Source organism: Planctomycetia bacterium, assembly GCA_021413845.1.
Lineage (GTDB): Bacteria > Planctomycetota > Planctomycetia > Pirellulales > PNKZ01 > PNKZ01.
Genome location: JAIOPP010000084.1, coordinates 1 through 57,671 on the forward strand (window position 1 = coordinate 1; position 57,671 = coordinate 57,671).

The following is a 57,671-nucleotide window of genomic DNA, read 5'->3' on the forward strand; positions in this document are numbered from 1 at the left end:
GAGCCGCGCGCCGCGTCCGGCGAGGAGCTCGGCCGCTTGAAACGACGTGAGCTGCTTGGCGTCGACGAGGGCCTGCGCAAAACCGCCGCCGTCTTTCGGTCGCTCGCCGGCGGGCAACGCAGCCCACGAAGCCTTCACCTCATCGGCCGTCAGCAAGCCGGAGGCAATGAGCGACTTCCCGAATTGATCGACCGACAACGCCATGACGGGCCCCCGTAAAGTAGTGGGCTACAGCGTAATCGGAAAACCGCGCGGCGCATATCGAGCGGGGGCTCAGCGCGGCATTTTTCGGTGATCACTTCTCGCTATTCTCGCCGAGCGGAATCCATTGCACGGCATCGGCGATGACGTTCTTGCCGTCGGTCCCGTCGTTGGAGATGCGGACCCAACCGGTTTTGCCGGCTTGAAAGCGAAACTTCCCGAGCGTGCGGAAGAGCTTGGCGTGTTCGGGGATCTTTTGCTGATTGATGCGCAGCGTCGTCTCGCCGTCGGCGTGATGGATCGTCACCGGAGTGTTCGTGGCCCGACGGATGTTGTAGCAATGAGCGAGGCGCACTTCGTAGAGTCCATCGCGCGGCAGGTTCGGAATGAACGTCGCCGACTTCTTCCCTTTCCCTTCCTTTTGATCGTGCAAGTAGCCGAGGCCGACGTAAGGGGGCGTGTGCGTAGAGTATTGCCATGTGCCGACGAGCACGGCCGAAGTTTCATCGACGACAATGCCGGGCAACGACGCCGGATCGGCAACGATCAGTGGAACCAAGGCCGGCACGTCGACCTCGCCCGGCGCATGCGTATTGGCGACGGCATCCGGATGCGGCTTGAGCTTCGTCGCCGGCGGCTCCGCAGTTCGGGCCGTCGATACATAGGCGAGGCACAGCAGCGGCACGAGCGTGAGCTTGTGGAACTTCATGACGACTTTCCGGTTGCGTCAGCGCGGCTTCGCCTGATTGCGATCGCGAAACGTAAAGGACCAGATAAACTCCGCCGCGCGGCCGGTCTTGCGGCCGTCGGCGGGCTCGAATTTCCAGGACAAGATCACATCGAGCGCCGCACGATCGAGGCGTGGGAAGCCGCTCGATCGGTGCAGCGTGGCTGTTTCGACGTTCCCCGTCGCATCGACCTTGACCAACAGCTTAACGACTCCCGCCTCGCGCGCCGCCAACGACTCTGCGGGATACAGCGGTTGGATCTGCCGGATCGGCTTCGGCGGTTCGTCGGCCACGACCCCCGACGAGGCGGCCGACGGGTTGGAAGCGACCGATTCCATGAGCGACTTCGTCGCCACTTCGCGCGGCACCGCCTGCGGGACGGCGCGCGGCTTACGCACGATCGGAGCCTCGCGCTCTTCGCTCGCCTCGGGAACTTCGATCGCGGCGCGGGTTTCCGAAACCGTCGTCGGTGGTAGTCGGTCGTCTTCGCGAAGCACCGCGAACGTGGCGGTAGGCCGCTCGGGCTTCGCTTGGTTTCGTTTGACGAGCGGCTGCTCCATGGCCTGAATCTCGGGTGCCAGAATGTCCGGCGGCTCGACCGTAATTATTTTTTGGTGCTCCGGAGGCGGGGCGGCGACGGAAGCCGAAAGCTCGATCGAGTTCGAGCCCCGGCTGAGCGGCACGATCCAGCGGGCATCGCCGAACCAAGTGTCGTGTGCGAAGACGACGATCGCCGCCACATGCAGCAAGATGCTGGCAAGGACGAAGCCGAATGCATTGCGCGGCCAAGCGATATCGGTTCGCACTCCGAACCTCGGGCCCGGCGTCGGCGAGATGTGTAAGGCGAGACCGAGAGCATCGGCTGCGAGAGCGCCGGCAGGTTCGTTGCGAGCGGTCGACGGCTCGAAGTCGCCCGCCTCGCCCACTACTTGAGGGGGCTGGGCGACGACCGAGACGCAATGGATCGGCGTAATTACGACGCTGCAGACGCGAGTCATTCCCGGCTGTCCGGAGCCGTGGTCCGAGCATCGCAGCGCCGACGAAAACGACACGAACGACGCTGATCGGCGTCGTTTACGAGCATTTTCGAGACGGAGATCCGATGCGCAGAAGACGGCCGTTGGGCTAGGTGATCGTCCCGAGCGATCGCAAGCCTCAGTGTTCCGTGTCGGTAGGTCTTCTGACTTCCAAGCCTCGAGTCTTCACGGCCTTCTCATCGGGGCAAGGTCGCCAGGAGCGTGTGCTCCGAGCGAGGATTGCAACGACAATGGCGATCGAATGGAAGACTCTGTGGCGCTTGGTTACAGCGGCGGGGCCGTTCTGGATTCGCACCAGGTTCCCTGTTTGCCGACGACACGAAAACCGAGCCGTCGGCCACCGACACTTGGGTGGGAATCGAGCCTAATCGAAGCCACATGAAAGGTCAACGATTCCGCGATTCGCGCCCTACGCCGAATCCGAGAGAGGCATGCAAGTTACGTCCGAAGCGTCGGCTATGAAAATGCACGGAATTATCTGGAAAAACATATAGACGCCTATAGACTGAGGGAACGGCTGGGGCCTGAGGGGTTCGCAAAAGAAACAGGAGTTTTACATGTCTTTGAGGAACAGAACCGCACCATTCGTCGTGCGGCGCGCCGGTTCTCGTGCGCGGATGAAGTCGAGCGGTTTCACGCTCGTTGAGTTGCTTGTCGTGATCAGCATCATCGGGATGTTGATGGCTTTGTTGTTGCCCGCGATCAACAACGCTCGTGAGACGGGTCGACAAAATACTTGTCGAAGCAATCTCTCCAACGTGGCCGTCGCGATGATTTCGTACGACAGTCGTAACGGTCGCTACCCGGGCTACATGAACGTGTTGCTCACGCAACAAGGGAACCTCTACAAGGACATCGGTAGTTCGGTCGCGACTCCGGTGAGTTGGGCCGTCGAGCTTCTGACGGATCTCGATCGTAGCGCGCTGTACGAACAGTGGCGCACGGACTCCAACAGCGCCAGCGGCACCGGTAGCGGTAGCGGCGGCTCGTCGTCCTATGTTGCGAACTTGAAGGTCTACTTGGAAATCTTCACCTGCCCGAGCGACGATGCGAATCGTGCGGGAACGCCGACCAGCTATGTCTTGAACACCGGCATGAAGGACTTGGTCACTGCCACGGCTCCCGTATCGACGGGAATGCCGCGCGACTTCCAAGCCAACGGGATGTTCTTCGACAACTACTCCGACAATCCTAAGGTGAAGACGACCGCCGCTTCGCGTGGTCCGGAAATCGTGATGCGTTCGGGAAACATTCGTGATCCGAAAGATAAGACGATCATGTTCACGGAGAACGTCGATGCCGGTGACTACACGTTCGATTCGACGCTGACCGGCGACACGAACTACAACAAGTACTCCGAAGTACAAGTCGGTTGTATTTGGGACGGACTGGGAACCGTCGTCACCAACACGACGGATACGAAGCAAACGCCCGTCATGACGCCGACCGTCGACGGTTATCGAATCAACTTCGATATGGGTAAGGGAGACTTCCAAGACTACAAGTATTGCCGTCCGTCGTCGCGTCACCCGCAAGGGGTCAACGTGGCGTTCATGGGCAAGAACGTGGTGTTTATGCGAGACACCCTTTCGTACTTCGTCTTCGCGAAGCTGATGTCGAGCGACGATGCCTTGATGAAGGTGCCGGGCACGACCGGGGCATCGACGATCAACATCGCTTTGGTTAAATACCAAATCAACGACGCGGATATCAATCCGTAGTTGATCGCAAACGTCCGCCTGCAAATGCAACAAGGCCCGATCGGAAATTCCGATCGGGCCTTGTTCGTTTTTTGAATACGGCGTACCGACGTTAACGGAGCGGGTTTCCTACGGCCGCGGCATTCGTTTCCATGCCGCGCAAAGGATTGCCGGCCGAGGTCGAGGGATTCACAGTGTCGCTCACCCATGCCACGGGTCGCACCGCGGAATCTTGTCGATAGTTCGGCGCTCGGGAGGCGGCGATCGGCATCGCCGGGGCGGGGATCGGGATTCTTGCGGCGTCGGGCGTGGGAGCCATTCGCGCAGGCTCGACCGAAGGGGATGTCGGGAGGAATACCGCAGCGCGCGGCGGAGATTGCTTGTAAGCAATCGTGCTCGACGTGGTTGCTTGATAAGCGTCGTTGAGCGCCGGCACCTGAATGGCGATGCGAAGCGCCGCGACTTCATCGCGCGGCAATGTGCGCAGCACGACCGGTGCAGCAGCAGGGGCCGTGCTCACGCTCGGCATACTCGACGATTGTGGTGAAGACGCCGGCGACGAAATCGGCGGAGCGCTGAAGGTCGTTTCCGTCGTCGGATAGACGGTGTGCGTCATGCGAGCCGGCATCGCGGCGGGGGGCGTCGCCTGAGTCGTTTGCGGCGGCCGATTCACCACAGCGGGTGCAGCCGAGTAGTAAGGATTCGCGACGAACTGCGGTCCCGGATCGGCCAGCGAGAAACTCACCGGCACAAGGACGATCGCACCGAAGCTGAAGGCCCAGCGAGGGAGTCGCATGAAGATGAATCCTTTTGATAGGGGCCGCAAACTTTCTCTAGGTTCCACAACCCATACAATCGGCAGTTTTCGGGTTAGAGCTTCGGAAATTCGTCGCGGGTTGCAAACCGCGGGTCTCCGTCCGACAATCGTGGTTCGCTCCGCTGTTTTGCCGGCACCGCTTCGTGCCGGCTCCTACCTGCGATAAGCCCTTGGAAATCAAGTCGTTATGAGCATGTCTACTATGGTTGAGCCTTGGTACGCGGTCGAGAACGTCGGCGAGATCGCGAGCCCGGCGATGTTGGTCTACCCGGACCGAATCGAACGAAATCTGAAGCGCATGATCGAACTTGCCGGCGGCACGGCGCGTCTTCGTCCGCATGTGAAGACGCATAAGATGGCCGAAGTGATCCGGATGAATCTCGCGGCGGGAATCACGAAGTTCAAAGCGGCGACGATCGCCGAGGCGGAAATGTGCGCCTCGGTCGGCGCCCCGGATGTGCTGATCAGCTTTCCGCAAGTCGGACCGAACGTCGAGCGCCTCATCAACCTGTGCGCGGCGTATCCGAATACGAAATTCGCGACGATCGCCGACGACCACGGGCACATTCTGCATCTCTCGACCGCGTTCGCTCAAGCAGGCCGGCAAATCGAGGTTTGGCTCGATATCGATGTCGGTCAGCATCGCTCCGGCATCGCCCCCGATGAACGGGCACTGGCCCTTTATCTACAGCTTCACGAACTGCCGGGCACCGTGCCGGGCGGGCTGCATGTATACGACGGGCAAGTGCGCGATCCGGAACTACAAGAACGGATCGAGCATGGCGAGTCGTCGTATCGGCCGGTCGTGGAATTGGTGCGGCGCATCCGCGAGGCCGGCTTGCCGATGCGATTGCCGATCTGCGGAGGCACTCCTTCGTTTCCGGTGCATGCGCGCCATCAAGATCGGGACTGTAGTCCCGGCACATGCATCTTCTTCGACGTCAGCTACGGGCTTCGTTATCCGGATCTCGGCTTCGAGCATGCGGCGGTGCTGCTCGGTCGCGTCGTCAGCAAGCCGGGCGAGAATCGAATCTGCGTCGATCTTGGCTATAAGGCTGTGTCGCCCGATAACGCGACCTTGCGCGTGCAACTGTTGAACGTGCCCGACGCGACGGTGTTCGGTCACTGGGAAGAGCACCTTACGGTCGAAACGCCGGCTGCCGCGCAATTCTCGGTCGGCGATGTGGTGTACGGCGTGCCGTATCACATCTGCCCGACCGTCGCGCTGCAGCGCGAGGTGTATACCGTGCGCAACGGCCGTGTCGACGGCAGTTGGAAGGTCGTGGCGCGCGACCGGAAGCTGACCGTTTAACGACCCGGATCGCTGTTTGTTCCTTCGATTTTCTCCTGCTCAGAGTTCGCTTGCCCGATGTCTCATTCTCGATTGTCCACCGGTGTCGAAGGGCTCGATTCCTTGCTCGGCGGAGGCTTGCTTCCCGGCACTCTCACCGTCGTCGTCGGTGCGACGGGCATCGGCAAGACGCAACTCGGCTTACAGTTCGCCGAGGCCGGCGCGCGTGACGAGAAACGTCGTGGAATCATGTTCGATATGACTTCGCGCGGCGATCCGCAAAGCCATGCCGATTACGCGCGACGGATGTTCGATTGGTCGCTGACATCGGTCGATCCGGAAGCCGCGCCGGCGCTCGATCGGGTCTTCGCGGCCGATTTTATGCCGGGAGATTATCTCAATATCTTCCGCTATGCAGGCCGGCGCGTAGCCCGGGGAGACTTGAGCTTCGAGGAATATCAAGAGTGGCAAGCCGAACTCGCTCGCAAGCTCGGCGCGACGATCGCCTTCTTCTACGCCAACTTCATTCGGGGCTGCCGACGCACGGTGATCGACGGCATCGAGCCGCTGGATCGCAAGCGAGACTCGATCCAACTCGAACTCTTCGAATACATCTACCATCAAGTATTGCGAAAAGACCCGGAGTGGGTGGCGCGCGATCTATTTCGCGAACACTACCGGAGCCGAGAAGCGGAGATCGCCGCGGCGAAATACGAGCCGACGTCGATCGGTTGCGTGCTGCTCTATACGTCGTCGGAAACGATGCTCGACCAATTGATCGAACGCCCGCTCGACGAAGGGGATCTGCTGGCGAATGCCAACACGATCATTTACCTCGGCAAAACGCGCACGCATGAAGGTCGCATCGGTCGTGGCTTGCACGTAGCCAAGCATCGCGGCAGCGCCTGCAGCGACGACATCGTGCCGTATACGCTCGGTGATCGCGGCATGACGGTCGGCTAGAGTTACATGCCGACGCCGGCGATGCTAGCCGCGCATCTGCTGTTGCTGCATCATCTGAGCTCGGGCCTTGGCGTCTTCGGCGTCTTGGATGCGCCCGGCTCGCACGCAGACGACGCTTAAGGCCGTATAGCTGCGGGGGTCGTTCGGTTCGAGTTCGCAAGCCTTCTTGGCATGGGCCACGGCTTCGTCGTGGCGCTGGAGCTTGCCGAGATAGATCGAGAGCGCGGAATACGCCAGAGCGTAGGTCGGCTCTTGAACGAGTATCTCTTGCAGCTTTGCCACCGCTTCCTCGAACTTTCCTTGGTCCTTCAACTTCACGGCTTCATCGTAAAGCTCGAAACTAGCGGCCATAAGGGAAACTCCGACGGAAGAACAAGGAACGCAGGCGAGTAGGATCTTGCTCTAGTTTACCTAAAACTCGTGCCGGCGTCAGGGCTTGCGAAGGCGCGTTGTTGCTACGGAATCATAAATTTCCGCCTTGCGTCAAAACAGGTTGCGACGGTACTGTTCTCCCAACCGATAAGTCAATCCTGGCAGCGGTAGAGCGTAGGCGATGCAATAAGCAACGCTTCCGTTTGCCGCACCGCTCCGACGGTCTCTTGTGGTGAGATCGCGCGACGGTGCCGGGGCGTCCCCAAGCACAAGGAAGTGCACGTGGGTATTCATCCCCTTTCCGTAGTTCACCCTTCGGCGAAGTTAGGTCGGGATTGTGAAGTCGGTCCGTTTTGCGTGATCGAGCGCGACGTCGTGGTCGGAGACCGCTGTACGTTCGAAAGCCATGCGACGGTGCGGCGCGGGGTCGTGATGGGAGACGATAACCGCGTCTCCGAAAGCAGCGTGCTCGGCGGCTTGCCGCAACATCTGCAAGCACGCACTTACGACGGCAAAGTTCGCATCGGGTCGGGCAATACGTTCCGCGAGTTCACTACCGTCCACCGCTCGCTGCATGCGGACGGCGAGACGATCGTCGGCAACAATAACTTCTTGATGGTTAATGCGCACATCGCTCACGATTGCATCATCGCCGACCATACGATCATCGCCAACAACTCGATGCTCGGCGGCCACGTAACGGTCGACGATCGCGCCTTCATCTCCGGCGGCGTGGCGATTCATCAGAACTGCCGGATCGGTCGACAATGCATGATCGCCGGCACTGCCCGCGTGACGAAAGACGTACCGCCGTTCGTGACCGTCGACGGCTCGAGCAATTACGTCGTCGGTTTGAACTCGATCGGCTTGCGGCGTAGCGGCGTGACGAGCGAAGAGATGCTGCAACTCAAGCTCGCTTACCGTTTGATCTACCGTAGCTGCTTGCCGTGGCGCGAAATCTTGAGCCGCTTGGCGACGGAGTTCGCCGTTGGGCCCGCAGCCGAGTTTGCGCGGTTCTTCGAAGGGACGAAGCGCGGCATCGTCGCCGAACGGCGCCTGCCGCCGGGTTCCACGATCAAGCTCGCCACGACCGAAGAAGCGGCCGGAGAAGCGGAAGATCGCCGCAAGGCGGGCTAAGCCGCAGCACACGGCCCGCACCGCTTCATCGAGAGTCCATAAAAAAAGGCCCGGCGAAATGTTCGCCGGGCCTTTTCGTTTCTCTTCGGAGCTCGTCCGACTACTTCTTCGCCTTGTCGGCGATCGCGGCTTGAGCTGCGGCCAAGCGAGCGATCGGCACTCGGCGTGGGGAGCAACTCACGTAGTCGAGACCGATCGTGTGGCAGAACATCACGCTCGACGGCTCGCCGCCGTGTTCGCCGCAGATGCCGATCTTCAAGTCGGTTCGCTTGCTGCGCCCCTTCTCGACCCCCAACTTCATCAACGTGCCGACGCCGTCTTGGTCGATCGTTTGGAACGGATCGTTCGGAACGATATCGTTTTCCTTGTAGTAGTTGATGAAGCCTCCGTAGTCGTCGCGGCTCATGCCGAGCGTCGTTTGCGTGAGGTCGTTCGTGCCGAAGCTGAAGAACTCCGCCGACGCCGCGATCTGATCGGCTACGGCGCAGGCCCGCGGCACTTCGATCATCGTGCCGACCATGTAGTCGACCTTGATCTTCTGTTCGGCGAACACCTTCTCGGCTTCGTCCCGAATCACCTTCTCTTGGTTCTTAAACTCGGCCAAGTAGCCGACGAGCGGGATCATCACTTCCGGCTTCACATCCGTGCCGGCCTTCTTCACTTGGCAAGCGGCCTCGAAGATCGCTCGGGCTTGCATCGCCGTGATCTCCGGATAGACGATTCCCAAGCGGCAGCCGCGGTGGCCGAGCATCGGGTTCGATTCGTGCAATTCTTCGACACGGCGAGCGATATCGTCGGCCGAGATGCCGATCTTCTTCGCGAGCGCCTTTTGCGAGGCTTCGTCGTGCGGGAGGAACTCATGGAGCGGCGGATCCAAGAGGCGGATCGTCACCGGACGGCCTTGCATCGCCGTGAACAAGCCGGCGAAGTCTTCCCGTTGGAACGGCAACAGCTTCGCCAGGGCCTTCTGGCGGGTCGGCAAGTCGCCGGCGAGAATCATCTCGCGGAACTCATCGACGTGGTGGAAGAACATGTGCTCGGTGCGGCAGAGCCCGATCCCTTCGGCACCGAACGCGATCGCTTCGGTCGCTTGAGCCGGTTCGTCGGAGTTGGTTCGCACCTTGAGCTTGCGGAACTTGTCGACCCAGGTCATCAGCTTGGCGTATTGCTGATACACACGCGACTCTTCCGGCTTCAACGTCTTGGCGACGAGCACCTGGATGACTTCGCTCGGCTTGGTCTCGACCTTGCCCGAGAAGACTTCGCCGGTGAAACCGTCGACGCAGATGTAATCCCCTTCTTTGTACGTCTTACCGCCGACCGTGAGCGTGGCTTTTTCGTAGTCGATGTTCAATTCCGAAGCGCCGACGACGCACACTTTGCCCATCTGGCGACTCACGAGCGCGGCGTGCGAACTGGCACCGCCGAAGGCCGTGAGAATGCCCTTCGCGGCTTTCATGCCGCGAAGATCTTCCGGCGTCGTCTCGCGACGAACGAGAATCAATTCGATCTTCTCGTTGGCGAGGAACTTCGCTTCGGCTTCATCTGCGTGGAACACGATCTGACCGGTCGCGGCACCAGGTCCGGCATTGATCCCCTTGGTCATCAACCGACCGTCGGCGATCGCCTTCTTCTTGCCGGCCGGATCGAAAACCGGTTGCAGCAATTGGTTGAGGTCGTCGGCCGGAATGCGCTTCGGCGAGATCGCTTCTTCTTCGGTGATGATCCCTTCGTCGACGAGGTCGACGGTGATACGCACGGCGGCGAAGCCGGTCCGCTTGGCGTTGCGAGTTTGCAACATCCAAACCTTCCCGCGTTCGACGGTGAATTCGATGTCTTGCACGTCTTTGTAGTGCTTCTCGAGGATGATGCCGATCTTGTTGAGCTCGTCGTAAGCCTTCGGCATGTCCTTGGCGAGGGTCTCTTCGATCCGGAGCGGCGTGCGGATACCCGCCACGACGTCTTCACCCTGCGCGTTGATGAGGTAATCGCCGCAATAACCCGGCGTGCCGAGCGCACCGTCGCGGGTCAGGGCGACGCCCGTCGCGCAGTCGTCGCCGAGGTTGCCGAACACCATCGCTTGCACGTTGACGGCCGTTCCCCACTCATGCGGAATGCCGTAGGTGCGGCGATAAACGATCGCGCGATCGTTCATCCAGCTCCCGAACACGGCTCCGACGGCACCCCAAACCTGTTCCATCGGGTCGGTCGGGAAGTCTTTGCCGGTCTGCTTCTTCACGGCACCCTTGAACTCGGCGACGAGCTCTTTCAACTGGGCGACGGTGAGCTCGTTGTCGTTTTCGACCTTCGCGGCATGCTTCTTCTTTTCGAGTAATTCCTCGAAAGGGTCGGCGTCGGTCTTCTTTTCCGGCTTCATGCCGAGTACAACGTCGCCGTACATCTGGACGAACCGGCGATAGCTATCCCAGGCGAAACGCTCGTTGCCGGACGACTTAGCCAGGGTTTGCACCGTGGTGTCGTTCAGGCCGATGTTGAGCACCGTATCCATCATGCCCGGCATCGAGTCGCGCGCGCCGGAGCGGCAGGAGACGAGCAGCGGGTTGACCGGGTCGCTGAACTTCTTCCCCATCGTCTCTTCGACCTTCTTGATGGCCGCTTCGACTTTGGCCTTCAACTCCGGCGGATACTTCTTGCCGTTGTCGTAGAAATAGGTGCAAACCGAGGTGGCGATCGTGAACCCTGCCGGTACGGGGAGGCCGATCTTCGTCATTTCGGCGAGATTGGCCCCTTTACCCCCGAGGTGGTTCCGCATCTTGGCATCGCCGTCGGTCCCGTTCGGCCCAAATGAATAAACGTATTGATCGACATGCTCTGCCATGACAGGACTTCCTCGCGAATGCTTAAAAAATGGGGTGCAAGCGCCGTCGCCGGATTTCGGGCGCTCACGAGAGGAAACTCGGAGAGCCCGCAAGGGACGGCTTTTCGTTTGCCGATAGGGATAGTAAGTCCCTCGTTTTCGCCCGCAGCGAATACGAACCCGAAAGTTTAGAGAGGGGTCGAAAGACCGTCAAGGACCGGCCGCGGCGCGGAACTTGCTAAGGTCTCAGCCGATCGCTACGGGGCATGCTTTTTTGGGGAAACGGCTAAGCGGGGTACGAAATAGGACCAACGCCGTTTCTCAGCCTGAAATCGGTTCCGCCGTAAAAAATCAAAGTATCGGGTATCGCCGGGTAGTGCCGCCGGACATCGCTCAAGGTAGTTTAGGTAGAGTCACTCGCACAGGTCTCCGATGAACGACAGCATAGCCGGCAAATCCCCTGCGCAGCGGACGATTCCCGCCGACGGCTTCACGGTACGCGCCGTTACGGAAGTCGTGCGCGATTTGCTTGTCCCGAAGGCTTGGATCTTTTGGACCGACTTGATCCTGACGCTGGCCGTCGGCCACCTCGCGCTGACGTTGCACTTCGCCGATGTAAATTTCTTGTGGCAGGCCCTGGGCTTCGTCGTTGCGGGCATGGCCTTCTATCGCTGTTCGATGTTCATTCACGAAGTGCAGCATTTGCGCGAGGGAACGTTCGTCGGCTTTAAGATCGCTTGGAATTTGTTTTGCGGGATTCCGTTTCTCATTCCCGCTTACACCTACGGCGACCATAAAGGGCACCACGTCAATCGCGAGTACGGCACGCTCGACGACGCCGAGTATTTGCAGCTGGTGCATATGCCGCTCACTTCGACCATCTACATGCTCTCGCGCATCTTTTGGCTGCCGGTCGTGTTTCTCTTTCGCTATATGTTTCTCACCCCGGCGGCCTACGTGCTGGTTGCCGTGCGGCATTGGATTTGGAAATATGCGACCCGAGCGCCGGCGATCAACGTGCTGCGCAATCGCTACTTGCCGAGCCCGGCGGAAGAACCGATCTGGAAACTGCAAGAAGCCGGCTGCTGCATTTATGCTTGGACTGTGATGACGCTCGTCGCTACGGGAGTGCTCAGTTGGACCTGGCTGCTGCACATCTATTTCCTGAGCGTCTTCATCATCACCCTCAGCCACACGCGCACGCTTGCCTCGCACCGCTTCATCAACGATGGTCGCGAGATGACCTACATCGAACAGTTGCTCGATTCGACCACCGTGCCCGGGCATCCGCTGTTGACCGAGATTTGGGGCCCGATCGGCTTGCGTTACCATGCCTTGCACCATGTCGTGCCGTCGATTCCGTACCACAACATCGGGATCGCTCATCGACGCCTGATGCAGCGCCTCGAACCGGGCAGCCCGTACCACGCTACGCTCCGAACAGGCCTTTATCACGCCTTGTCGGATGTCGCCCACACGATGTACCGCTCGCACCTCCGGCATCGGGTCGTGGCGCGACGTCGTCGTCGGGCTGAACTTGCGGCGGCCCAGTTGCAACTTTCGAGTCAGACCACTTCGGCGTAGAATACGCCCGGTGATTTTGATTTCGTGAGTAGTAGGCGGAGCGCGCGAGGATGACGTTTGGACCCGCCTGGCAAGGGCTGCCCCCTCGGAACGACGCGCCGGATGCCGAGCCCGCGAACTTCGCGCTGATCCGCGCCGCGGCCGAGCGTTTGGCAGCCGATCTCCGCCTGGCCGAACTGCAAACCGACCATTGGCAACGCCTCGACCTCGGCCAAGCCTTGATCGACGATGCGCTCGACCGCTGCTTGGCCGCACTCATCGAAACCGGTCTGTGGGGTCGCGACAACCAGATCCCCAGCCATGAACTCTGGCGCATCGCCGGGCCGATCCTCGAATGCGGCGGCTTGCAACATCGAGCGCGCTTCAAACCGCGGGGCTACGCCGGCGACTTCGAGATGCTCGACGACTTCTGGACGCGTCGTGAAAACGAATCGCTGCCCGGCAAGTTGTTCGACCGCTACTTCTTGAAACAAGCGGCCGTCGAAGCGGTGCGGGCTCGTATGGAACAAGCCGCTTCGGCGATCATGCGGCCGGCGCTCGAGCCGGAGCGCGAGGAATTGCGCGTCGTCAGCATCGGCAGCGGCGCCGCGACCGACCTGTTGCAGGCAGCCAAATTGCTCCCGGAGTCGGCGTGCCGCAAGCTCCGCTATTCGCTCGTCGATATCGATGAACACGCGTTGGAGTTTGCCAAGCGGCGGCTCGATGCCACGCTGGCTCCCGAGCAGACGACCGCGCATCGCGAGAATTTGTTTCGCCTGGCGAAGGGGCGTCGGGGAGCGGCGCTCGTTGCCGACGCCGATGTCGTGCTCTGCACCGGGCTCTTCGACTACCTCGGCGATGCCGATGCGGCGGCGATGCTCGCGATGTTTTGGCGCGGGCTCCGCGCCGGTGGAACGCTGCTCGTCGGCAACTTCGCGCCCCATTGCCCGACGCGCGCCTATATGGAATGGCTCGGCAATTGGTATCTCGTCTATCGCACGGTCGAGGAGTTTACGCTGATTGCGGACGCGGCGGAAATTCCCGCGGCGCAACGTCGCATCGGAGCCGATCGAACCGGCTGCGATTTGTTTCTCGTCGCGGAAAAGTAGGCGGATTATTCGGTGCGGCCGAACTCCTTCGCCCACGGATGAAGCCAGTCGACGAAGCGGCGAAAGAGTTTCGTTTGATACCGAAACTCATGCCAGGCGATGCCGATCGTCCGTTCGGGTCGATCGCCGGCGAGGGAGCGATAAACGCGCGACTTGGCCGTGTCGAGCCGCTTCGCCATCTCCGGCACGAACGACAACCCCTGCCCGAGCGAGACGAGCTCTTGCAGCGTCGCCAGTTGGCTGACGCGTGAAGTCACGATCGGTTGCAGCGACTTTTGTCGGCAGAAGCTCAAGGCGTTTTCGGTCAGACAATGCGTGTCGTTTAAAAGCAGCAGCGGTTCGTCGGCGATGTCGGCCGTCGTAATGCGCGGCTTGCCGGCGAGGCGATGCTTCTTCGGCAAGACCAGATGCAACTCCTCGGTGAAGAGAGGGGCGGTGCGTAGATGCTCGAGCACGACCGGCAGCGCGAGCAAGATCAAGTCAACCTCGCCGCGCACGCACAACTCGATCGCGTTGCGCGTCGTTTCTTCGACGACTTCGATCTTCGCCCCTCGGCACTCGCGGCGAAAGTCGTCGAGCAGTTGCGGCAACATATACGGCGCAATGGTCGGGATCGCCGCGATCACGAGCCGGCCGGTGTCGGCGGAATCGGTGAGACGCGCTTTCGCATCTTCGACGAGACGTAGCACTTGTTCGGCATGATCTTGAAACGTCCGGCCGGCTTCGGTGAGTCGGGCGGTCCGGCCGAGCCGCTCGAACAGCGGCTGCCCGAGCTCCCGTTCGAGCTTGATGATCTGCTGGCTCAGCGACGGCTGCGAAACCAAGCAGGCCTCGGCGGCCCGCGTGAAATTGGCATGATTAGCAACGGCGACGAAGTAGCGGAGTTGCTGGAGTTCCATAGGCCTATCCTATCACATTCATAAATGCTTCGTCTTGGACCTATCGTGCCTAAGTTCCTACGATGGCTTATCGCCGGAACGCCGCACTCGTTCGTGTGAGAATGTCCCCCTCCCGGCGCCGTGCGGCATCCGATAAGTTGGTCGTGTTCGATCGGATCCGCTCCGCGGGGGGCCTTTCGGTTCGCCCCGCGGTTTCAAAGCCAACAGCTTGTTCCTACTTTTTCGATACGGAGATGCATCATGTTGACGGTCGGCACCAAGTTTCCTGAGTTTAAGTGTCATGCAAATGTCGGCCCGAACGCCGAGTCGCTCACGTTGATTACGAACGAATCGGCCAAGGGCAAATGGAGCGTCTTCGTTTTCTATCCGAAAGACTTCACGTTCATCTGCCCGACCGAGCTCGTCGATTTCAATAAGCGTTTGGCCGATTTCGCCGATCGCGATGCCGTCGTCTACGGCGCCAGCACCGACAACGAATACTCGCACCTGGCGTGGTGTCAGCAACACACCGACTTGCGGAACTTGAAGTATCCGTTGTTGGCGGCGCAGAAGTTGTCGTCGGATCTTTGGATCCTCGACCCGAACGAGAACGTCTGCCTTCGTGCGACCTACGTCGTCGATCCGAACGGCATCATTCAATGGGCGAGCGCCAACGCGTTGAGCGTCGGCCGGAGCACGGAAGAAGTATTGCGCGTCCTCGACGCCTTGCAATCGGACGAGCTTTGCCCCTGCAATTGGAAGAAGGGGGAAGCGACGATCAAGGTGTAGTCGCCATTGCTTGAAGAACGATTAAGCATACGAATCGGCGAGCGCAGCCGCCGTCATCCGGCGGCTGCGCCCCCACCTTCTCCCGATGGAAGAAGAGTTTATTAGGAGCATCTCGATGTCGGCGGAACCTACCATCACCTCGGCAGTGGAAGTGTTGCTCGCCCCGCTTCCGGATGCGTGCAAGGATCTCCGTCTGAACCTGACGGGCATGCTGCGCGGCGGTAGCGTCGATCAATCGACGACCTATTGCTCGGCCTTGGCTGCCGCTTATTTCGTCGGCGCTCAGGAGCTCGCCCAAGCGCTGCGGGCCGACAGCGCGTCGCTTTTGACCGACGACGAAGCCTCGGACGCGCAGGCCGCGGCTTCGCTCATGGGAATGACGACCGTGTACTACAAATCGCGCGATTTGCTCGGCAAGCCGACCTACGAGCAAATGCGGCCGAGCCTGCGCATGAATCGGATGATGAGCCCGGCCTCGCGCGTGAAGTACGAAGCGGCGGCGATGACTTGCGCCGCGATCGCGGCTTGCCCGGCGTGCTTGAAAGCGCATGAGAAGAAGCTGATCGAATACGAATGGAGCGAAGGGCAGATTCACGAATTGTTAAGGATCGCTGCGATCGTGCATGGTACGGGCATCGCGCTTGGTTCGATTCGTTAATGTCCGGATAGGTGCCTGAATCCGGCGGTTTTCCTGCCTTGCCGGCGACGGGCCGTGTCGCGACAATCGCGAGCATGCGACGTCGACGACTATTCTTCTCGATCGGAACCCGGCCCGAGGCCGTTAAACTGGCGCCGCTGGTGCGCGTCTGTCGCGCCCGCCCGACCGAGTTCGAGGTCTTCGTCTGCCTCAGCGGACAACATCGGGAGTTGGTGACGCCGCTGGTCGACTACTTCGAGCTTCGGCCCAACTGCGACTTGCAAGTGATGTCGCCGAATCAGAACTTGGCCGAGTTGACGAGCCGATGCTTGCGCAAAGTCGACGACGTGCTCGGCCAATACGGGCCCGACTTCGTGATCGTGCAAGGAGACACGACGACGGCCGCGGCGACGGCGCAAGCGGCGTTTTTTCGTGAGAAGCCGATCGTGCATGTCGAAGCCGGCTTGCGCACGGGGAGCCTGGCTTCGCCGTTTCCGGAAGAATTCAATCGACGGCTGATTTCGTTGGCGGCGAGCTTTCATTGCGCTCCGACGGAGCAAGCCGCGGCGAATCTTCAAGCGGAAGGGACGGCGAGCGGGCGGATCCGCATCACGGGAAACACGGGGATCGACGCCTTGCTATGGACCGCCGAACGGGAACGCGTGCGGATCCAAGAGTCCTCGGCCGCGCCGAGCCCGCTGGTGTTGATCACGGCCCATCGCCGCGAGAGCGTCGGCTTGGGGATCGCGAACATTTGCGCCGCGGTGAAGATGCTGGCCGCGCGGTTCCCGAAGCATCGCTTCGCTTGGCCGCTGCATCCGAACCCGAAGGTGGAGGAACCGGTACGCGGGGCGCTCGGCAACTTGCCGAACGTCGAGCTTGGTCCGGCGCTCGATTATCCGGAGTTCGTGCGGACGATGGATCGCGCGACGTTGATTTTGACCGATTCCGGCGGAGTGCAGGAAGAAGCACCGTCGTTGGGGAAGCCGGTCCTGGTATTGCGGAACGATACCGAACGGCCGGAAGGAATCGCTGGCGGCTGCGCGGAGCTCGTCGGCATCGATCCGGCGCGCATCGTCGACCGCGCCACGCATTATTTAGAGGCATCGCCGGCAGTGGGGAAGCGACTGCCGAGCGCCAACCCCTACGGCGACGGCAAAGCTTCGGAGCGCATCGCCGATTGGCTGGCGGAGTTCGATCCTGATCGGGTAAACGGATCGTAGCTCATGATTTTTCTGATCACCGACCACTGACCACCGACCACTGCATCATCTCTTCACGATCGTCCGGTAGTAATCGATGGAGCGTTTGAGCCCTTCTTCGAAATCGATTTCCGGTTCATAGCCGAGCACGGAGCGCGCGAGCGTGATGTCGGCCATGCTTTCGCGGACATCGCCGATGCGCGCGGGGGCGTGAATCGGTTGCACGTCGGTACCGAGTTGCCGATTCAGCGCGGCGATGAGCTCTAGCAGGCTTAGCGAACGTCCGTTCGCCATGTTGATCACACGACCGTTGACGTTCGCGGCCGGAGCATCGGCGGCAAGTAGGTTCCCCCGCACGACGTTCGAGACGAACGTGAAGTCGCGCGATTGGCCTCCATCGCCGTAAACGGTCGGGCGACGGCCGGCGAGCAGGGCCGTGATGAAGAGCGGAATCACGGCCGAGTAGGCGCTGTCGGGATCTTGTCGCGGGCCGAAGACGTTGAAGTACCGGAGGCAGACGGTCTCGATCCCGAACGTAGCGGCGAACGAACGGCAATAGATTTCGGCGGCGAGCTTCGCCGCACCGTAAGGGGAGATCGGTGCCGGCAGGTCGGTCTCGCGCTTGGCACTCGAGGGTTGATCGCCGTACGCGCTCGAACTCGCGGCATAGACCAAGCGCCGCACGCCGGCTCGCCGGGCGGCATCGAGCAAGTTGACGGTTCCTGTGACGCAAGCGGCATGCGTTTGCAGCGGGGCTTCGACGCTCAGCGAAACGGAAGCGAGCGCCGCTTCGTGGAAGATGCAGTCGACCCCTGCGACCGCTTTCGCAACGATCGCCTCGTCGACCAAGTCGCCTTGTAGAAACTCGAGGCGATCGGCCCAGGGGGCGATGTTCTCAAGCTTGCCGGTGCAAAGATTGTCGAGCACGCGTACCCGATCGCCGCGACGAACGAGCGCTTCGACGATGTGCGAGCCGATAAAGCCAGCGCCGCCGGTAACCAAGAAGATGCGCGAAGCCAAGGGTGTGCCGCTCCTGAGAGAACTTTGCCGACGGCATGGAGGCCGTGCGGGCAACGGGATCGTTCGATGTTGCAATCGAGACCGGAAAATTTAGCACATGCGGTAGCTTGCCGACCTGCCGGCTCGCCGCCCGTGGACAATCGGCGGCGGATTGGTAGCACCCGCGCTGCCGGCATTCCTTACGATCGGCACGACCGGACTTTCGCACGCCGACGACCGGTATTTACGAGGCCCGAGCCTTCCGATAACCTCCCTGCCGCATGAGGGGAAGAATGGTTTCGAGCGTCTCGAATTCGGCCGGCGGAGAGCGGAACATGAACGATTGCAAGTCGCGAGCGGGATCGGCATTGCGCGGGATCGTGTTAGCGGTCAGCTGTGTGCTCGGCTGCGTCGGCGAAGCGGCGGCGCAAGAGTTTCGGATCGAGAGCCGAGTGTTCGACGGCAAGCAACTCGTCGGCGGCAGCACGACCGTTTTCGCCGCCAAGACCTACGACTTTCTCACCGACCCGCCGGAAGCGGTGGTGTTCGATGCCGCGACTACGCGGTTCACGTTGCTCGACGACCGCCGCAAGGTGCGCTGCGAACTAGCGATGGAACAAGTGACGGACTTTTGCGAACGCTTACGCGAGCGCTCGAAGCTGAGCGACTCTAGTTATGTGAAGTTTCTGGCAACGCCGGACTTCGAAGAACAGTTCGACGCCGAGAAGCGCGAGCTGGTGTTGAACAGCGCCTTTATGGTGTATCGCGCGAAGACAGTCGCAGCCCGCGACACCGAATCGCTCCGCCGATACCAAGACTTCACTTATCGGCAAGCGCAATTGAACACGGTCTTGAATCCAGGCTCGCAACCGCCGTATGCCCGACTCAAGTTGCACGCCGCCTTGGCTGATCGGCAAGTCATGGCCGAAGAGGTCACGATGCGTCGTGCGTCGGTCGTGCCGAACTTCGGCAAGACCTTGCGTGCCGAGCATAAGATCGCGTGGACGCTCGACGATGCCGATCGCCGCCGAGCGGCCGAGGCCGACGAGCATGCGACGACCTACGCTCCGCTGCCGATCGCCGAGTATTTGCGCCCGGTTTTGGAACAGGCGCAGCAATAAGCCGCCGGTTCGAGCGGCTTCGGCAGTGCATCGCCGCGGCAGCTTATTGTATTAAATCGCGAGGCTACCTAAACGGTGGCATCGCCGCCGGCGAGGGATTACGATAGCGGGCGATCGAACCATTCGATTTCCCGCCCACCGTTTCATCCTTCGTCGAGGTTGCCGCCATGCCGTACGTCCGAAGTGCGATCTTAGGTTGCTGTTTGTCGCTCTTCTCGGTTCTTACGCCCGACGAAGCCTCGGCGCAAGGCACGGTCACGGTCGCGGCGCGTGACAAAGCCGTGCATGGCGTGGCGGTGCTCATCGACGGCAAACTGTTCGCCGACTACGTGATCGGCAACGGGCCGAAGCCGTATATCTGGCCGATTGTCGGGCCGACCGGCAAGCCGATGACTCGGGCTTACGCCAACGCTTGGGTCGACGGTGAAACGACCGATCATCCCCATCAACGATCGTTTTGGTTCACGCATGGCAACGTGAACGGCGTCAACTTTTGGGCGGAGAATCCCGGCGACGGCTCGAAGCTGAAGGAGGCGGACGGAGACGGCGTGCTCTACTCGGGCCACGGTTCGATCGAGCACAAAGAGTTTACGAAGATCGAAGCGGCAGGGAGCACGGCCACGCTCGTGTCGCGCAACGATTGGCTCGGGCCTAAGGGAGATAAGATTCTCGAAGACGAGCGCACGACCGTCTTCCGCGATCTCGGCGACGCGCGGGCGATCGACTTTACGATCGTGCTGAAGGCCACGAACGGCGACGTGAAGTTCGGCGAAACGAAAGAGGGCTCGTTCGGCGTGCGCGTGCCGACGGAGATGGACGTCGATCACAAGCCGACCGGCGGCAAGATCGTCTCGAGCGAAGGGCTGACGAATAAAGACGCTTGGGGAACCAAAGCCGCGTGGGTCGATTACAGCGGCACGGTCGGCGGCGAGCAACTCGGCGTGGCGATCTTCAATCATCCGTTGAGCTTCCGCTTTCCGACCCGCTGGCATGTGCGGCCCTATGGCTTGTTCGCAGCCAATCCGTTCGGTGCGACGAGCTTCGACAAGAACACGAAGGATGAGAGTGGAGCAACCGTTCGCTCCGGCGAATCGCTGACGCTGCGCTATCGCGTTTTCTTCCATAAGGGAGACGTCGCGGTCGGGGGCATCGATGCGGCTTATAAGCAATATGCCGCTGAGAAGCCGTAACGGTTTCAAGACCGCGATGTCGTTCGCTTCTATGCGCTGTTTCCGGCCGATGGCAATGCCCGGCTGAGATGGGAATCGCACGCGCTGCGCCAAGGGATGTGTGTAACGGCGTTCCCGAATGTAACGTCGCTTTTCAGCGGCGTTTGTCGCGCCATTGCCGCACTGTTGCGGCTCCATGGGTTCGCGCGTTTAACGGCAAGCTGCGCGACGAACTTTAGCGGAGAAAATTCGGCCGGTGTTGCCCATGCGCATTTTTACTTGTCGAAGTAGGTTGCGCACATTGCCGATAGCTCAAACAAGCCAATGGCATCCTAAGCCTTTAGCTTTCTCTATGCGACTCATTCGACCACCCCAGAGGCGCGCATTCGTATGAACCAGGGTGACTGCCAACTCAATAACTTGAACGAACTTCGAGACTACGTCTACGAAACCCTTTGTCTGAGAGAGAATTTAGAGCCCGGTGCGTTCCACATGTCGGAACAGCTTTTGATCCGTGCGGGCAAGCCATGCGGGATGCATTTTTGCCTACACGGCCCTCGTGCGGTGATGTTCTCCGCGATTTGGGAGACGAAGCAGCAGACGATTTTGTTTTACGATTCGACGGGAATCCGTTTCCAACGGACTCGCCTGGCGAAAATCCACGAGATGGAAGCGGTTGCCGCCTAAGCGAACGACGTGTTGACCGCCCTGTCATCGTGATGTATACATAAGACCACTAATCATCAATTGTACATGGAGGATTGATTATCCATGCTAGTGCTATCTAGAAAAGAAAACGAACGGATTCGTTTGGGCGATTCCATCATCGTGACCATTGTGCGGGTCTCGGGAGATAAGGTGCGGCTCGGCATTCAAGCGCCGCCCGATGTGCTCGTGTTGCGAGACGAACTGGAGACCTTTAGCAAGCAAGACGCTCCGCAGTTAGTCACTCCTCTGGTGACAGTCGTTGATCTGCCGATCGTTCCCCAGGCTTTGGCCGGCTAGGCAGGCTTAGTTAATTGCGTAGATGCCCGGACCTTTTTAAGCAGTAGGCCTGTCGAAGTCGCTATTAAGCGCTTCGACAGGCTGCAGGGCCACGCAAGGAAGGACCCCAGGCTGGGAAATCGCTGGAATTCGGCATCGCTGAAATTAAACTGGTGGTTTACCGCCGACTTGCGTCTTTTTTTGATTTTTTGAAAATCTGCGCGTAACTGCCGGCATAACCGAGTCAATTAGCGTCGGTAGCCCGAAAAACTTGGTTCACGCCTCCCTGCGATCCCACCATCGTCTCTCTTAGGCGATCTCTCGCACGGCGTGAACTGCCTTCCTGGCTGCGAATTGGCTGACGACGAATTGCCCGCCTGGCTTGTTGCCCGCCTGACTTGGCAATCTTGCTGAAAACACCCTCCCCGATAACAGTCCCGCTTTGACCGGAGATGGATCTTATGATGAAGCCTAGCCGCCGTGATTTCTTGACCGTCGGTGCCTTGGCCGGCGTCGGCCTGACGCTCCCTGAGCTTTTCCGATTGGAAAGCGCTCGTGCCGAGAAGAAGAACTATGACTTCTTGGAAGCCAAGGCGAAGAGTGTCATTCATATCTACTTGCCGGGCGGTTGCGCTCACCAAGAGACGTGGGATCCGAAGCCGTTCTCGCCGATCGAATACCGCGGCGACTTGAAGCCGATCAAGACGAAGGTCGCCGGGGTCGAGTTCTCGGAGATGATGGTCAAGTCGGCCGACATCGCCGACAAGCTCTGTATCATCCGCTCGATGACCCACGGCGAAGCCGCCCACGAACGCGGCACGCACAACATGTTCACCGGTTATCGCCCGAGCCCGGCATTGCAATACCCGAGCTTCGGCAGCGTCGTGAGCCATGAATACGGCCCGCGCAACAACCTTCCGCCTTACGTCTGCGTTCCGGGTCAGCCGAACGAGTTTGCCGGCACGGGCTACCTGAGCTCGTCGTTCGCACCGTTCAGCCTCGGTTCTGATCCTGCTCAGGGTGGCTTCCAAGTTCGCGACCTGACCTTGGCGAACGGGGTCGACGACACCCGTTTCGCTCGTCGCCGCTCGGCACTCGACGCGGTCAACGAATACTTCCATGCCAAGGAAAAGTCCGACGCGATCGACGCGATGGACACCTTCTACGATCGGGCCTACAGCCTGATCAGCTCGAAGGAAGCTCGCGAAGCGTTCAATATCAACGCGGAATCGGAAGCCGTTCGGAACGAATACGGCCGCAACGAAGCCGGTCAACGGATGTTGATGGCGAAGCGTTTGGTCGGTGCGGGGGTTCGTTTCGTGAGCCTCACATACGGCGGCTGGGATATGCACTCCGGCATCGTCGGCGCGATGAAGCGCCAATTGCCGATTTTCGATCAAGCCTTCTCGGCCTTGATCACCGATCTCGATCGCAGCGGCTTGCTCGATAGCACGCTCGTCATGGTGAGCAGCGAATTCGGCCGGACGCCGAAGATCAACAACACCGCCGGTCGCGACCACTGGCCGAAGGTGTTCAGCGTGGCTCTTGCCGGCGGCGGCGTGAAGAAGGGAGTCGTGTACGGCACGTCGAACGCAATTGCCAGCGAACCGGAAGACGATCCGGTCAGCCCGCAAGACTTGGCGACGACCGTTTACAACCAGCTTGGAATCGTGGCCGACAAGGAATTGATGGCTCCAGGCGATCGTCCGATCGAAATCATCGACGGCGGCCGGGTCATCAAGGAAATCTTGGTCTAGGCTGCGGTCCGACGAAGTCTGGTTTGCTGAGAAGTAGTCGAACAGCTAATCCGCTTTTTACCGCACGAAATCGCGTCTCGAAGGGGCCGAGACTAGACGGATCGTGCGAGCGAAGATTAGTATGATATCGGAATGATCCACCCGGTGATGCCTAGGGCTTGCCGGGTGGATCGTTCGTAGAATGGTGTGGTCGCATTTGCGTGCATCTTCGCTTCCGTTCGGTTCGTGCTGCACCACGATGAGATGACCGCGATGAAATCATCGCGATTCATCTTTGGGTGTGGCGCTTGTTTCGATAGTCCGCGGTCCTTGCTTGCCGCGTTGCATTGCCTACCCCGATTGTTGCCTTCCCCGGCACGCCCTCCCTCCTGAGGTTTTTCATGTTTGCCTCGCTCCGTGCTTACGGAATCCGTTTCGTTGCGACGGCCGTCGTCGTCTGCTGTACCGCGCCGAACTTCGTTTCGGCTGCGAACCCTTCGCTCAGCTCCATCGCACCGAACGGCGGTAAGCGAGGGGGCGATATCGAAGTGCAAGTGAGCGGCCGGGCGATCTCCGATGCCCCGGAGTTGGTCTTCTATTCGCCCGGCATCAAGGTCAAAAGCATCGAGCAGATTAAAGACAAGGCCGGCGTGGTGAACGACAACCTCGTCAAGGCGGTGTTGACCCTCGCTCCCGATTGCCGCCTCGGCGGTCATGCGTTCCGAATTCGGACGGCGAGCGGCTTGTCGGATATGCCGATCTTGTTCAGCGTCGGCGCTCTCGATGTGGTCGAAGAAAAAGAACCGAACAGCGAATTCACCACGCCGCAGGAAATTCCGCTCGGCGTGACGATCAACGGCTCGATCGGCAACGAAGACGTCGACTACTTCGTCGTCAACGCGAAGAAGGGCGATCGCATCTCGGCCGAAGTGGAAGGGATTCGCCTGGGCCGCGCGGCGTTCGACCCTTATCTCGCCATTCTCGACTCGGATCGTTTCGAGTTGGCTCGCAGCGACGACTCGGCCATGGCGTGGTACGACTGCACCTGTTCGGTCCTTGCTCCGGCCGACGGCAAATACACCGTTCTAGTCCGTGAGAGCACGTTTGTCGGTGGCTCGGTATATCGACTCCACATCGGCAAGTTCCCTCGCCCGACGGCGATGATTCCCGCCGGCGGCAAGCCGGGCGAAACGCTCGACGTCACGCTGCTCGGCGACCCTTCGGGGCCGATCAAGCAAAAGTATACGGTCCCCGCGAAGCCGGAGTTCCTCTCGTCGACCTATGCCAAGGACGACAAGGCGACGCCGTTCTTCCCGAAGGATGCCTTGGGTATCGCTCCTTCGCCGCTGGTGTTTCGGGTCTCGAATTTGAACAACGTGCTGGAAGTCGAACCGAACGACGAGCCTGCCAAGGGGACGACTTGCGAAGCTCCGATCGCGATGAACGGCGTGATCGAGAAGCCGCGCGACGTCGATTGTTTTCAATTTAAGGGAACGAAGGGACAGGTCTTAGAGATTCGCGTGCATGCCCGCAGTCTCCGCTCGCCGCTCGACTCCGTGCTGACCGTGTTGCGGCTATCGAACGGCTCGAGCCTAGGCACGAACGACGACTCAGCCGGACCGGATAGTTACCTGCGGGTGAACATCCCGGCCGACGATGTGTACGTCGTGCAGGTGAAGGACATGCTCGATCAAGGGGGGGCTGACTTCTCATATCGCGTCGAAGTCACGCCGGTCGAACCGAGCGTTGCGCTGACGTTCGCCGAGAAGATTCAATACGTCGACGTGACGATGCCGGTCGCTAAGGGGAATCGCGGTGCGTTGATGGTCAATGTCCAGCGCATCGGTTGGAACGGCGATCTGAAACTGGATTTGCAAAACGTACCGAAGGGAATGAAATACGAAACGCTTCCGCTGCTCGGCAATATGACGAACGTGCCGGTTCTGTTCACGGCCGCCGACGATGCCCCGGTAGGAGCTTCGACGGTCGGCATGACGGTGAGCCCAACCGATCCGAAGGCCGAGAAGGTAACCGGCTTCGCCAAGCAAACGACGATGCTGATTCGGGGCGGCAACAATGCCCCGATCTATACGCAAACGATCCACGGTCTGACGACCGCCGTGATCGAAAAGGTTCCGTTTAAGATCGAGATCATGGAGCCGAAAGTTCCGCTCGTGAAAAACGGTTCGATGGATCTCAAGGTGCGCGTCGTACGTGCGAAAGACTTCAAAGCGCCGATCGCGATTCGAATGCTATTCAATCCGCCGGGCGTGAGTGCTTCGAGTTCGGCGCAGATCGCCGAAGGAAAAGACGAGGGGATCTTGCAAATCACCGCCGGCAGCAATGCCGAAATCAAAGATTGGAAAATTCTCGTGCTCGGCACGGCGAACGTCGTCAACGGGCCGGTGGAAGTCGCTTCGCAATTCGCGACGTTGAAAATCGGCCAACCGTTCTTTGATTTCGCGATGAAGCCGAGTGCCGGCGAGCAAGGGAAGCCGGTCTCGTTCGTCGCTCAGATTACGAACAACGTCGAATTCACGGGCAAGGCGAAAGTGCAACTGGTCGGTCTTCCGGCGGAAGCGGTCTGCCCTGAGATCGAGATCGGGAAGGATGCCACCGAGGCGATCTTCAACGTGACCACGACGACGAAGACCCCGCCGGGTCGGCACAAGGCGATCTATGTGAATTTGGTCGTGATGCAAAACGGCGAGCCCGTCGCGCATACGTTCGGCCCCGGCGAGATCCGGGTCGATGCTCCGCTGCCGCCGAAGGTAACGGCCAAGCCTGCCGCTGCGGCGGTCGTTGCTAAGCCGCAGCCGGCAGCCGTCGTCGCGAAACCTGCCGCTCCGAGAGCATTGAGCCGGTTGGAAACCTTGCGTCTGCAGAAGAATCAAGATGCCGCGGCACCTGCCACGGGTAATAATAAGTAGTCGAAGTCGGCCGGTGGTTTTGAGTTTCGTTTCGGACACGCATGAGAGAGGTTATCGCCGTGAGTCGCTTCGCAAAACCGTTTATCGCCTCGTCGATCTTGGCGATCGTCGCCGGATTCGCTTCGCCGCTTACGACCATCGCCGCTCCGGCCGCTGCGGCGAACGGATCGGACGCCAAGGCCATCGTGAAGATCGAGGTGTTTCCTCCCGATGTGAATCTTTCGACGAAGCGCGATAGCCAGCGCTACCTCGTCATGGTCACGCGTGCCGACGGCGTGACGCAGGATGTGACGAACGAAGCGAAAGTGTCGATTGCCGACAAGACGTTCGCCCGGGTCGATCAACAGACGCTCTATCCCGTCGCCGACGGCACGACGACGCTCGACGTCACCTACGGCACGCAGAAGCTGCAAGTTCCGGTCGTGGTGAAAGACGCCGCTGCCGATCGGCCGGTCAGTTTTCATCTCGATGTGATGCCGGTCTTCATGCGTTCGGGCTGCAATACCGGGAGTTGCCATGGTGCGGCTCGCGGTAAAGACGGCTTCATGCTCTCTCTATTCGGCTATGATCCCAAGGGGGATCACATGCGGATCACGCACGAACTCGGCAATCGCCGGATCAACCTCGGCATGCCTGCCGAAAGCCTGTTGTTGGAAAAGAACGACGGCTCGGTTCCGCACACCGGCGGCAAGCGATTCGATCGGACGAGCGCTTACTATCAAGTGATTCTCGAATGGCTCAACAACGGCGCCCCGCTCGACGAAGGGGAAGTCGTCAAGGTGGTGCGGGTCGATCTCTATCCGAAGATCGCCGTGCTGGAAGGCTCCGGCACGACGCAGCAGATGATCGCCCGAGCGGTTTACGCCGACGGCACCGATCGCGATATCACGAACCTCGCCGTGTTCCTTACGAACAACGACAACTCGGCTCCGATCAACGAAAACGGCTTAGTCACCGCCGCGAATCGGGGAGAGGCGTTCGTCATGGCTCGCTTCGATACGCACACGGTCGGCAGCCAGTTACTCGTCTTGCCGAAAGATGTGAAATATACCGAACCGGCTGCCAAGCCGGCGAACTACATCGACGACCTCGTCGGCGCGAAGCTGAAGAAGCTGCGCATCATTCCGAGCGAACTCTGCACCGACGAAGTCTTCCTGCGCCGCGTGACCCTCGACATCACGGGCCTGCTCCCGACCGAAGAAGAGTTCGCCGCTTTCTCGAACGACAAAGATCCCTCGAAGCGCACGAAGCTTGTCGACCGTTTGTTGGAGCGGAAAGAGTTCGCCGAAATTTGGGCGATGAAATGGGCCGAAGTCTTGAAGGTGCGTACCAATCAAAACGTGGTGAGCACTAAGGCCGCCGTGGCGTATGCCGACTGGCTGACCGCGCAGATTTCCGACAACGTGCCGCTCGATAAGATGGTTCGCGATCTGCTCTCGACGAGCGGCAGCGCTTTCAAGAGCCCGGCCGTGAACTACTATCAAGTCGAGCAAGACTTGCTGAAGACCGCTGAAAACACGGCTCAGGTGTTCTTCGGAATCCGGACGCAATGCGCCCAGTGCCACAACCATCCGTTCGATCGCTGGACAATGGACGACTACTACAGCTTTGCGGCGTTCTTCGCGCAAGTCGGTCGCAAGCCGACGGAAGACTATCGCGATATCGTGATCTACAACCGCGCCGGCGGCGAGACGTCGAACCCGGTGACGAAGAAGCAAATGACTCCGAAGTTCCTCGGCGGCGTGGTTCCTGAAATCAAGCCGGGCGAAGATCGCCGCGTGGTGCTCGCCAACTGGCTGACCTCGACCGACAACAAGTTCTTTGCGCCGAACGTCGCCAACCGCATCTGGGACCACTTCTTCGGCCTCGGCATCGTCGACCCGGTCGACGACATTCGCGTGAGCAACCCGGCGACGAACCCGGAACTGCTGCAAGCGCTCGGCGATAAGCTCGTCGAATACAAATACGACTTCAAGCGGCTCGTTCGCGATATCTGCCTCTCGAACACCTATCAGCGTTCGGGCACCGTGAACGAAAGCAATGCCGGAGACGGGAAGAACTTCTCGCATTCGACCGTCCGTCGCGTGCGGGCCGAGAGCTTGCTCGACATCATCACCCAAGCGACCGAAACGAAAGAGAAGTTCCAACGTTTGCCGCTCGGAGCCCGCGCCGTGCAGATCGCCGATGGAAGCACCTCGAATTACTTCCTCGATACGTTCGGGCGCTCGAACCGGTTGACCGTCTGTGCCGACGACGTGAAGACCGATCCGTCGCTTTCGCAATCGTTGCACTTGCTGAACGGCCCGACGATCGAATCGAAGATCTCGAACGGCGGTTCGATCGATCGCTGGTTGAAGGCAGGGAAGACCCCGTCCGAGATCATCGATACGATTTTCATTCGCTGCTTGACGCGCAAGCCGACCGCCGAAGAGAAAGCCAAGCTCTTGGCGATCATGCCGGAAAAGAATCCGCAAAAGGAATTGACGGACGTCTATTGGGCCGTGCTGAATTCGCGCGAGTTCGTGTTCAACCACTAGTTCCCGTCCCGTTCGCGACTTGCCGGCGCAGCGATCGAAGTCTTGATCGTTGCGCCGGCAAGTCGGCCGTTCCTTCCTACTTCGCAAGTTCGTCGACTCTCGTTCGAGTAATTTTTATGCGTATCGCTTTGCGCTCGGTGTCGTTCGTTCCCGCGGTCGGTTTTCGCGCCGGGATGCTGCTCGCCGTCGTAGCCTGCACCGGTGTCGCGCTCGCGGCCGATCAGAAGCCTGCCGACCCGAAGGCTCCCGACGCCAAGGGGCCGAAGATCACTTACGACGAACACGTTCAGCAGATCTTTCGCGAGCATTGCTACACCTGCCACAACCAAAACGAGTCGAAGAGCGATTTAGCCCTTGATAGCTACACGCGCACGATGGCAGGTGGTGCGGGTGGCGAGTGCGTCATTCCCGGCGATCTCGAAAGCTCGCGGCTCTATGCGTTGGTCGCCCACATCGAATCGCCGAAGATGCCCCCGGCGCAAGACAAGATCGCCGAGGCGAAGCTCACGCTCATCAAGCAATGGATTCTCGGCGGTGCGCTGGAGAATGCCGGCTCGAAAGCCAAGATCAAACCGAAGGTCGAGTTGAAGGCCGCCACGACGGCCGGTAACAAGCCGAACGGTCCGGCGGCGATGCCCGAGAAATTCCGTCGTCAGCCGTTCGTCGTTGCGACGCGCCCCGGCTCGTCGACCGGGATCGCAGCGAGCCCTTGGGCGCCGCTGATCGCCGTGGCCGGTCAGAAGCAAATCATGTTGCACAACAGCGACACCGGCGCGCTGCTGACGATCTTGGCGTATCCCGAAGGAATTCCGCACATCTTGAAGTTCAGCCGCGACGGCTCCGTGTTGCTCGCCGGCGGCGGGCGGGGCGGATCGTCGGGCAAGGTCGTATTGTTCAAAGTGAAGACCGGCGAGCGGATCACCGAAGTCGGCGATGAGCTCGACGTCGTACTGGCCGCCGACGTCAGCAGCGATCTGTCGCTCGTCGCACTCGGCGGGCCGAAGAAAATGGTGCGGGTCTTCTCCGTTGCCGACGGCACGTTGCAATATGAGATGAAGAAGCACACCGATTGGATCTATGCCGTCGAGTTCAGCCCCGACGGCGTCTTGCTCGCCTCGTCGGACCGGAGCGCGGGCCTGATGATTTGGGAATCCGACGGCGGTCGTGAATACCAGAACCTCACCGGACACACGGCGGGCATCACCGATCCGAGTTGGCGGGCCGACTCGAACATCTTGGCAAGCGTGAGCGAAGACGGCTCGCTTCGCCTGTGGGAAATGGAAAACGGCAAGCAAGTGAAGACCTGGGTTGCCAACAACGGGGGCTCGCTCGCAGTCGAGTTTGCGCCGAACGGCCAAATCGTCACGGCGGGGCGCGACAAGACGTGCAAAGTTTGGGACCTCGACGGCAAGCTTCTCGCCACGAGCGAAGCGATGCCCGAGATGGTGATGGACGCGGTACTGTCGTACGACGGCAAGCGGATCATCGCCGGCGATTGGGCGGGCAACGGCCGATTTTTCGATGCAGTGACCGGCAAGCCGGCGGGCAATCTGTTGCTCAACCCGCTGCCGCTCGAGCAACGGGTGTCGTACACGGCGCAACTCGCTTCGGAAGCGGAGAAGCTGGCCGTTGCGGCGAAGACCTCGGCGGAGAATGCCGGCAAGAATGCCGAAGCCGCCGCTGCCGGGGTCGCCAAGGCAAACGCTTCGGCGAACGAAGCGGTTGCGGAAGTGAAGCGGCTCGAAGCGTTGCGGCCGGAGCTCGATCGGCAAACTCCGGTCAAGCAAGCCGCGGTGAATACGGCTCAACAAAAGGTAACCGCGCTGCGTCGGCAACAGGCGGACGTGAAGGGGGCGGAAGCCAAGGCCGTCGCTCAGGCCAAGCAAAAGGCCGACGCTTCGACCGCGGCCGCAGACGCCGTGAAGAAGATCGAAGCGGAAGTCGCCAAGCTCACGGCTGAGAAGAAGGAAAAGGAAATTCCGCCGGCAGCGAAGCGGCTGGATGCCGCTAAAGCCGATGCCGCGGCCAAGACCGCACAAACGACCGAAGCGGCGAAGGCCCTCACCGACGCGCAAGCGAAGGCCAAAAAGCATGGCGAAGATCTCGCCGTCGCCGAGAAGGCGATCGTGGATCTCAACGCCGATTTCGAGGCGCATCGCAAAGCGATCGGCACGGCAGCCACGACGCTGAACGCTTTGAAGCCGCAGATCAAGCCGCGGCAAGATGCGATCGCTCCGGCGATCAAGGCGAAAGAAGCCGCCGACAAATACTATGCCGAGCAACAAGCCCTCGCGAAGACGGCAGACGACGCCGCTAAGGCCGCGAAGCAGATCGCCGAGCAAGCAGTGGCCGATAAAGCCGAGTACGATAAGGCAGCCAATCCGCAGCAAGCCAACGCCGCGAAATAGCCCGGACGCCGGCGTTGCCGGATGTGGCGTGGCTGTGCTGCCGGCTCAGCTTTTTAACTCTTCAAGGCCCTCGATCCTATCGGATCGAGGGCCTTTTCTTTTCGCATAGCCCGCACACTGCGCATCTGAACGCCAGAATCGTCTTTTTGGATGACTTTGCCGGTTGTGGTGAGTTGGAAAACTTTGCCGATTGTATCGATTGCCCCAAGTTTTCCGGCCGGCGTTCCGATAACAAGGCTAACGCATTCTCCGCCGGGGGGCGCAGGGTCGACGCAGCGCGTCGGTCCTGGAGATGCGGAACAGGACGATTCGTGCCGTCGCTCGGTTTCGGCGTGCTCGATCGTCTCCTAAAGTTCCTCGTTTCACATAGGACGCGACCTCCCATGAAACGGCAAGCTCGCCAGGTGTTGGTATCCGTGACGTTGCTCTCGATGCTCGTCACCGGCTGTTCACCGACCCGACCGTTTTACTTCTTCGACGACGGCAACCTTTCACACTATAAGGGTGCCGCGACCGAGATCGAGTATCCCGATGTGCAAACGACGATGTTGGAGGACGTGGCGCAGGCGCTACCGCCGCTGACCGTCGCCAACAACGACCCGCGTGAGATCTGGGATCTCACGTTGGAAGAAGCCATGCAGAACTCGATGGCGAACAGCAAAGTGCTGCGAACGTTAGGCGGCACGCCCGTCACGTCGAGCAACATTCAAGTCGCCTCGCTCAACAACGCTCGATTGCTGCTCGGGGCAGATAACGCCTCGACGGTTTATAACCCGGCCTTGCGTGAAAGCGATCCGCGCTTCGGCACCGAAGCCGCTTTGAGCGCGTTCGACGCGCAATTGTCGAGTAGCTTGTTCTGGAACCACAACGATCGCCCGATCAACTTGCGGCAAGACTTGCAAGTGTTCTCGCGCAGCGTGTTCATGCAAGATACGGCCGCCTTCACGGGCCAGATCTCGAAGATCGCCGCCGACGGCAGCACGTTCTACGCTCGCCAAGGTACGAACTACGAATGGAATAACAACCCGTCCAACCAGTTTCCGAGCATCTACACGGCGACGTTGGAAGCGGAGTTCAAGCATCCGTTGTTGCAAGGTGCCGGCGTCGATTTCAATCGTATCGCGGGACCGAACTCGACCTCGGGCGTGTATACCGGCGTGGTCATCGCTCGTATCAATACGGATATCGCTCTCGCCGACTTCGAAGCGGGCATTCGCAACCTCGTGAACGACGTCGAAAACGCGTACTGGAACTTGTACTTCGCTTATCGTCGGCTCGATGCCAACGTGGTCGGCCGCGACAGCTCGTTGCAAACGTGGCGCAAAGTACACGCGATGGCGCAAGCCGGTTCGGCCGACGCTGCACAAGAAGCCCAAGCTCGCGAACAATACTTCCTCTTCCGCGGCAACGTGGAAGCGGCCCTCAGCGATATGTACTCGGCCGAGAGCGCCCTCCGCTACCTCATGGGCTTGTCCGCCAGCGACGGCCGACTGATCCGTCCGGCCGACGAACCGACGACGGCGAAGGTCGACTTCGAGTGGGCCGGCGTGCATCAAGAAGCGTTGGGTCGCTCGGCCGAATTGCGTCGCCAACGTTGGGTCATCAAGCGACGTGAGATGGAGCTCATCGCTTCGAAGAACTTCTTGCTCCCGCGTCTCGATGCCGATGCCATCTATCGCTTCCGCGGCCTCGGCGACGACTTGATCTCCGCTAACGGCGGCGGCAAGGGACCGTTCAACAACGCTTGGCAGAGCCTCCTCGGCGGCAACTACCAAGAGTGGCAGATGGGTTTCAACTTCAACATGCCGCTCGGGTTCCGTCAGGCTCTCGCCGGTGTTCGCAACGCTCAACTGCAACTCGCTCGCGAACGGGCCGTGCTCGACGACATGGAGCTCGAAGTGTCGCACTTGCTCGCCGAAGCGATTCGCTTCCAAGACCGGACCTATATGTTGAGCCAAACCAACTTCAATCGTCGTGCCGCTGCAATCCGCCAAGTGCAGGCCGTGCAGCAGAACTACGAAGTCGGTCGGATCACGCTCGACCAGTTGCTCGACGCTCAACGTCGCTTGGCCGATGCCGAGTCGAGCTACTTCCAATCGCTCTCGGATTACAACCGTGCGATCGCCGCGGTGCATTACCGCAAGGGTTCGCTCTTGGAATACAACGCCGTACACTTGGCGGAAGGCCCCTGGGCCAGCAAAGCCTACTTCGACGCCGAAGAGCGTGCTCGGGCTCGGGATGCCGGTTTGTTCATGAACTACGGCTTCACTCGCCCGGGCGTCTTCAGCCAAGGCCCGATCGCTCAAGAGCAAGACGGCGGCAACTTCATCAACGGTGAAACCGTGGAAGGGGTCGAAGAAGGGACGATCATCAACGATGGGTCCGCAGGGCCGCAAGTGCCGACGATCGCTCCGGCTCAAGAAGGGGGCAGCCTGCCGATGGTCGTCCCGCCGAGCACGATCCCACCGAGCCTGACGCCGCCGGCGATCCCGAGCCCTGCCCCGGCCGGTAAAGCTCCGGGACCGAAAGCCCTGCCGATGGGCCGCTCGGAAGGTCGCTCCGCGTCGTACGACATGAACGAGTACGGCACGCCGAAGTTGCGAGATTCCGGTCGCACTTTCAGCACGGCCGGCGGCGAGCTACAACAAGAGCCGTCCGTCAGCGATCATCCGACCGAGCTTTTAGAAAGCCGCACGCGTAATGAAAGTCGGAAAAGTCGTACGGCTGCTGGAATTGATCGGTCATTTACAAGCGGGCCGCGGCTCGAACGCTGAGTCGCTGGCCCGAGAGCTCGGCGTAGCGTCGCGAACGATCTTTCGCGATCTGGATACGCTGAAGAAAGCCGGCGTGCCGCTGGTTTACGAAGAGTCGGAACAGCGCTACCGCATTCCGACGAACTACTACCTTCCTCCGACGAACTTCACGCCGCAGGAAGCACTCGCCCTGCTCGTGCTCTGTTATCAGCTCGGCGATCGCTCGGGGCTGCCGTTTCAAACTTCGGCCCGTCAGGCGGCGCTCAAACTCGAAAGCAATCTGCCGTCGAAGTTGCGAGCGTATGTGCATGACCTGGCGGAAGCGGTGCGCATTCGCTTGCCGCAGTCGGGGCGAACCGAAGGGCACGAGTCGACGTATCTCGAATTGCTCGACGCCGTCGGCTCGCATCGGGCCGTGCGGATCTCGTACGGCAGCTTAAGCGAGCAAAGCGAGATCACGACGAAGCTGCTGCCATATCAATTGCTGTTCAGTCGGCGAAGTTGGTACGTCGTAGGGCGCTCGAGCCTGCATCGCGAAGTGAGGATGTTCAATCTCACGCGCATCAAGAAGCTGGAAAGCTTGGAAGACAAGTTTCGCGTTCCGGCCCGCTTTAATATGGAGCGGTTCCTGCGCAACGCGTGGCATCTGATTCCGGAGCCGGGCCCTGATCGGCAAGTGTTGATTCGCTTCGAGCCGATGGTCGCGCACAACGTCGCCGAAGTCCTCTGGCACAAGACGCAGACGATCGAGTGGCGCGACGACGGCCGGATCGACTTTCGCGCACTGGTATCGGGCCTGCACGAAATCGCCTGGTGGGTGCTCGGCTACGGCGATCAAGCCGAAGTGATCGAGCCGCCGGAACTGCGCGAGATCGTGCGAGACCGAGCCCGTAAGATGTGCGCGAAGTACGACGCATAGGAGTCGCCAAACTCTTCTCCCGGCGGGAGAAGGTGGCGGCGTACAAAACCTCAGATAAGCAAACCGAAGCGTATACCGCTTCGCCCCTCATCGGCCTTCGGCCACTTCTCCCGGTGGGAGAAGGGTTGAATACGGAACACGATGCGATAACAACTAGGCGCGGCGTTTCTTCGCGATCGCTCGTTGCATGGCGACGCCCATATCGGCCGGGCTTCTTGCGACTTCGACGCCGGCCGCTTCGAGAGCCGAGATCTTTTCCGTTGCTGTGCCCTTGCCGCCGGAGATGATGGCGCCGGCATGGCCCATGCGCTTGCCGGGAGGGGCCGCTTGGCCGGCGATGAACGCGGCGACCGGCTTCGTTACATGCGCCTTGATGTAAGCCGCGGCTTCCTCTTCGGCCGAGCCGCCGATTTCGCCCATCATCAAGATCGCTTCGGTGGCCGGGTCGTTCTCGAACATCTCAAGCAACTCGATCTGATTCGTGCCGACGATCGGATCTCCCCCGAGACCGACGCAGGTCGATTGCCCGAGGCCGAGGTTCGTGAGTTGCCAAACGGCTTCATAGGTCAGCGTGCCGGAGCGGCTCAAGCAGCCGATCGGGCCCTTCTTGTGAATGTAGCCGGGCATGATGCCGATCTTGCATTCTTCGGGCGTGATGACGCCCGGGCAGTTCGGACCGATCAGCACCGACTTCGACCGCTTGACGATCTTATAGGCTCGGGCCATATCGAGCACCGGCACCCCTTCGGTGATCGCGATCACGACTTTGATCCCGGCGTCGACCGCTTCGAGAATCGCATCGGCCGCGCCCGCCGGCGGCACGAAGATCATCGTGGCATCGGCGCCGGTTTGCTTCACGGCCTCGCGCACGGTGTCGAACACAGGGAGATCGAGCACCTTCTCGCCACCCCGGCCCGGCGTGACGCCGCCGACCATCTTCGAGCCGTATTCCAAGCAGCCCTTCGTGTGGAACTGGCCGACCTTGCCGGTGATGCCTTGGCAGATGACTTTCGTATCGCGGTTGATGAGGATGCTCATAGGATCGGCCGAGAAGGAACGGTTGGAATGGTGTCGTAAATCTTCAAACGATTGCGCGTGCGAGAGAAGCTGTATCGCACAAAGGAAACGGACTACCCTGCGGCGGCGACGACTTTCTTCGCCGCGTCGGTGAGCCCTTCGGCCGAGATGATGTTCACGCCGCTTTCGGCGAGCATCTTTCGGCCTTCTTGAACCTCGGTCCCTTCGAGTCGCACGACCAGCGGGACGTTGAAGCCGACTTGCTTGTAAGCTTCCAGCACGGCATTGGCGATCGTCGTGCAACGCATGATGCCGCCGAAGATATTCACGAGCACCGCCTTCACGTTCTTATCCGCCAGCAGAATGCGGAACGCTTCCGTCACTTGGTCGACGTTGGCACCGCCGCCGACGTCGAGGAAGTTGGCCGGAAAGCCGCCGTGGAGTTTGATGATGTCCATGGTGCTCATCGCGAGGCCGGCGCCATTCACCAAGCAACCGATGTTGCCGTGGAGTTTCACGTAGCTCAGGCCCGACTGCGCGGCGCGAACTTCGGCCGGTTCTTCCTCGGCGAGGTCGCGGAGTTCGGCAAGTTCCGGATGGCGGAACAACCCATTGTCGTCGAATGTGACCTTGGCGTCGAGCGCCATCAATTCGCCTTCCGCCGTGACGACGAGCGGATTGATTTCGATCATGCTGCAATCGTAGGCGACGAACATCTTCGCCAGTGCCCGCACGAACTTATCGAACGAAGCGACCGACTTCCCCTTGAGGCCCAAGAACTCGGCGAGTTTGCGCGATTGGTACGGGAGCAAGCCGGTGTCGACGTCGAACGCTTCATGCACGATGCGCTCCGGCGTCTTCTCGGCGACCTCTTCGATGTTCATGCCGCCGTCGGGCGAGACCATGAGGATCGGCCCTTTGGCGCTCCGGTCGACGATGATCGCCAGATACAACTCGCGCGCGATGTTGCAGCCTGCCTCGACGAAAACTTGATTGACCTTTTGGCCTTCTTCGCCGGTCTGGATCGTGACGAGCGTCTTGCCGATCAACTTCTCGGCCGCCTTAGCGGCGTCTGCGGCGCTTCGTACGAGTTGCACGCCCCGTTGCGAGGCGTCTTCCTTCGTCGTGCCTTTGCCTCGTCCGCCGGCGTGGATCTGCGCTTTCACGACCGCAATCGCACCGCCGAGCTTCGTATAGGCTTCGGCCGCTTCTTGCGGGTTCTTCGCGACGATGCCTTGCGGCACGGCGACGCCCGCCTTACGGAAGATTTCTTTCGCCTGGTATTCGTGAATTTTCATAATGCGGGAAACTCGTAGACGCCAATGAGCCGCGGCTCTGACCGAAGGAAACGCCGATTATAGAAGCCATGCGCAGGGTGGGCAAGGAGCGGAAATTCAAGCCTTACCGTGAGAGAACGAATATAATTCGTTACGCGCTCGATTCTTCCGCACGACCCTTTCTATTTCTTATCGCATGTCTCCCATGTCGTATTCATTGATCGTGGCCGGTTGTCGCACTCCGATCGGAAAACTTCTCGGCGGTCTTTCGACTTTGCCTGCGCCGAAGCTCGGCGCGGTTGCCGTTGCCGAAGTCGTCCGGCGAGCCGGTGTGCAGCCCACGGCTGTCGACGAAGTAATCTTCGGAAACGTCTTACAGGCCGGAGTCGGGCAAGCGCCTGCGCGACAAGCCGCGCTGTTCGGTGGACTCCCTGCAACCGTCGCCGCCGTGACGATCAACAAGGTTTGCGGATCCGGATTGAAAGCGGTGATGCTGGCCGATCAAGCGATTCGCGCCGGCGATGCCGACTGCATCGTCGCCGGCGGAATGGAAAGCATGAGCCGGGCGCCGCATCTGTTGCTCGGAAGCCGCACGGGCTTCAAATACGGACATGAGAAACTGCTGGATGCCATGATCCACGACGGGCTCTGGTGCGCGTTCGAGAACACGGCGATGGGCTGCGCGGCCGACTATACGGCTTCGAGTCGCAACGTAAGCCGCGGCGATCAAGATGCCTGGGCTCTCGAAAGTCATCGGCGAGCGCTCGCCGCGCGCGAAGCGGGAAAGTTCCACGATGAGATCGTCCCGGTGAGCGTGGTCGTAGGGAAGGCGACGACGGTCGTGCGCGAAGATGAGGGGCCGCGCGCCGATACCACGCTCGAGCGGCTCGCCGGATTGAAGCCGGCGTTCGATCCCACCGGCTCGGTCACGGCAGGGAACGCTTCGCAGATCAGCGACGGCGCGGCGGCCCTCTTGGTCGTCAGCGAAACCATGCGCGATACACTCCAGCCGGCTTGGGCCTTTCGCATCGTCGCTTCGGCGACGAGCGGCGTCGAGCCGAAAGAGATCTTCATCGCACCGGTCGAGGCGGTGCGGAAGTGTTTGGCGAAGGCCGGCCGCACGATCGGAGACGTCGATCTTTGGGAACTCAACGAAGCCTTCGCTTCGCAAACGCTGGCTTGTGCTCGCGAGTTGGGAATCGATCCTGCGAAGTTGAACGTCGGCGGCGGTGCGATCGCGCTGGGGCACCCGATCGGCGCCAGCGGCGCACGGGTTCTGGTGACGCTGATCTACGCACTACTGGATCGAGGCCTGAAAACGGGGGTCGCCTCGCTCTGCCTAGGCGGCGGAAATGCGGTAGCGTTGATGATCGAGCGCGTCTGAGACCGCTCATCGCTTGCGATTTCGCGGAGCGTTACGTCGCGCTAGGCCGAGGGGTCGGTCGCGCAGGCGGCAAGCAGCAATTCACAGGGCAAACATCATGCGATGGTCCCAAAGCTCCTAGAGCCGGCTTTGGCAATTCAGCATGCATGCGTTCGTGCACCAGTTCGGCGATCATCTGCACGAACCGGGGATGCGAACCGGCGGTGCCGGCACGAACCATATTTACTCCGTGCTCGCGCGCGATCTCGAGTGCCTCGAAGTCGAGATCGAACATCACTTCCATGTGGTCGGAAACGAAGCCGATCGGCACGACGATCACGTCCGTTATTCCTTCCCGAGCGGCCGACTTGAGATAGTCGCCGATGTCGGGACCGAGCCACGGTTGCGTCGGCGGACCGCTCCGGCTTTGATACGTGAGCACGAAGTCGTCGTAACCGAGAGCCGTCGAGACGAGCCGGGCGGATTCTTCGAGTTGACGCACGTAGTTGCAATTCGCCGCCATCGAATCGGGAATGCTATGGGCCGTGTAGACGAGTTTCGTCGCGCGGCGTCGTTCGCTTGGAATCGCTTCGAGGGCCGTGCGAACGCGATCGACCATCGTCTCGATGAAGCCCGGATGGTTGTAGAAGACGCGGATCTTGTCGACCGCCGGGGCGTCGGCTCCGACGAGTTCCTGCGCGGCGACGATGTTTTCGCGATACTGTCGGCAACCGGAGTAGGAGCTGAACGCCGAGGTAAAATAAGCGATCGCGCGTCGTACGCCGTCGGCTTTCATTTGCGCCATCGTGTCGGTAAGCAGCGGAAGCCAATTGCGGTTGCCCCAATAAATGGGCAACGTGATTCCTCGGCGCGCGAACTCGGCACGCAAAGCCTCGATCAACGCGCGGTTTTGGGCATTGATCGGGCTCACGCCGTCGAAGTGGTAATAATGTTCCGCGACTTCGAGCATCCGTTCGCGCGGCACGTTGCGACCGCGCAGCACGTTCTCGAGAAACGGCAGCACGTCGTCTCGCTTCTCAGGACCACCGAACGAGACGAGCAGAAAAGCATCGTACTGGAGGGCGCTGTCGGGCATCGGTCTCTCGCGGGTAGGGGCGTCGATCTAGAGATTAATTATAGTCGACGAGCCGAAGTCGGCGGCGCGCGATCCGCTTCGGCAACGAGTTCGCACCGGCGCATAAAAAAACCGCGTCGAGCTGCTCGACGCGGTTTCCGGTTCATCGTTTCGCTATGAAATGACCCCAATGGGATTTGAACCCATATTATCGCCGTGAAAGGGCGGTGTCCTAACCGGGTTAGACGATGGGGCCTAAGTCCGAAAGCGACGAACAAGTGAATCAAGATTTTTAACTTGCGGGCGGGCGCTTCGTCAAGCCCGCAAAGGCATGTCGACGAAATCGAGGAGCGGCGGGAGAGTCGAGAAGGTCCGTGTCGTGCAAGGAACGGAAGATTCGGGACCGCGGCTCAAATGAGAAATGTTCGGAGTAGAGATCAATTCTCGTGCCGACTCAAATCGCAGAGTTCGCCAAGCCGCGAAGAAGCTACTTCGCTTCTTCGTCCTTCAACGCTCCGGCGTCCGCCGTGGATTCGGAGGCGTTGGCGCGTTGGATCGCGTCGTAGACCTCGCGGCGATGGACGGGAACTTCCTTCGGCGCTTCCACGCCGAGGCGCACCTTGTCACCACGAATCTCCACCACGACGATCGTGATGTCGTTGTTGATGACGATGCTTTCGTTCTTCTTTCGAGATAGCACCAACATAGTTGTCTTCCTTCGTCGTTCGTCTCCGGCTTCCGGTAAGGCTTACTTGCACTAACCTTGAGTAAACGCCGTGTGGTTATTTCAACGGCGAGAAATCCGGCGACAACGGACTCGTTCCCGACCGCAGGGTCGGGCCCAAGTAGCAGGCCAATCCTTCAATGTCACTCTACGCGCAAGTTAGTATGAGTCAAGCTACTAGGGCGACGGGAGTCGTTTTTAGCGGGGTTTTTCGACGAACCCCCTCTTACAGGCTTCTGAAATCCACCAGACTGCCAAGTTTCTTGTTTTCGTTCAATACGGTTTGGTCGAGGCTTAACGTCTTCCGGCAGAAGTGTTTACTCTACATGCGCGGATGAAAGGGATGTGTGGATTAAATCGACATGAATATGTCGCCGTTTTATGCGCCAAACGTGGGGGTGTCGTCGATGAAGGCCGATGCGCGAGTGTCGTCAATCGGATAAGTGCGTCGTTGTGACGGAACTCGATGGTCCGGTCGGTTGCTCGGCTCCGGTATTGCGTCGCTCTGGTCGGCCGTCGTATTCGGCATTCATCATTCGCAGTAGAAGTCACGTGCCGACGACCCAAGGTTCGCCGTGCGATCGGCGCTTCCTTACGATTTTTCAAGTTCGAAGATCTTGGTGGGCCGCCATTGCCGCAGGCGAAAACGGAGAATGCAAATCGCCGCTTGCGAGCGGAAGGAGCCTGCCTATAATTCAGCGGCTAGTCCGTCGCGCATTCGCGCTTCGTCGTGCAAGCCGCGTCTTGCAGGGAAACGATTGCAAGGAAAAGTGCATGCGTCAGTGGTTTCGAGACGTCTTCGACGCCGTATTCACCGTAGCTCAAGGGCTATGGATTACGATGCGGTATTGGGTTAATTCGTACGACCCGGCGCGTAAGACTTTCACCGAGCACTTCGAATATCCCGAGCTTCCGGTGCCGGTGGCGCCACGCTATCGGGGCTTTCATCGCTACGATCTCACGACCTGCATCTCTTGCGATCAATGTGCGAAGGCGTGCCCGGTCGATTGCATTTATATCGGTAAAGAGCGGGTCGAAGGAGGCAAGGGCTTCCAAATCACCGGCTTCACGATCGACTATTCGAAGTGCATGTTCTGCGCCTTGTGCGTCGAGCCGTGTCCGGTCGATTGCATCTTCATGGGTGCCACGCACGACTTGAGTTGCTACAGTCGCGATGGCTGCATCGTCGACTTCTCTCGCTTGCCGACCGAAGTAGCCTGGGGACGTGCCACGTTGAATCCAACGGCCGTAGCCCAATCGAAGGTAATCGAATCGCCTGTTCACGGCGGCCCGAACCAAGTCAGCTAGCGAAGCCAAGTCAGCGAGCGAACTCCTGCCGCGAAAGTTGCCGCCATGTCGACAAATCGATCCGAGTCGCTTGGCCCCGCGGCGGAACGAAAGCTGTTTACGATCGATGGCGCAAACGCCGCGCTACCGTTGGTGCGAGCGATCGTGCAAGACGTGGTAGCCCTATCGCACGAGATGGTCGATCGCCGCGAACGCTTGATTTCGCTCCGTTCAGGCCGAACGAGCGAGCGGCAAGACGTGTACTCCGAGGAATTGGCCCACGTCGAGGAAGAACTCGAGCGCAGTAGAGCTAGGCTCTACGAATATGCCGATGAGCTGCGTGCGCTAGGCGTGGAATTGAAAGATGGCCTGATCGGGCTCGTCGATTTTCCTTCCCTCCATGAAGACCGAGTCGTGTACTTGTGCTGGAAGTTGGACGAGCCGGAAGTCGCCTACTGGCACGAACTCGATTCCGGCTTCTCCGGCCGCCGCTCGTTGGCCGACTTCGCTGCGGCCGATCATAACTAAGTCGGTCTTGCCGAGTCGCCCATTGGGCCGTTGTCGAATGGGCCGTTTCGACTGGCGCGAACCGCACGATTACACGTTCGTAAGTTCGATCGGGCAAGCCTGCGCGATCGATCGTATTCGGCGAGCGTCCGCGGTTTTCGAGCGGCGTTTCTCCGACCTCGCCGGCTTGCAAACGGCCCGGTCTCTTCTACAATGCCCGGATTGTTATTTTCGTCCGGTGCCGGCATCGCCCGACCGGCGCATGTCTGATCGCTTCACGTTCCGTTCGTTCCCGGCAATCCCGACTCGTTTCCGAAACGGCAAGTTATGTCACCGACTCTCGTCGCCGCTTACTTGGCATTGTTTTTCGCGATCGGGGCGATGTTCCTGTTCACGAACTTGCTGATCGGCCGATTTCTACGACCCAAGAATCCGAACGAAGAGAAGCTTTCCGTATATGAATGCGGCGAGCCGACGATCGGGTCGAGCTTCGTGCAGTTCGATCTCCGCTTCTATGTGATCGCGTTGTTGTTCATCATCTTCGATGTGGAAGTCGCATTCTTCTTTCCTTGGGCCGCGGCATTCGGCAAGTCGACGCATCTCACCGATCCGAAGTTCGCAGTCGTTTCCAATGTTTCGGAAACGGACTCCAGCGTGAAAGTTCCGGTTCACTTGACACCGAAGGCCGCGCAAGTTCAGCGCGAGCTCGGTGTAGCGAATCCTACGGTGCCGGACTCGGCCGCGAGTGTCGCCAAGAACGAAGAGGTGGTTCGCGGGAGCGCCGCGTTGCTCGCGAAGACCTCGATCGGGGATATTCTCGTCTTCTTCGCCGTGCTCATGGTCGGCTTCGCTTACGTTTGGAGTCGCGGCGACTTGGATTGGGTTCGCGCACTTCAAGACGATCATGCGCAAACGGCGCAGCTGCGCGCGGTCGGAGTCGACGAAGGGGCCGATTCGGTGTTGGCGGGCTGATTGGTCGAGTCGGATGGATGCGAAGTTCAAGCGAGGTCGGTTGTCGAGCGGTAGCGTTTTAACGTCACTTGTGAAAAAGATCACAATCGTATGGGCCAGCCATTACCCGATCGTCTGAAGAAGAAATTCGGCGATCAAATCACGGTGTCGAGTCCTCCGACGGCGATCGATCCTTGGATCGAAGTCGCGCCTGGGGCGCTGCAGGCCGTCTGCACTTATCTGCGCGACGAAAAGGATTTGGCGTTCAACTACCTGAGCTGCATCTCGGGGGTCGACTACTTCGAGGCCGATGCCAAGAAGGCGGCTAAGGTCGATTGGAAGCCGCACACCGAAGTCGTGTACCACCTCTGGAGCCTGACTCATAAGACCAGTTTGGTGCTCAAGGTAATCCTGCCCCGCTGGAAGAACGACGTTGAAGGAGAGCTTCCCGAGGTGCCGACCGTCTCGGCGATCTGGCCGACCGCCGATTGGCACGAGCGCGAAGTCTACGACTTGAGCGGCGTCCGCTTCCTCGGCCACCCGAACATGCGGCGCATCCTCTGTCCGGAAGACTGGGAAGGTTACCCGCTCAGAAAAGACTATGAGATGCCGCTCGAGTATCACGGGATTCGCGGAAAATAAGACGGAAGTTTGAGGCCAACGGGCAGCCGACAACTGACACCGAACAACTGACGAAACATGGCAACTGAAATAGACGATCCGCGGATCATTGAATTCGATGTCCGTACCGACGAGATGCTCGTCAACATGGGCCCGCAACATCCGAGCACGCACGGCGTGTTGCGTTTGGTGTTGCGCACCGATGGTGAAATCGTTTCGGAAGTGACGCCGCATATCGGCTATCTGCATCGTTGCGCGGAGAAGATCGGCGAGAACCTCACGCCCCGCCAGTGGATTCCGTATACCGACCGGATGGACTATCTGGCCGGCATGAACATGAATCTCGGCTGGGCGCTGACGGTCGAAAAGCTGCTCAAGCTCGAATTGCCGGAGAAGGCGAAGCACCTGCGCGTCATCATCAGCGAGATGGGGCGCATCGCGAGCCATCTCGTCGGCATGGGGGCATATGGTCTCGATCTCGGCTCTTTCAGCCCGTTTTTGTATGCGTTTCGCGAGCGCGAGAAGATTCTCGATCTGTTCGAGAAAGCCTGCGGCGCGCGGTTGACCTACAGCTACCTCACGGTCGGCGGCGCCACGCACGACCTGCCGCGCGGCTGGCTGCAAGAGTGCGATGCATTTCTCGATCAGCTCTTGCCGATCATCGTCGAATACCACGCTCTGCTCACGACGAACTCGATCTTCGTCAGCCGGACGGCGAACATCGGTATCATGTCGCCCGAGATGGCGATCGCCTACGGCACCAGCGGGCCGGTGCTGCGCGGCAGCGGCGTCGATTGGGATCTGCGTCGCGACGGTGAAGACCGCTACACGGAAATGTACGACGGCTACGCTTTCGAGGTCATCGTCTCGAAGAACGGCAAGTATCCGAACGACCAGAAATATCCCGACGTCCCCGAATCGGCCGTCCTCGGCGATTGTTGGCATCGGTTCTATGTCCGGATGCTCGAAGTCATGCAATCGATCGACCTCGTGCGCCAAGCGATCGCGCGCTACAGCAAGGCGTCGGGCACGCACGGCCTGCCGGTCAAGCTGAACGAGAAGCTTCCTAAGGGGGAAGTTTACTTGGAGACGGAAGCGCCCCGCGGCCAAATGGGCTTCTACCTCGTCAGCGACGGTTCGTCGATTCCGTGGCGAGCTCGGGCTCGCAGCAGTTGCTTTTGCAATCTTTCGGTCACGCATGAACTTTGTCGCGGTTGCTTGATCGCCGACGTGCCGGCGATCGTCGGTTCGCTCGATATCGTGATGGGGGAAATCGATCGATAATCGCGTCGACGACGCAGTTTTACGGTTTGGGAAAATCAAGTTCGGGTACTTGTGTACTAGCAGCGCCGTGTGCCATATTTCTTGCTCTTATCACCTTCGTCGGACGGCTCGAAAGCGCTCCCGAAACGCGGTTTAGGAACCTCTCGTGGCTGAATATCTTTCGCAGTATCTCTGGACATGGGTGGCATATTTAGTCACCGGTCTCATCCACTGCGCGCTGTTGATTCAAGTCGGAGCGGTCGGGGCGTTGGTCTTCATTTGGGCCGAGCGGAAAGTCTCGGGCCGGATTCAAGATCGTCTCGGCCCGACGCGCGTCGGCGGCAAGTTCGGTTGGCTGCAGAGCTTGGCCGACGGCGTCAAGCTGATCACGAAAGAAGACTTGTGTCCGGACGGTGCCGACACCGTGCTGTTTCGCGTCGCGCCGTATATCAGCTTTTGCGCGTCGTTCGCCGCCTTGATGGCCTTGCCGTTCAGCGACGGTTGGGTCGCGATTCCGATCAATACCGGCGTGTTCTTTATCCTCGCCGTCATCGGTTTGGAAGTGTTCGGCGTGATCCTCGGCGGCTATTCTTCGGCGTCGAAGTGGTCGTTGTTCGGTGCGATGCGTGAAGCGGCCCAGGTCGTGAGCTATGAAGTGCCGCTCGGCATGTGCGTCGTCGTGCCGGTGATGATCGCCGGCTCGATGGATCTCGTGCAGATCGGCAACATGCAGCAAGGGTGGTTCACCAACTGGTTGATGTTCCACGACCCTTTCACGTTCATCACGTTTTGGGTTTACTTCACCTGCGCATTAGCCAGCGTGAATCGCGCTCCGTTCGACTTGGCCGAAGCAGAAAGCGAGTTGGTCGCCGGTTTCCATACGGAATACTCCGGCCTTCGCTGGAGCTACTTCTTCATGGCCGAATACGGCTCGATGTTCGCCGTGAGCGGCTTGGCGACGATCCTGTTCTGCGGCGGCTGGAACGGCCCGATTCCGGTCGTCGACGTGCTGAAGTCGACCTTCGGCATCACGCACGAGAGTGCTCCGTTCTTGAACTACGCGGGCAACTTCATCGGGATGCTCAACTTCATCCTCAAGTCGTCGCTGTTCGTGATCGTGATGATTTGGGTTCGTTGGACGTTGCCGCGTTTGCGAATCGATCAGGTTATGAAGATGTGCTTGAAGTATTGCGTGCCGATCGCGGCCGTGATGTTCCTCGGTGCGACGTTGTGGACCTACAGCTTCCCGGGCGGCGTGGTCCTTCCGGTCACGTATGGCAACTACTACAGCGAGCCGAAGACTGCCGCACCTGCCGTTCACGTCGAGAAGCCGCATGCCGCCGACCCGCATGCCAAGACTGCGTCCCTAGATTCTCATGTAGTGAAAGGAAGCTAGGGTGGAATCGATCAACTGGCATTCGTTTTTCTTTTTGCTCTTCGCGCTGGTCGCCGTGGCGTTTGCCCTGGCGGTCGTCGTGTCGAGCAACGTCGTGCGAATGGCCTTCTATCTGATTATCTCGCTCGGCTCGACCGCCGGATTGTTCTTTCTGGCCGGAGCCGATTTCGTCGGTGCGATGCAATTGATGATCTATGTCGGCGGCACGCTCGTGTTGCTCGTGTTCGGCGTGATGCTTACGGCGCAAGGTCCGTTCGTGAGCATGAAGACGTCGAGCGGCGATTGGATCTTGGCGGCGCTCGTCGGCGGTTGCTTGCTCGCGATGCTCGTGCCCGCGGCTTTCAGCGTGGCATCGTGGCGCGGCGGGGATACGAAACACGTCGTCGCTCCGGCGACTTCGACGCCGATCGGAATGGGATTGCTTGGCGTTCGGGTCGACAAGCTCGATGCCGATCGCGCCCCGCAACTCAAAGCGGGCATGAGCAGTTATCTGTTGCCGTTCGAAATCGTCTCGATGCATTTGCTGGTCGTGCTTGTGGGTGCGGCCTACTTGGCCCGCACGAAGCGCCGGCGAGCGGCGGCATGATTCCGGTCGCCTATGGGCTGGAGGTTAGTGGTCTTGGGGAAGAGTTCGTTTCGGTTGGGTTGTGTGTCGGTTGAGAAGTTGAGTCGCTTATGAATCTGCTAACGGATCCGATCGGCGTTTCGCACTACATGGTCGTCGGCGCGATGATGTTCGCGGCCGGTGTCGTTTGCATGTCGATCAAGCGCAATGCGCTCGGCGTGCTGATGGGGATCGAGCTGGTGCTGAACGGCGCGAACATCAACTTCGTCGCCTTGGGAAGTAAGTTCTTGCAAAAAGATCAGGCCCATTCGCTCGGTCTCGACGGCCACTTCATCGCGCTCTTCGTGATCGTGCTCGCGGCGGCGGAAGCGGCCGTGGCACTCGCGATCACTTTGAATTTCTACAACAACCACTCCACGATCGATGTCGATCGGGGCGACGAACTGAGCGGTTAGGTCGGCGGCTTCTTGGTGCGATTCCGTTGCGTTTGAAATAGTACAGTTAGGCGAAGTTCGTATGGAACCGGATATCTTAATACCGAAGTTGCTGTGCATCGCCTGGCTGTTGCCGTTGGCGTCGTTCACGGTGATCTTGTTCTTCGGTCCTCGGCTCGGAAAGCACGGCTACCTGGCGTCGTATGTCGCCACTGGGGCGATTCTCGGTTCGTTTGCGTTGTCGTTCGTCTCGTTCGTCTCTTGGATCGGCAACGAAGGAACCGCTTCGCCGTTAGGCCATCATGCCGAGGCGCACGCTTCGCTCGAAGGCGCCTCGCAAACTGCCGAAGGCTCCGGTCCTTTCAGCTTGGCCGCGTTCACGATGGCCCATGACCACGCCGGCGATCATGCGCACGACGACCACGGCTCGGCGCACCCGCTCCATAAGCCGACCGCCTTCACCGGCACATGGTATACGCTCGCGAATTTCGGCACCTTGCCGATGACGATCAGCTACTACGTCGACGCGCTTACGGTCTGCATGTTCACGATGGTGACGTTGATCGCTTCGTGCATCCATTTCTACGCCGCCGGCTACATGCACGACGAACTGCACGACATCACGGATCATGAAGTGATCGTGACGAAAGGTCGCTCGCACGCCCACGGCCATGCGCACGGCGGCGAAGCTCCGCACGACGAAGACGCTCACGCACCGAAGTCGGTTGCGTCGGCGCACTCCGATGAAAAGTCGCACGGCCACGCCGACGTCGATCACCCGCACCTGCCGAAAGATAAGGAATATCTTACTCGGCCGGGCCGGTTTCACCGGTTCTTTCAGTATCTCTCGCTGTTCTGCTTCAGCATGCTCGGGCTCGTCATCGCCGGCAACATCGCGATGGTGTTCGTCTTCTGGGAGTTGGTCGGCGTTTGCTCTTATTTCCTCATTGGTTTCTACATCGAGCGCAAGAGTGCCTCGAACGCCGCGAATAAGGCGTTCATCGTCAATCGCGTCGGCGACTTCGGCATGATCATCGGCCTGATGGCTCTCTGGGGAAGCATGGGCACGTTCGCGTTCGGCGATGTCGACGGCAAGCAAGGTTTGTTCTCGCAAGTACGCAGCGAAGCCCACGGCTACGCTCTGCAAACACCGGACGGCATGGTGAAGCAAGCAGCAAGCGACGAAATCGCGCGGGGTGTCGAGCCGACTGCGAAGCAGATCGAGAAGTGGCGCAGCGAGAAGTACGGCTACGGGTTGCTCGTCGTCGCGGGCTTAGGAATCTTCTGTGGCTGCGTCGGCAAGAGCGCGCAATTTCCGCTGCACGTCTGGTTGCCCGACGCGATGGAAGGCCCGACGCCCGTCTCGGCCCTCGTGCATTCGGCGACGATGGTTGCCGCGGGCGTCTATTTGGTCGGGCGGTTCTATCCGATGTTCACGCCCGAGGTGTTGCTCGTCATTGCTTATATCGGCGCAATCACGCTCGTCATCGCCGCCACGATCGCCATCACGGCTTCCGACATCAAACGGGTGTTGGCTTATTCGACCGTCAGCCAACTCGGCTACATGATGCTCGCCTTGGGGGTCGGTGGTTGGGCGGCCGGGTTGTTCCACCTCATCACGCATGCGTTCTTCAAGAGCCTCCTCTTCATGTGTTCCGGCTCGGTGATTCACGCCTGCCACACGAACGACATGTTCCGCATGGGGGGCCTGCGCAAGAAGATGCCTTGGACCGCCTACACGATGCTCGTCGGCTGCTTGGCGATCATCGGAGCCGGCGTGCCGTTCGTGCTCGGCTTTAGCGGTTACTACTCGAAAGATTCGATCATCGCGCAAGCCTTGTCGTTCTGGAATCACAACCCTCGACACGGCGGCATCTTGTTCGCCGCGGCAGCCGGTGGGGCTGCGATGACGGCGTTCTATATGTTCCGGCTTTGGTACCTGACGTTCTCCGGCACCCCGCGCGATCGCCATGTCTACGATCATGCCCATGAGTCGCCGAAGATCATGTACGTGCCGCTGGTGATTCTGTCGGTCTTCGCCGTGGCGATCGGCTGGCCGACGCTGGTGCCGTTCGTCGATCTTTCGGTGAACAACATGCTCGAGCAGGCCCGACCGATCGGCGAGCTCGGCACGGGCGTCTTCATGCCGGACTTGGTTTATCCTCACGAGCATGAGAGCCATGCGACCGGCATCCACATCACGGCGACCCTCACGGCGTTCTCGACCGCACTTTCCGGCTTCTTGCTGGCGACCCTCTTCTACGGCCTGCGCAAGCTTGATGCCGCCGAAGTTCGCAAGCAGTTCAGCCCGATCTACGGCCTGCTGATTCACAAGTGGTGGTTCGACGAGCTGTACGAGTTCGTATTCATCAAACCGGTTCATTTCGTAGCCGGCTTGGTTTCCAAATTCGACAAAAACATCATCGACGTATTCATCAACAAGCTGGCCGCCGGAACGAAAGCGATCGCGAAGGTCGACGACCTAATCGATCGCCACTTTGTCGACGGCTTGGTGAACGTCGTCGGTAATTGGACCTATTCGACCGGCCGGTCGTTGAAGGTCGTGCAGACGGGTAAGCTGCGACACTACGTGATGTTCATCGTCATCGGCACGGTCGCGCTGACGGTCGTCATGCAGTGGGCCTTCGCTGCGTAACGATCACGCCGCAAAAGTAATGATGCCGCCGGACAAGACTCTCGGTAACTCAAAGAACACAGAACTATCTCGGAACAGACGAGTTTGACATGAATTCGGACGCCGCTCTCCTCAGCCTTGTCGTCTTTCTGCCCACGCTCGGCGCTTTGCTGCTCGCGTTCTTCCCGAAGGACAAACCGGAAGCGACGAAGCTGGCCGCGCTCGCCGTGACGGCGGCCGTGTTCCTGCTGACGCTTTATATGTTTCTCAACGGCTCACCGAACCATTACAAGGTCGGTGAAGCGCAACTGCAAAACGCGTTTTCCCTCGATTGGATCCCGTCGTTCAACATCTACTACATGATGGGCATGGACGGTATCAGCTTCACGCTCGTCGTGCTGACCTCGTTTCTCAGCATGCTCTCGATGGCCGCGAGTTGGCCGATCAATAAGCATGTCAAAGCGTATTGCATCCTGTTTCTCTTGCTCGAAACCGGCATGCTCGGCGTCTTCCTCGCCTTAGACTTCTTCCTGTTCTACGTGTTCTGGGAAGTCATGCTGCTGCCGATGTACTTCCTCATCGGCGTGTGGGGCGGGCCGCGGCGCGAATACGCGGCGATCAAGTTCTTCCTCTATACGTTGCTCGGCAGCGTGCTGATGCTCATCGCCATCTTGATGCTCTACTTCAACAGCGACGTGCGTAAGCTCACCGACCCGCAACTCACGGCGACGTACGTCGTCGCGGAAGGGGCCGACTCGGCGAAGCAAATCGAAGCTTTGCGTGCCAAGCCCGATCCGGTCCACACGTTCAACATCGTGGCGTTGACGCAACTCGGCCAAACGACGGCTCAATTCGATCGCGAAGTGTTGTTCGGCAAGTCGATCCAGTGGTGGTCGTTCGTGTTGTTGTTCATCGGTTTTGCCGTGAAAGTGCCGACGGTTCCGTTGCACACTTGGTTGCCCGACGCGCACGTCGAAGCTCCGACGCCGATCTCGATGATCCTGGCCGGCGTGCTGCTGAAGATGGGTGGCTACGGCATCATTCGCATCTGCTATCCGATTTGCCCCGACGCCGGCTACGACCTCGCTTGGCTCGTCTGTACGATCGGCGTGGTGAGTATGGTTTACGGTGCGTTCGCCGCGCTTGCTCAGAAAGACTTCAAGCGGTTGGTCGCGTATAGCTCGGTGAGCCATATGGGCTACGTCGTGCTCGGGCTCGGCGTGTGGAGCATGTCGGCCGGCAATAATTACAACCCCAACTATATGGCTCAGGGTTGGAACGGCGCGATGTTCCAAATGATCGCCCACGGCATCAGCTCGGCCGGCATGTTCTTTATGGTCGGCGTGGTTTACGATCGGGTCCATCACCGCAATCTCGACGAATTCGGCGGGCTCTTCGCGCGGATGCCCGTCTATAGCGGCATGGCCTATGTCATGTTCTTCGCCGGCCTCGGGTTGCCGGGCCTGTGCGGTTTCTGGGGCGAAGTGTGGGTCACGCTCAGCGCTTGGAACTACAGCCACACGCTCGCGATCATTTCCGCCGCGACCGTGATCCTCACGGCTGGGTACATTCTCTGGACCTTGCAGCGCGTTTACCTCGGGCCGGAATACAAGGGCCCGCACGGCGACCATCTGCATGATGTCGATGCTCGCGAACTGGCGATCGGAATCCCCTTGATCGTGTTTGCGATCTTCTTCGGCGTGAACCCGAACTTCGTCGTGCGATCGATGGAGCCGACCATCTCGCAAGACGTGCAGCAATTGGCCGATTGGACGGAGAAAGTTAAAACGCCGCGGCTCAAAGCCGAGGCGATCGCCAAGCAGAAGCTCGAAGAGAAGGCCGCGGTCGAGCCGGTAAAAGCCGCCGGCGTCGCCGCGCCCGTTGCTCCTGTCGAACGGCTCTCCGCCAAGTAACCTTATTCCACCGGCTTTTCCGCACGACCGAGCCGACCTACGAAACGACCGATGAACGCAAATCTCTACACACTGTTAGACGCCTTTCGCTACGACTTGCTGAAAGTCTCGCTGCCGTCGTTCGGCCCAGAGTTGGCGATCTGCGCAACGATCGTGTTGATGCTGCTCGTTCGGATGCCGGGCTTCGGCCGTAAGGTCAACTCTTTCTGGATCGCGCTGCCGGGCTGCTTGATCGCGTTGTGGCTCGCGGCTCCTTGGGCTCATCTCGATGCCGGGTACATGAAGGCCCACGACGTCGCCGGGCAAGCGGGCAAGCAGATCTTCGACGGCTTGCTGATCTACGACGGTCTCACCGTCTACTTCCGCACGATCTTGCTGGTCTTCGCCGTGTTGTTTCTCGTCTTTACGAAGCTCTCGGGCATTCCCGATCGCGAAGACAGTCCCGACTTTTATACGCTCGTGCTCGGTGGCTTGCTCGGCATGTGCGTGATGGCTTCGGCCAATCATTTGCTCACCGTGTTCCTGGGCGTCGAGATGGCGAGCGTGCCGTCTTATGCGTTGGCGGGCATTCTCAAAGGCCGGCGCAAGTCGGGCGAAGCGGCGATCAAATACGCGGTGTATGGTGCCGGAGCCGCCGGCGTGATGCTCTACGGAATCAGCCTGTTGGCCGGTGCGCTCGGCACCGTCCACATGCCGACGATGGCCGCGCAACTTGCGGCGTTGTCGCCCGAGGCTTTCGCCGATCGTCGCACGGTCTTGATTCTCGGCTCGCTGATGGTCACGGTCGGACTGGCGTTCAAGCTGTCGGCTGTGCCGTTCCACTTTTGGGCTCCCGACGTTTTCGAAGGGGCTTGTGCCGAGGTCAACGCATTTCTCTCCGTCGCCTCGAAGGCCGCCGCCTTGGCATTGTTGATTCGCGTGGCGATCGGACTTACGCACGTACCTGCTACGCATGCCCCGCCTGTCATCGCCGCCGTCGAGCAGGGCCACGCGCAGCTTGAAGAGTCGCTGTCGACTACGCAGCCGTTCCGCCTCGTATCGGCCGCCGATCCGCATCTTCCGCCGGCGAAGAGTTTGACCGTTCAAGATCCAATCGCCGTGAATCATAGTGCCAACCTTTCCGCGGCGCGCAAGTTCGCCGCCGGGCTCGTGGCATTGCTCGCGGCGATTACCTGTACGTTCGGCAACCTCGCGGCTTACGGCCAAACCAATATCAAGCGACTGCTCGCCTACTCCACGATCGCGCATGCCGGCTACATGATGATGCCGATCGCCGCCGCGATCACGATGTCGGCGAAAGACCCCAGCGGTGCCGAGAAGGCGATCGGCGCCCTCGCCTTCTACGTGGCGACTTACGTGTTTATGAATCTCGGGGCGTTCGCGATCGTCGCCTTCTTGCGCAACGCGATCCGCAGCGAAGAAATCGCCGACTACGCCGGGCTCATCAAGCGTTCGCCGGGGCTCGTGATCTGCTTCTCGGCGATCCTGATCAGCCTCGTCGGGCTGCCGCCGCTGGCGGGCTTTCCGGCTAAGCTGCTGGCCTTCGGAGCGCTCACGAACGCCGAAATGTACCTTCTGCTCTTGATCGGCTGCATCAACTCCGCGATCAGCTTGTTCTATTACATCCGCGTCGTGAAGACGATGACGATCGATCCCGAACCGGCCGATCGGGTGCCGGCGAGCTTCTCGATGATTTCTCCCGAAGGTATTTACGTCGCACTTGTGACGATTCCGGTCGTCTTGCTCGGCGTGTGGTGGGAGTCGCTCTACGGTTGGGCTCAAGCTGCGGCAGCGCAACTGCTCTAATCGGTAACGAGGTTCGCTTGATTGCGAGCCTTGTCGTCGTTCTCGTTCGTGTCATCCGTTCGTGTCATCTATTCCGCAAACGAGCCTTGCTATGATCTCGACCTCTCGACGACTCAATCGCTTGCTCGCGATCCATTGTCGCTCGTTGCCGATGTATATGCTCGACGCCGGCTCGTGGCAAAGCGATGCGCCCAAGGAAAACGAGTTCGTGCAAGCGATGCACAACATCGTGATCGGCCAAAAGGAACTCTCGCAACGGATCGCGACCGTGATCATGGATCTCGGCGGCGTCGTGTCGCCGGGTCCATTTCCGATGGAGTTCACCGACATGAACTTCCTCTCGCTCGACTTCATGGTTCGCGAAACGCTTGGGCTCCAGCGACGCGATATCGGCGAGATCGAAGGCATCGTGCGGGGCGTCGGCAACGAACCGGAAGCCAAGGCGATCGCACAAGAAGCCCTGGGTGCGGCGAAGGCCCATCTGGAAACGCTGGAAGCCCTCACGGCTAAGCAGCCCGTTGCGACCTAGGCTCGGCAGCCTGCCATCCTCGCGGAAGTCGAGTTTCACCCGTCGTGATCGACACGCATTGCCATCTCGATCAGACGGAGTTCGACGTCGATCGTGACGAGGTCGTGCGGAGGGCGCAAGCCGCCGGGGTCGAGGCCCTGGTCGCCGTCGCCGTGACGGCCGACAGTAGCGACGCGATCTTGAAGTTCATCGCCGATCGCGCGGGCCTTTTCGCCGCCGTCGGCATTCATCCGAATTATACGCATCAGGCGGTTCCCGGCGATTGGGAGCGGATCGAAGCGCTGGTCGACCGGCCGAAGGTCGTCGGGCTCGGCGAAACGGGGCTCGACAAGCATTGGGACTACGCCCCGTTCCCGCTCCAGCAAGACTACTTCGATCGGCATATTCGCTTGTCGCAGCGAACGGGGCTGCCGTTCATCGTGCATGCGCGCGACTGCGAAGCCGACGTCGTTGCGATGCTGGAAGCGGCCCGCGTCCGTGGTCCGTTGCGAGGGGTGATGCATTCGTTCGCCGGCGAGGCGACGACGGCGGCGCGTTGCTTGGAGCTCGGCATGTACGTCAGCTTCGCGGGCATGGTGACGTTCAAGAAGTCGGAATCACTGCGCACGATCGCAGCGTCGATACCCGACGATCGGCTCTTGGTCGAAACCGATAGCCCATATCTATCGCCGCAACCGTTGCGAGGGAAGCGAAACGAGCCGGCAAACGTCGCGCATACGCTGCGACTCTTGGCCGAAGTGCGAGAAACGACGTTCGAGAAGCTCGATCTGCAAACGACCGTGAACGCGCGGCGGCTGTTCGATCGCTTACGTTAACCGCCAGGGCATCGATCGCCGAGGTCAGACCGCGACATGCTCGCGGTGTTCGCGAATCGCTTCCTGAAGCTCTTCTTCGTAGCTCAACGGGTGCGGCAGCCGCGAGAACCACCGCAAGATTCCTCCGGCGACGACGATGCCCGCCGCGATGATGAGCGGGTGGTACGACAAGCCGGTCTGATCGCTATTGATATCGGCGACCCATTTCCACTGCGGATAGGTCTCGATCTTCGTTCCGACCCACGTCGTAAGGAACAGCACGGAAGCGTTGTGCGTGATGTGAAACACCATGCCGGGGAAGATGCTTCCCGACTGTACGGCAAGGTATCCGATGACGAGCCCCAGCAGCGAGGCATTGATCGCTTGCTGCACGGCCATGCCGTGGCTCATGCCGAAGAAGAGCGCACTGAGAACGATGGCTCGCGTCGGATGCCCGAGCTTGCGAAAGCCCGAGAGAATGAAGCCGCGGAAGGCGAGCTCTTCACAGATCGCCGGCAGGAGGGCGAACGTCGCGAACAGGATATAGGGCGTGCGTGGGTCGTCGTTGTTGAAAAGGCTTTGTAATGCGCCGAGTTTCGCCACCATCTCGGGGTTCATCGGATAGAGCTTGGTCAGGAATTGGCTGACCAGCATCGCCGACGGATATAAGGCGAACGCGAGCAAGATCGCCGCCGGAATGCAAAGCAAATTCGGCTTCGTAAGCAGCAGCGTCTTGCGCGGGCTGCGCGTCGTGATGATCGTCATCAGAGCCATCGGCAGCATCACGACGACGAGCTGCGTCGTGATCGTCGCTTTCACGATGCCCATGAAGTCGGGCGTCACGTCGACGATCTTACCGACGAGGAAGTTCATGAAGAAATAAACGGTGAGAATCAGCACGCCGCACAAGGCAGCGCCGGCCGTGGTCGGCGTGTCTTCGCGATCGCGCAAGAGATGGCGAAACCAAGAGCCGATGCCGCCCCGCTCGCTTTCGCGGAACAGCACGTTTTCGGAATTGAATTGATCGACGGCCCAGCGAATCGCCAACAGGCAGCAGCTTCCCGTCACGGCGACGACCGGTAGCATGTACCGCAGCACTTCCCAATAATGACCTTCGAGCATCATCTTAAGCAGCAGCACCACTCCAGTAACGGGAATGAGGCTCATTCCTAAGTTCAACTCGACGCCCGGCGCCATCGGCAGAATGACGAGCGGCATCGTCACGAGCACGAGCGGCATCAGATAATACTGGCCTTCCTTCGTGCTGCGCGCGAACGATGCCAGTGCGATGCACAACGCGCTGAACATCGCCGACATCGGCAAGAGCGCGAGGAACAACCAAATCGGTGCGAGCGGCGGTGGCGGGCCGAAGGCCATGTGCCCTTCGCCACCGAGCAATCCGCCCAGCACGACGGAGCCGGTCAGGCCCATGCTTAGGATGTTGAGCACGGCCGTGAGCACGCTGAAGAGCATGACCGTCAGGAGTTTCCCCCAGACTATTTCTATGCGCTCGGCAGGGCTGCTCAAGAGCGTTTCGAGCGTCCCTCGTTCTTTTTCACCGGCGCAAAGATCGATCGCCGGATAGAAGGCGCCGGTAAGTGCCCAAATCAGCAGTAGAAACGGTAGGATCTTGCTCCACATCGCCGCGTGGCGCTGATCTTTTTCGGCGACGTCTTGATTGTCGAACTCGAACGGCTTGGCCGTCGTTTCCGGGAGATTGCGGCTAGCGAGATTCTCGCGGCCGATCGCATCGCTCCAACGATCGAGCACTTCGCGCAGCCGGACGAAAGCAAGTTGCGATTTCTCCTTCGAGGTGTTGTAAAACACTTCGGGGCTCGGCACCGTGGGGCGCATGTCGACGGGAAGCTCGCTCTTGCCCGTCGCGTCGGCGGTGCGCAACTGCCGGCGGAAGTCTTGGAGCTTGGCGTTGAAATCGGCCGGAAAGAAGACGGCCGCTTCGTATTCGCCGTCTAAAATCGATTTCTTCGCCGCCGCGGCCGCCGCTTCCTTCGCGTGGGGGTCGCTCCCAGGCTCGGGATCGCGGACTTCGAGCTTCAACAGCCGAACGGTATCGACCGTCGAAAACAACTCATCGGCGAAGTGCAGCGTTCCGTCTTCGTCTTTGCGCAGCAGCTTGGGAAAGTCGGCCGGTTCGTGAAAGCCGAGTACGAGAACCTTCGTCGGTTGCTCGCGCACGAACTGCGTAACCTGAAACAGACTCATTCCCAAGAGCGGATAGAGCAGCAGGGGCAATACGAAGATCATGAACAGCGTGCGACGATCTCGCATCTGATCGCGCACTTCGCGGGCCAGGACTTCGCGAACGATTTTCCACTTCATGGCTTCGCGCTCGCCTCGATTTCGTGGACCGCAACGGCCGTGTCGTCGACCGCGGCCCCTTCTTCGGTCCGTTGTCGTTCGTGGTCGGAAATGAGACGGAAGAAAAGCTCTTCCAAATCATGTTCGCTATGACGATCGCGCAGCTCTTCCAACGTCCCTTCGGCGAGAATGTGTCCCCGATACATGATCGCGATGCGGTTACAGAGCTTCTCCGCCTCACGCATGATGTGTGTGCTGAAGATGACGCATTTGCCTTGCTCGCGCAATTCGGCGACCGTGTTCACCAGCGCTCGGGCGACGAGCACATCGAGGCCCGACGTGGCTTCATCGAAGATCAGCACCGGGGGATCATGCACTAACGCGCGGGCGATCGATA

The 57,671-nt window shown here is 60.1% G+C and carries 46 protein-coding genes, 1 tRNA gene, 1 pseudogene and 1 riboswitch (1 of these 49 running past the window's edge); of the genes and pseudogenes, 33 read left to right on the forward strand and 15 right to left on the reverse strand.

Features of this window, described 5'->3' with window-relative positions; all coding sequences use genetic code 11:
- The 3 genes and pseudogenes from K8U03_14905 to K8U03_14915 all read right to left on the reverse strand — a co-directional run.
- On the reverse strand, window positions 1-204 hold a 204-nt coding region (locus K8U03_14905; GenBank protein ID MCE9606184.1), incomplete at its 3' end, for a hypothetical protein.
- Window positions 205-295: 91 nt separating this feature from the next.
- A pseudogene (locus K8U03_14910) lies at window positions 296-838 on the reverse strand (xanthan lyase).
- A gap of 90 nt (window positions 839-928) precedes the next feature.
- Complete coding sequence (locus K8U03_14915) at window positions 929-1,927, reverse strand: TonB family protein (GenBank protein ID MCE9606185.1); 999 nt, start codon at window positions 1,925-1,927, stop codon at window positions 929-931.
- A 154-nt stretch (window positions 1,928-2,081) separates the two neighbouring features.
- Window positions 2,082-2,326: riboswitch (cobalamin riboswitch) on the reverse strand.
- Between the two features lie 197 nt (window positions 2,327-2,523).
- Between K8U03_14915 and K8U03_14920 the strand changes: the two genes are divergently transcribed.
- Window positions 2,524-3,687 (forward strand): DUF1559 domain-containing protein, encoded by a 1,164-nt coding sequence (locus tag K8U03_14920; GenBank protein ID MCE9606186.1) that lies wholly within the window; start codon window positions 2,524-2,526, stop codon window positions 3,685-3,687.
- 91 nt (window positions 3,688-3,778) lie between these two features.
- On the opposite strand, the gene K8U03_14925 is transcribed toward K8U03_14920, so the two are convergent.
- Window positions 3,779-4,462, reverse strand: coding sequence for a hypothetical protein (locus tag K8U03_14925; protein MCE9606187.1), 684 nt, complete (start codon window positions 4,460-4,462; stop codon window positions 3,779-3,781).
- Window positions 4,463-4,676: 214 nt separating this feature from the next.
- Between K8U03_14925 and K8U03_14930 the strand changes: the two genes are divergently transcribed.
- Together K8U03_14930 and K8U03_14935 are read left to right on the forward strand one after the other, a co-directional pair.
- Window positions 4,677-5,795, forward strand: coding sequence for a D-TA family PLP-dependent enzyme (locus K8U03_14930; GenBank protein ID MCE9606188.1), 1,119 nt, complete (start codon window positions 4,677-4,679; stop codon window positions 5,793-5,795).
- Between the two features lie 57 nt (window positions 5,796-5,852).
- Window positions 5,853-6,737 carry a recombinase RecA gene (locus K8U03_14935; GenBank protein ID MCE9606189.1) on the forward strand — a complete coding sequence of 295 codons (885 nt, stop codon included), beginning with the start codon at window positions 5,853-5,855 and terminating at the stop codon, window positions 6,735-6,737.
- A gap of 24 nt (window positions 6,738-6,761) precedes the next feature.
- Here K8U03_14935 and K8U03_14940 read toward each other — a convergent pair whose 3' ends face one another.
- On the reverse strand, window positions 6,762-7,088 hold the full coding sequence (locus tag K8U03_14940) for a tetratricopeptide repeat protein (protein ID MCE9606190.1): 327 nt from the start codon (window positions 7,086-7,088) through the stop codon (window positions 6,762-6,764).
- 303 nt (window positions 7,089-7,391) lie between these two features.
- Here K8U03_14940 and lpxA point away from each other — a divergent pair, with 303 nt between their 5' ends.
- Window positions 7,392-8,246, forward strand: a complete 855-nt coding sequence (gene lpxA / locus K8U03_14945) for an acyl-ACP--UDP-N-acetylglucosamine O-acyltransferase (protein ID MCE9606191.1) — start codon at window positions 7,392-7,394, stop codon at window positions 8,244-8,246.
- A gap of 100 nt (window positions 8,247-8,346) precedes the next feature.
- On the opposite strand, the gene ppdK is transcribed toward lpxA, so the two are convergent.
- The gene (ppdK, locus tag K8U03_14950; protein ID MCE9606192.1) at window positions 8,347-11,085 is read right to left on the reverse strand and encodes a pyruvate, phosphate dikinase; all 2,739 of its coding nucleotides are present in this window, start codon (window positions 11,083-11,085) and stop codon (window positions 8,347-8,349) included.
- A gap of 411 nt (window positions 11,086-11,496) precedes the next feature.
- Between ppdK and K8U03_14955 the strand changes: the two genes are divergently transcribed.
- Entirely contained in the window at window positions 11,497-12,648 is a 1,152-nt protein-coding gene (locus tag K8U03_14955; protein MCE9606193.1) for a fatty acid desaturase, read from the forward strand.
- 50 nt (window positions 12,649-12,698) lie between these two features.
- Entirely contained in the window at window positions 12,699-13,736 is a 1,038-nt protein-coding gene (locus K8U03_14960; protein ID MCE9606194.1) for a class I SAM-dependent methyltransferase, read from the forward strand.
- A gap of 5 nt (window positions 13,737-13,741) precedes the next feature.
- Here K8U03_14960 and K8U03_14965 read toward each other — a convergent pair whose 3' ends face one another.
- Entirely contained in the window at window positions 13,742-14,635 is an 894-nt protein-coding gene (locus K8U03_14965) for a LysR family transcriptional regulator (protein ID MCE9606195.1), read from the reverse strand.
- Window positions 14,636-14,875: 240 nt separating this feature from the next.
- On the opposite strand from K8U03_14965, the gene K8U03_14970 reads away from it, so the two are divergent.
- From K8U03_14970 to wecB, 3 genes are all read left to right on the forward strand, one after another.
- On the forward strand, window positions 14,876-15,403 hold the full coding sequence (locus tag K8U03_14970; GenBank protein MCE9606196.1) for a peroxiredoxin: 528 nt from the start codon (window positions 14,876-14,878) through the stop codon (window positions 15,401-15,403).
- Between the two features lie 115 nt (window positions 15,404-15,518).
- Entirely contained in the window at window positions 15,519-16,061 is a 543-nt protein-coding gene (locus K8U03_14975; GenBank protein MCE9606197.1) for a carboxymuconolactone decarboxylase family protein, read from the forward strand.
- 74 nt (window positions 16,062-16,135) lie between these two features.
- Window positions 16,136-17,263 carry a UDP-N-acetylglucosamine 2-epimerase (non-hydrolyzing) gene (gene wecB, locus K8U03_14980; protein MCE9606198.1) on the forward strand — a complete coding sequence of 376 codons (1,128 nt, stop codon included), beginning with the start codon at window positions 16,136-16,138 and terminating at the stop codon, window positions 17,261-17,263.
- A gap of 45 nt (window positions 17,264-17,308) precedes the next feature.
- Here the strand turns inward: wecB and K8U03_14985 are convergent, their stop codons facing one another.
- Entirely contained in the window at window positions 17,309-18,262 is a 954-nt protein-coding gene (locus K8U03_14985; protein MCE9606199.1) for an SDR family oxidoreductase, read from the reverse strand.
- Window positions 18,263-18,576: 314 nt separating this feature from the next.
- Between K8U03_14985 and K8U03_14990 the strand changes: the two genes are divergently transcribed.
- The 10 genes from K8U03_14990 (at window position 18,577) to K8U03_15035 (ending at window position 34,798) form a co-directional block, all read left to right on the forward strand.
- The gene (locus K8U03_14990) at window positions 18,577-19,362 is read left to right on the forward strand and encodes a hypothetical protein (protein ID MCE9606200.1); all 786 of its coding nucleotides are present in this window, start codon (window positions 18,577-18,579) and stop codon (window positions 19,360-19,362) included.
- A 167-nt stretch (window positions 19,363-19,529) separates the two neighbouring features.
- Entirely contained in the window at window positions 19,530-20,552 is a 1,023-nt protein-coding gene (locus tag K8U03_14995) for a PmoA family protein (GenBank protein MCE9606201.1), read from the forward strand.
- Between the two features lie 369 nt (window positions 20,553-20,921).
- Window positions 20,922-21,218 carry a hypothetical protein gene (locus K8U03_15000; GenBank protein ID MCE9606202.1) on the forward strand — a complete coding sequence of 99 codons (297 nt, stop codon included), beginning with the start codon at window positions 20,922-20,924 and terminating at the stop codon, window positions 21,216-21,218.
- 84 nt (window positions 21,219-21,302) lie between these two features.
- Complete coding sequence (locus K8U03_15005; protein ID MCE9606203.1) at window positions 21,303-21,536, forward strand: carbon storage regulator; 234 nt, start codon at window positions 21,303-21,305, stop codon at window positions 21,534-21,536.
- 431 nt (window positions 21,537-21,967) lie between these two features.
- On the forward strand, window positions 21,968-23,272 hold the full coding sequence (locus tag K8U03_15010) for a DUF1501 domain-containing protein (protein ID MCE9606204.1): 1,305 nt from the start codon (window positions 21,968-21,970) through the stop codon (window positions 23,270-23,272).
- 380 nt (window positions 23,273-23,652) lie between these two features.
- A complete protein-coding gene (locus K8U03_15015) occupies window positions 23,653-26,181 on the forward strand; it encodes a PPC domain-containing protein (GenBank protein ID MCE9606205.1) in 2,529 nt (842 codons plus the stop codon).
- Between the two features lie 41 nt (window positions 26,182-26,222).
- Complete coding sequence (locus K8U03_15020; GenBank protein MCE9606206.1) at window positions 26,223-28,718, forward strand: DUF1549 and DUF1553 domain-containing protein; 2,496 nt, start codon at window positions 26,223-26,225, stop codon at window positions 28,716-28,718.
- A 116-nt stretch (window positions 28,719-28,834) separates the two neighbouring features.
- Window positions 28,835-31,126, forward strand: a complete 2,292-nt coding sequence (locus K8U03_15025) for a hypothetical protein (GenBank protein ID MCE9606207.1) — start codon at window positions 28,835-28,837, stop codon at window positions 31,124-31,126.
- Window positions 31,127-31,509: 383 nt separating this feature from the next.
- Window positions 31,510-33,900, forward strand: a complete 2,391-nt coding sequence (locus K8U03_15030; GenBank protein MCE9606208.1) for a TolC family protein — start codon at window positions 31,510-31,512, stop codon at window positions 33,898-33,900.
- A complete protein-coding gene (locus tag K8U03_15035; GenBank protein MCE9606209.1) occupies window positions 33,827-34,798 on the forward strand; it encodes a YafY family transcriptional regulator in 972 nt (323 codons plus the stop codon). The genes K8U03_15030 and K8U03_15035 overlap by 74 nt, the downstream gene beginning before the upstream one ends.
- Before the next feature lie 153 nt (window positions 34,799-34,951).
- Here the strand turns inward: K8U03_15035 and sucD are convergent, their stop codons facing one another.
- Window positions 34,952-35,836, reverse strand: coding sequence for a succinate--CoA ligase subunit alpha (gene sucD, locus K8U03_15040; GenBank protein MCE9606210.1), 885 nt, complete (start codon window positions 35,834-35,836; stop codon window positions 34,952-34,954).
- Window positions 35,837-35,928: 92 nt separating this feature from the next.
- Window positions 35,929-37,113 carry an ADP-forming succinate--CoA ligase subunit beta gene (gene sucC, locus K8U03_15045; protein ID MCE9606211.1) on the reverse strand — a complete coding sequence of 395 codons (1,185 nt, stop codon included), beginning with the start codon at window positions 37,111-37,113 and terminating at the stop codon, window positions 35,929-35,931.
- Window positions 37,114-37,297: 184 nt separating this feature from the next.
- Here sucC and K8U03_15050 point away from each other — a divergent pair, with 184 nt between their 5' ends.
- Complete coding sequence (locus tag K8U03_15050; GenBank protein MCE9606212.1) at window positions 37,298-38,476, forward strand: acetyl-CoA C-acetyltransferase; 1,179 nt, start codon at window positions 37,298-37,300, stop codon at window positions 38,474-38,476.
- 31 nt (window positions 38,477-38,507) lie between these two features.
- On the opposite strand, the gene K8U03_15055 is transcribed toward K8U03_15050, so the two are convergent.
- From K8U03_15055 to csrA, 3 genes are all read right to left on the reverse strand, one after another.
- Window positions 38,508-39,551, reverse strand: a complete 1,044-nt coding sequence (locus K8U03_15055; protein ID MCE9606213.1) for a ferrochelatase — start codon at window positions 39,549-39,551, stop codon at window positions 38,508-38,510.
- Between the two features lie 161 nt (window positions 39,552-39,712).
- Window positions 39,713-39,786 (reverse strand) — tRNA-Glu (locus tag K8U03_15060).
- A 231-nt stretch (window positions 39,787-40,017) separates the two neighbouring features.
- A complete protein-coding gene (gene csrA, locus K8U03_15065; GenBank protein ID MCE9606214.1) occupies window positions 40,018-40,236 on the reverse strand; it encodes a carbon storage regulator CsrA in 219 nt (72 codons plus the stop codon).
- 792 nt (window positions 40,237-41,028) lie between these two features.
- On the opposite strand from csrA, the gene K8U03_15070 reads away from it, so the two are divergent.
- From K8U03_15070 to K8U03_15130, 13 genes are all read left to right on the forward strand, one after another.
- Window positions 41,029-41,562 (forward strand): NADH-quinone oxidoreductase subunit I, encoded by a 534-nt coding sequence (locus K8U03_15070; GenBank protein ID MCE9606215.1) that lies wholly within the window; start codon window positions 41,029-41,031, stop codon window positions 41,560-41,562.
- Window positions 41,563-41,607: 45 nt separating this feature from the next.
- Complete coding sequence (locus K8U03_15075; GenBank protein ID MCE9606216.1) at window positions 41,608-42,069, forward strand: DUF2203 domain-containing protein; 462 nt, start codon at window positions 41,608-41,610, stop codon at window positions 42,067-42,069.
- A gap of 306 nt (window positions 42,070-42,375) precedes the next feature.
- Window positions 42,376-43,020 (forward strand): NADH-quinone oxidoreductase subunit A, encoded by a 645-nt coding sequence (locus K8U03_15080; protein MCE9606217.1) that lies wholly within the window; start codon window positions 42,376-42,378, stop codon window positions 43,018-43,020.
- Between the two features lie 90 nt (window positions 43,021-43,110).
- Window positions 43,111-43,641 (forward strand): NADH-quinone oxidoreductase subunit C, encoded by a 531-nt coding sequence (locus tag K8U03_15085; GenBank protein ID MCE9606218.1) that lies wholly within the window; start codon window positions 43,111-43,113, stop codon window positions 43,639-43,641.
- 57 nt (window positions 43,642-43,698) lie between these two features.
- A complete protein-coding gene (locus K8U03_15090) occupies window positions 43,699-44,904 on the forward strand; it encodes an NADH-quinone oxidoreductase subunit D (GenBank protein ID MCE9606219.1) in 1,206 nt (401 codons plus the stop codon).
- A gap of 145 nt (window positions 44,905-45,049) precedes the next feature.
- On the forward strand, window positions 45,050-46,279 hold the full coding sequence (nuoH, locus tag K8U03_15095) for an NADH-quinone oxidoreductase subunit NuoH (GenBank protein MCE9606220.1): 1,230 nt from the start codon (window positions 45,050-45,052) through the stop codon (window positions 46,277-46,279).
- 100 nt (window positions 46,280-46,379) lie between these two features.
- Window positions 46,380-46,865, forward strand: a complete 486-nt coding sequence (locus K8U03_15100; protein MCE9606221.1) for an NADH-quinone oxidoreductase subunit J — start codon at window positions 46,380-46,382, stop codon at window positions 46,863-46,865.
- An 89-nt stretch (window positions 46,866-46,954) separates the two neighbouring features.
- Window positions 46,955-47,299, forward strand: coding sequence for an NADH-quinone oxidoreductase subunit NuoK (nuoK, locus tag K8U03_15105; protein ID MCE9606222.1), 345 nt, complete (start codon window positions 46,955-46,957; stop codon window positions 47,297-47,299).
- Window positions 47,300-47,780: 481 nt separating this feature from the next.
- Entirely contained in the window at window positions 47,781-49,934 is a 2,154-nt protein-coding gene (nuoL, locus tag K8U03_15110; GenBank protein MCE9606223.1) for an NADH-quinone oxidoreductase subunit L, read from the forward strand.
- 89 nt (window positions 49,935-50,023) lie between these two features.
- Window positions 50,024-51,826, forward strand: a complete 1,803-nt coding sequence (locus tag K8U03_15115) for an NADH-quinone oxidoreductase subunit M (GenBank protein MCE9606224.1) — start codon at window positions 50,024-50,026, stop codon at window positions 51,824-51,826.
- A gap of 51 nt (window positions 51,827-51,877) precedes the next feature.
- Window positions 51,878-53,632: an NADH-quinone oxidoreductase subunit N gene (locus K8U03_15120; GenBank protein ID MCE9606225.1), complete on the forward strand. Its 1,755-nt coding sequence runs from the start codon at window positions 51,878-51,880 to the stop codon at window positions 53,630-53,632.
- 91 nt (window positions 53,633-53,723) lie between these two features.
- On the forward strand, window positions 53,724-54,161 hold the full coding sequence (locus K8U03_15125; protein MCE9606226.1) for a hypothetical protein: 438 nt from the start codon (window positions 53,724-53,726) through the stop codon (window positions 54,159-54,161).
- Between the two features lie 44 nt (window positions 54,162-54,205).
- Window positions 54,206-54,976, forward strand: a complete 771-nt coding sequence (locus tag K8U03_15130) for a TatD family hydrolase (protein ID MCE9606227.1) — start codon at window positions 54,206-54,208, stop codon at window positions 54,974-54,976.
- Window positions 54,977-55,000: 24 nt separating this feature from the next.
- Here the strand turns inward: K8U03_15130 and K8U03_15135 are convergent, their stop codons facing one another.
- A complete protein-coding gene (locus tag K8U03_15135) occupies window positions 55,001-57,295 on the reverse strand; it encodes an ABC transporter permease (protein ID MCE9606228.1) in 2,295 nt (764 codons plus the stop codon).
- A protein-coding gene (locus tag K8U03_15140) for an ATP-binding cassette domain-containing protein (GenBank protein MCE9606229.1) crosses the window boundary here: on the reverse strand, window positions 57,292-57,671 show its 3' portion. 436 nt of this gene lie beyond the right edge of the window; only the last 380 of its 816 coding nucleotides appear in the window; the start codon falls outside the window, past its right edge; its stop codon occupies window positions 57,292-57,294. The genes K8U03_15135 and K8U03_15140 overlap by 4 nt, the downstream gene beginning before the upstream one ends.

What these genes read in the sequence shown, in the direction of transcription:
- K8U03_14915 (MCE9606185.1), bottom strand. Translation starts at nt 1,927, where the DNA reads ATGACTCGCGTCTGCAGCGTCGTAATTACGCCGATCCATTGCGTCTCG.
- K8U03_14920 (MCE9606186.1), top strand. Translation starts at nt 2,524, where the DNA reads ATGTCTTTGAGGAACAGAACCGCACCATTCGTCGTGCGGCGCGCCGGT.
- K8U03_14925 (MCE9606187.1), bottom strand. Translation starts at nt 4,462, where the DNA reads ATGCGACTCCCTCGCTGGGCCTTCAGCTTCGGTGCGATCGTCCTTGTG.
- K8U03_14930 (MCE9606188.1), top strand. Translation starts at nt 4,677, where the DNA reads ATGTCTACTATGGTTGAGCCTTGGTACGCGGTCGAGAACGTCGGCGAG.
- K8U03_14935 (MCE9606189.1), top strand. Translation starts at nt 5,853, where the DNA reads ATGTCTCATTCTCGATTGTCCACCGGTGTCGAAGGGCTCGATTCCTTG.
- K8U03_14940 (MCE9606190.1), bottom strand. Translation starts at nt 7,088, where the DNA reads ATGGCCGCTAGTTTCGAGCTTTACGATGAAGCCGTGAAGTTGAAGGAC.
- ppdK (MCE9606192.1), bottom strand. Translation starts at nt 11,085, where the DNA reads ATGGCAGAGCATGTCGATCAATACGTTTATTCATTTGGGCCGAACGGG.
- K8U03_14955 (MCE9606193.1), top strand. Translation starts at nt 11,497, where the DNA reads ATGAACGACAGCATAGCCGGCAAATCCCCTGCGCAGCGGACGATTCCC.
- K8U03_14960 (MCE9606194.1), top strand. Translation starts at nt 12,699, where the DNA reads ATGACGTTTGGACCCGCCTGGCAAGGGCTGCCCCCTCGGAACGACGCG.
- K8U03_14965 (MCE9606195.1), bottom strand. Translation starts at nt 14,635, where the DNA reads ATGGAACTCCAGCAACTCCGCTACTTCGTCGCCGTTGCTAATCATGCC.
- K8U03_14970 (MCE9606196.1), top strand. Translation starts at nt 14,876, where the DNA reads ATGTTGACGGTCGGCACCAAGTTTCCTGAGTTTAAGTGTCATGCAAAT.
- K8U03_14975 (MCE9606197.1), top strand. Translation starts at nt 15,519, where the DNA reads ATGTCGGCGGAACCTACCATCACCTCGGCAGTGGAAGTGTTGCTCGCC.
- wecB (MCE9606198.1), top strand. Translation starts at nt 16,136, where the DNA reads ATGCGACGTCGACGACTATTCTTCTCGATCGGAACCCGGCCCGAGGCC.
- K8U03_14990 (MCE9606200.1), top strand. Translation starts at nt 18,577, where the DNA reads ATGAACGATTGCAAGTCGCGAGCGGGATCGGCATTGCGCGGGATCGTG.
- K8U03_14995 (MCE9606201.1), top strand. Translation starts at nt 19,530, where the DNA reads ATGCCGTACGTCCGAAGTGCGATCTTAGGTTGCTGTTTGTCGCTCTTC.
- K8U03_15000 (MCE9606202.1), top strand. Translation starts at nt 20,922, where the DNA reads ATGAACCAGGGTGACTGCCAACTCAATAACTTGAACGAACTTCGAGAC.
- K8U03_15005 (MCE9606203.1), top strand. Translation starts at nt 21,303, where the DNA reads ATGCTAGTGCTATCTAGAAAAGAAAACGAACGGATTCGTTTGGGCGAT.
- K8U03_15010 (MCE9606204.1), top strand. Translation starts at nt 21,968, where the DNA reads ATGGATCTTATGATGAAGCCTAGCCGCCGTGATTTCTTGACCGTCGGT.
- K8U03_15015 (MCE9606205.1), top strand. Translation starts at nt 23,653, where the DNA reads ATGTTTGCCTCGCTCCGTGCTTACGGAATCCGTTTCGTTGCGACGGCC.
- K8U03_15020 (MCE9606206.1), top strand. Translation starts at nt 26,223, where the DNA reads ATGAGAGAGGTTATCGCCGTGAGTCGCTTCGCAAAACCGTTTATCGCC.
- K8U03_15025 (MCE9606207.1), top strand. Translation starts at nt 28,835, where the DNA reads ATGCGTATCGCTTTGCGCTCGGTGTCGTTCGTTCCCGCGGTCGGTTTT.
- K8U03_15030 (MCE9606208.1), top strand. Translation starts at nt 31,510, where the DNA reads ATGAAACGGCAAGCTCGCCAGGTGTTGGTATCCGTGACGTTGCTCTCG.
- K8U03_15035 (MCE9606209.1), top strand. Translation starts at nt 33,827, where the DNA reads ATGAAAGTCGGAAAAGTCGTACGGCTGCTGGAATTGATCGGTCATTTA.
- sucD (MCE9606210.1), bottom strand. Translation starts at nt 35,836, where the DNA reads ATGAGCATCCTCATCAACCGCGATACGAAAGTCATCTGCCAAGGCATC.
- sucC (MCE9606211.1), bottom strand. Translation starts at nt 37,113, where the DNA reads ATGAAAATTCACGAATACCAGGCGAAAGAAATCTTCCGTAAGGCGGGC.
- K8U03_15050 (MCE9606212.1), top strand. Translation starts at nt 37,298, where the DNA reads ATGTCGTATTCATTGATCGTGGCCGGTTGTCGCACTCCGATCGGAAAA.
- K8U03_15055 (MCE9606213.1), bottom strand. Translation starts at nt 39,551, where the DNA reads ATGCCCGACAGCGCCCTCCAGTACGATGCTTTTCTGCTCGTCTCGTTC.
- csrA (MCE9606214.1), bottom strand. Translation starts at nt 40,236, where the DNA reads ATGTTGGTGCTATCTCGAAAGAAGAACGAAAGCATCGTCATCAACAAC.
- K8U03_15070 (MCE9606215.1), top strand. Translation starts at nt 41,029, where the DNA reads ATGCGTCAGTGGTTTCGAGACGTCTTCGACGCCGTATTCACCGTAGCT.
- K8U03_15075 (MCE9606216.1), top strand. Translation starts at nt 41,608, where the DNA reads ATGTCGACAAATCGATCCGAGTCGCTTGGCCCCGCGGCGGAACGAAAG.
- K8U03_15080 (MCE9606217.1), top strand. Translation starts at nt 42,376, where the DNA reads ATGTCACCGACTCTCGTCGCCGCTTACTTGGCATTGTTTTTCGCGATC.
- K8U03_15085 (MCE9606218.1), top strand. Translation starts at nt 43,111, where the DNA reads ATGGGCCAGCCATTACCCGATCGTCTGAAGAAGAAATTCGGCGATCAA.
- K8U03_15090 (MCE9606219.1), top strand. Translation starts at nt 43,699, where the DNA reads ATGGCAACTGAAATAGACGATCCGCGGATCATTGAATTCGATGTCCGT.
- K8U03_15100 (MCE9606221.1), top strand. Translation starts at nt 46,380, where the DNA reads ATGGCCTTCTATCTGATTATCTCGCTCGGCTCGACCGCCGGATTGTTC.
- nuoK (MCE9606222.1), top strand. Translation starts at nt 46,955, where the DNA reads ATGAATCTGCTAACGGATCCGATCGGCGTTTCGCACTACATGGTCGTC.
- nuoL (MCE9606223.1), top strand. Translation starts at nt 47,781, where the DNA reads ATGACGATCAGCTACTACGTCGACGCGCTTACGGTCTGCATGTTCACG.
- K8U03_15115 (MCE9606224.1), top strand. Translation starts at nt 50,024, where the DNA reads ATGAATTCGGACGCCGCTCTCCTCAGCCTTGTCGTCTTTCTGCCCACG.
- K8U03_15120 (MCE9606225.1), top strand. Translation starts at nt 51,878, where the DNA reads ATGAACGCAAATCTCTACACACTGTTAGACGCCTTTCGCTACGACTTG.
- K8U03_15125 (MCE9606226.1), top strand. Translation starts at nt 53,724, where the DNA reads ATGATCTCGACCTCTCGACGACTCAATCGCTTGCTCGCGATCCATTGT.
- K8U03_15135 (MCE9606228.1), bottom strand. Translation starts at nt 57,295, where the DNA reads ATGAAGTGGAAAATCGTTCGCGAAGTCCTGGCCCGCGAAGTGCGCGAT.